55 protein-coding genes and 3 pseudogenes are annotated in these 53,579 nt (G+C 33.4%); 19 read left to right on the forward strand and 39 right to left on the reverse strand.

Going from position 1 to position 53,579, the window contains the following annotated elements; genetic code table 11:
• Together QO200_RS16320 and QO200_RS16325 are read left to right on the forward strand one after the other, a co-directional pair.
• A pseudogene (locus tag QO200_RS16320) lies at positions 1–294 on the forward strand (hypothetical protein); the annotation flags it as partial.
• A gap of 53 nt (positions 295–347) precedes the next feature.
• Positions 348–1,136 (forward strand): hypothetical protein, encoded by a 789-nt coding sequence (locus QO200_RS16325; protein WP_371542204.1) that lies wholly within the window; start codon positions 348–350, stop codon positions 1,134–1,136.
• Between the two features lie 10 nt (positions 1,137–1,146).
• On the opposite strand, the gene QO200_RS16330 is transcribed toward QO200_RS16325, so the two are convergent.
• From QO200_RS16330 to QO200_RS16340, 3 genes and pseudogenes are all read right to left on the reverse strand, one after another.
• Positions 1,147–1,911, reverse strand: coding sequence for a TIGR02757 family protein (locus tag QO200_RS16330; RefSeq protein ID WP_371542348.1), 765 nt, complete (start codon positions 1,909–1,911; stop codon positions 1,147–1,149).
• Between the two features lie 91 nt (positions 1,912–2,002).
• Positions 2,003–2,509, reverse strand: a pseudogene (locus QO200_RS16335) (DUF2400 domain-containing protein); the annotation flags it as partial.
• Positions 2,510–2,665: 156 nt separating this feature from the next.
• Positions 2,666–3,328 carry an ABC transporter ATP-binding protein gene (locus QO200_RS16340; protein WP_371542351.1) on the reverse strand — a complete coding sequence of 221 codons (663 nt, stop codon included), beginning with the start codon at positions 3,326–3,328 and terminating at the stop codon, positions 2,666–2,668.
• Between the two features lie 247 nt (positions 3,329–3,575).
• On the opposite strand from QO200_RS16340, the gene msrA reads away from it, so the two are divergent.
• Complete coding sequence (gene msrA, locus QO200_RS16345) at positions 3,576–4,124, forward strand: peptide-methionine (S)-S-oxide reductase MsrA (protein ID WP_371542207.1); 549 nt, start codon at positions 3,576–3,578, stop codon at positions 4,122–4,124.
• Entirely contained in the window at positions 4,124–4,423 is a 300-nt protein-coding gene (locus QO200_RS16350; RefSeq protein ID WP_371542210.1) for a hypothetical protein, read from the forward strand. The genes msrA and QO200_RS16350 overlap by 1 nt, the downstream gene beginning before the upstream one ends.
• Before the next feature lie 6 nt (positions 4,424–4,429).
• Here QO200_RS16350 and QO200_RS16355 read toward each other — a convergent pair whose 3' ends face one another.
• The 6 genes from QO200_RS16355 to QO200_RS16380 all read right to left on the reverse strand — a co-directional run bounded on the left by QO200_RS16355 (position 4,430) and on the right by QO200_RS16380 (position 9,217).
• Positions 4,430–4,732, reverse strand: coding sequence for a DUF6787 family protein (locus QO200_RS16355; protein WP_371542213.1), 303 nt, complete (start codon positions 4,730–4,732; stop codon positions 4,430–4,432).
• Positions 4,733–4,764: 32 nt separating this feature from the next.
• The gene (locus QO200_RS16360) at positions 4,765–5,202 is read right to left on the reverse strand and encodes a DUF6146 family protein (RefSeq protein WP_371542216.1); all 438 of its coding nucleotides are present in this window, start codon (positions 5,200–5,202) and stop codon (positions 4,765–4,767) included.
• Between the two features lie 112 nt (positions 5,203–5,314).
• Positions 5,315–5,875, reverse strand: coding sequence for a DUF937 domain-containing protein (locus tag QO200_RS16365; protein ID WP_371542219.1), 561 nt, complete (start codon positions 5,873–5,875; stop codon positions 5,315–5,317).
• A 93-nt stretch (positions 5,876–5,968) separates the two neighbouring features.
• Positions 5,969–6,919 carry a D-2-hydroxyacid dehydrogenase gene (locus QO200_RS16370; protein ID WP_371542222.1) on the reverse strand — a complete coding sequence of 317 codons (951 nt, stop codon included), beginning with the start codon at positions 6,917–6,919 and terminating at the stop codon, positions 5,969–5,971.
• A gap of 75 nt (positions 6,920–6,994) precedes the next feature.
• Positions 6,995–8,065, reverse strand: coding sequence for a 3-phosphoserine/phosphohydroxythreonine transaminase (gene serC / locus QO200_RS16375; protein WP_371542225.1), 1,071 nt, complete (start codon positions 8,063–8,065; stop codon positions 6,995–6,997).
• 93 nt (positions 8,066–8,158) lie between these two features.
• Positions 8,159–9,217, reverse strand: coding sequence for an acyl-CoA reductase (locus tag QO200_RS16380; protein WP_371542228.1), 1,059 nt, complete (start codon positions 9,215–9,217; stop codon positions 8,159–8,161).
• Positions 9,218–9,352: 135 nt separating this feature from the next.
• Between QO200_RS16380 and QO200_RS16385 the strand changes: the two genes are divergently transcribed.
• A complete protein-coding gene (locus tag QO200_RS16385; RefSeq protein WP_371542230.1) occupies positions 9,353–9,703 on the forward strand; it encodes a 4Fe-4S dicluster domain-containing protein in 351 nt (116 codons plus the stop codon).
• A gap of 102 nt (positions 9,704–9,805) precedes the next feature.
• On the opposite strand, the gene QO200_RS16390 is transcribed toward QO200_RS16385, so the two are convergent.
• From QO200_RS16390 to QO200_RS16400, 3 genes are all read right to left on the reverse strand, one after another.
• Complete coding sequence (locus QO200_RS16390; protein WP_371542233.1) at positions 9,806–10,339, reverse strand: hypothetical protein; 534 nt, start codon at positions 10,337–10,339, stop codon at positions 9,806–9,808.
• Positions 10,340–10,429: 90 nt separating this feature from the next.
• Positions 10,430–11,173, reverse strand: a complete 744-nt coding sequence (locus tag QO200_RS16395) for a class I SAM-dependent methyltransferase (protein WP_371542236.1) — start codon at positions 11,171–11,173, stop codon at positions 10,430–10,432.
• A 166-nt stretch (positions 11,174–11,339) separates the two neighbouring features.
• Entirely contained in the window at positions 11,340–14,102 is a 2,763-nt protein-coding gene (locus QO200_RS16400; RefSeq protein WP_371542239.1) for a TonB-dependent receptor domain-containing protein, read from the reverse strand.
• 308 nt (positions 14,103–14,410) lie between these two features.
• On the opposite strand from QO200_RS16400, the gene ychF reads away from it, so the two are divergent.
• The 5 genes from ychF to QO200_RS16425 all read left to right on the forward strand — a co-directional run bounded on the left by ychF (position 14,411) and on the right by QO200_RS16425 (position 21,316).
• Entirely contained in the window at positions 14,411–15,505 is a 1,095-nt protein-coding gene (gene ychF, locus QO200_RS16405; RefSeq protein ID WP_371542242.1) for a redox-regulated ATPase YchF, read from the forward strand.
• 349 nt (positions 15,506–15,854) lie between these two features.
• Positions 15,855–16,382 (forward strand): NADPH-dependent FMN reductase, encoded by a 528-nt coding sequence (locus QO200_RS16410; protein ID WP_371542244.1) that lies wholly within the window; start codon positions 15,855–15,857, stop codon positions 16,380–16,382.
• Positions 16,383–16,518: 136 nt separating this feature from the next.
• Positions 16,519–18,381, forward strand: a complete 1,863-nt coding sequence (locus QO200_RS16415) for a DNA topoisomerase IV subunit B (protein ID WP_371542247.1) — start codon at positions 16,519–16,521, stop codon at positions 18,379–18,381.
• Positions 18,382–18,400: 19 nt separating this feature from the next.
• Complete coding sequence (locus QO200_RS16420; RefSeq protein WP_371542250.1) at positions 18,401–18,589, forward strand: hypothetical protein; 189 nt, start codon at positions 18,401–18,403, stop codon at positions 18,587–18,589.
• Between the two features lie 27 nt (positions 18,590–18,616).
• A complete protein-coding gene (locus QO200_RS16425; RefSeq protein WP_371542252.1) occupies positions 18,617–21,316 on the forward strand; it encodes a DNA gyrase/topoisomerase IV subunit A in 2,700 nt (899 codons plus the stop codon).
• A 54-nt stretch (positions 21,317–21,370) separates the two neighbouring features.
• On the opposite strand, the gene QO200_RS16430 is transcribed toward QO200_RS16425, so the two are convergent.
• From QO200_RS16430 to QO200_RS16465, 8 genes and pseudogenes are all read right to left on the reverse strand, one after another.
• Complete coding sequence (locus tag QO200_RS16430; RefSeq protein WP_371542255.1) at positions 21,371–22,141, reverse strand: TerC family protein; 771 nt, start codon at positions 22,139–22,141, stop codon at positions 21,371–21,373.
• A gap of 48 nt (positions 22,142–22,189) precedes the next feature.
• Positions 22,190–22,564 (reverse strand): DNA topoisomerase IV, encoded by a 375-nt coding sequence (locus QO200_RS16435; protein WP_371542257.1) that lies wholly within the window; start codon positions 22,562–22,564, stop codon positions 22,190–22,192.
• Positions 22,565–22,717: 153 nt separating this feature from the next.
• A complete protein-coding gene (locus QO200_RS16440) occupies positions 22,718–23,275 on the reverse strand; it encodes a DUF1572 family protein (RefSeq protein WP_371542260.1) in 558 nt (185 codons plus the stop codon).
• Positions 23,276–23,277: 2 nt separating this feature from the next.
• Positions 23,278–23,850, reverse strand: a complete 573-nt coding sequence (locus QO200_RS16445) for a pentapeptide repeat-containing protein (RefSeq protein WP_371542263.1) — start codon at positions 23,848–23,850, stop codon at positions 23,278–23,280.
• On the reverse strand, positions 23,850–24,071 hold the full coding sequence (locus tag QO200_RS16450) for a DUF6095 family protein (RefSeq protein WP_371542266.1): 222 nt from the start codon (positions 24,069–24,071) through the stop codon (positions 23,850–23,852). Before QO200_RS16450 ends, QO200_RS16445 begins: the two co-directional genes overlap by 1 nt.
• 55 nt (positions 24,072–24,126) lie before the next feature.
• Positions 24,127–24,943, reverse strand: a pseudogene (murQ, locus tag QO200_RS16455) (N-acetylmuramic acid 6-phosphate etherase).
• Between the two features lie 207 nt (positions 24,944–25,150).
• On the reverse strand, positions 25,151–25,819 hold the full coding sequence (locus QO200_RS16460; protein ID WP_371542269.1) for a ZIP family metal transporter: 669 nt from the start codon (positions 25,817–25,819) through the stop codon (positions 25,151–25,153).
• 88 nt (positions 25,820–25,907) lie between these two features.
• On the reverse strand, positions 25,908–26,672 hold the full coding sequence (locus QO200_RS16465) for a class I SAM-dependent methyltransferase (protein WP_371542273.1): 765 nt from the start codon (positions 26,670–26,672) through the stop codon (positions 25,908–25,910).
• A gap of 162 nt (positions 26,673–26,834) precedes the next feature.
• Between QO200_RS16465 and QO200_RS16470 the strand changes: the two genes are divergently transcribed.
• Both QO200_RS16470 and QO200_RS16475 read left to right on the forward strand, forming a co-directional pair.
• Positions 26,835–28,034 carry a class I SAM-dependent RNA methyltransferase gene (locus QO200_RS16470; RefSeq protein WP_371542276.1) on the forward strand — a complete coding sequence of 400 codons (1,200 nt, stop codon included), beginning with the start codon at positions 26,835–26,837 and terminating at the stop codon, positions 28,032–28,034.
• A 111-nt stretch (positions 28,035–28,145) separates the two neighbouring features.
• A complete protein-coding gene (locus tag QO200_RS16475; protein WP_371542279.1) occupies positions 28,146–28,382 on the forward strand; it encodes a hypothetical protein in 237 nt (78 codons plus the stop codon).
• Positions 28,383–28,561: 179 nt separating this feature from the next.
• Here the strand turns inward: QO200_RS16475 and QO200_RS16480 are convergent, their stop codons facing one another.
• The 4 genes from QO200_RS16480 to QO200_RS16495 all read right to left on the reverse strand — a co-directional run bounded on the left by QO200_RS16480 (position 28,562) and on the right by QO200_RS16495 (position 32,941).
• The gene (locus tag QO200_RS16480) at positions 28,562–29,401 is read right to left on the reverse strand and encodes a DUF6048 family protein (RefSeq protein ID WP_371542282.1); all 840 of its coding nucleotides are present in this window, start codon (positions 29,399–29,401) and stop codon (positions 28,562–28,564) included.
• Positions 29,373–29,894, reverse strand: a complete 522-nt coding sequence (locus QO200_RS16485) for a DUF6452 family protein (protein WP_371542284.1) — start codon at positions 29,892–29,894, stop codon at positions 29,373–29,375. The genes QO200_RS16480 and QO200_RS16485 overlap by 29 nt, the downstream gene beginning before the upstream one ends.
• Before the next feature lie 98 nt (positions 29,895–29,992).
• Positions 29,993–31,405 carry a 23S rRNA (uracil(1939)-C(5))-methyltransferase RlmD gene (gene rlmD, locus QO200_RS16490; protein WP_371542287.1) on the reverse strand — a complete coding sequence of 471 codons (1,413 nt, stop codon included), beginning with the start codon at positions 31,403–31,405 and terminating at the stop codon, positions 29,993–29,995.
• 243 nt (positions 31,406–31,648) lie between these two features.
• Entirely contained in the window at positions 31,649–32,941 is a 1,293-nt protein-coding gene (locus QO200_RS16495) for a type II CAAX prenyl endopeptidase Rce1 family protein (protein WP_371542289.1), read from the reverse strand.
• Between the two features lie 409 nt (positions 32,942–33,350).
• Between QO200_RS16495 and QO200_RS16500 the strand changes: the two genes are divergently transcribed.
• The gene (locus tag QO200_RS16500) at positions 33,351–33,830 is read left to right on the forward strand and encodes a hypothetical protein (protein ID WP_371542292.1); all 480 of its coding nucleotides are present in this window, start codon (positions 33,351–33,353) and stop codon (positions 33,828–33,830) included.
• A gap of 37 nt (positions 33,831–33,867) precedes the next feature.
• Here QO200_RS16500 and QO200_RS16505 read toward each other — a convergent pair whose 3' ends face one another.
• The 8 genes from QO200_RS16505 to QO200_RS16540 form a co-directional block, all read right to left on the reverse strand.
• The gene (locus QO200_RS16505; protein ID WP_371542294.1) at positions 33,868–34,317 is read right to left on the reverse strand and encodes a hypothetical protein; all 450 of its coding nucleotides are present in this window, start codon (positions 34,315–34,317) and stop codon (positions 33,868–33,870) included.
• A gap of 195 nt (positions 34,318–34,512) precedes the next feature.
• A complete protein-coding gene (locus tag QO200_RS16510) occupies positions 34,513–35,832 on the reverse strand; it encodes a mechanosensitive ion channel family protein (RefSeq protein ID WP_371542296.1) in 1,320 nt (439 codons plus the stop codon).
• A gap of 577 nt (positions 35,833–36,409) precedes the next feature.
• Entirely contained in the window at positions 36,410–37,048 is a 639-nt protein-coding gene (locus tag QO200_RS16515) for a hypothetical protein (protein ID WP_371542298.1), read from the reverse strand.
• A 154-nt stretch (positions 37,049–37,202) separates the two neighbouring features.
• A complete protein-coding gene (locus QO200_RS16520; protein ID WP_371542301.1) occupies positions 37,203–38,732 on the reverse strand; it encodes a carboxypeptidase-like regulatory domain-containing protein in 1,530 nt (509 codons plus the stop codon).
• Positions 38,733–39,132: 400 nt separating this feature from the next.
• A complete protein-coding gene (locus QO200_RS16525; RefSeq protein ID WP_371542304.1) occupies positions 39,133–39,525 on the reverse strand; it encodes a hypothetical protein in 393 nt (130 codons plus the stop codon).
• Between the two features lie 148 nt (positions 39,526–39,673).
• On the reverse strand, positions 39,674–40,153 hold the full coding sequence (locus QO200_RS16530) for a hypothetical protein (RefSeq protein WP_371542307.1): 480 nt from the start codon (positions 40,151–40,153) through the stop codon (positions 39,674–39,676).
• Between the two features lie 147 nt (positions 40,154–40,300).
• A complete protein-coding gene (locus QO200_RS16535) occupies positions 40,301–40,765 on the reverse strand; it encodes a type II toxin-antitoxin system antitoxin SocA domain-containing protein (RefSeq protein ID WP_371542310.1) in 465 nt (154 codons plus the stop codon).
• Between the two features lie 2 nt (positions 40,766–40,767).
• Positions 40,768–41,628: a hypothetical protein gene (locus tag QO200_RS16540; RefSeq protein WP_371542313.1), complete on the reverse strand. Its 861-nt coding sequence runs from the start codon at positions 41,626–41,628 to the stop codon at positions 40,768–40,770.
• A gap of 215 nt (positions 41,629–41,843) precedes the next feature.
• Here QO200_RS16540 and QO200_RS16545 point away from each other — a divergent pair, with 215 nt between their 5' ends.
• Positions 41,844–43,691, forward strand: a complete 1,848-nt coding sequence (locus QO200_RS16545) for a CocE/NonD family hydrolase (protein ID WP_371542315.1) — start codon at positions 41,844–41,846, stop codon at positions 43,689–43,691.
• Between the two features lie 242 nt (positions 43,692–43,933).
• On the opposite strand, the gene QO200_RS16550 is transcribed toward QO200_RS16545, so the two are convergent.
• Both QO200_RS16550 and QO200_RS16555 read right to left on the reverse strand, forming a co-directional pair.
• Positions 43,934–44,551, reverse strand: coding sequence for a hypothetical protein (locus QO200_RS16550; protein ID WP_371542318.1), 618 nt, complete (start codon positions 44,549–44,551; stop codon positions 43,934–43,936).
• Positions 44,552–44,634: 83 nt separating this feature from the next.
• Positions 44,635–45,327: an SGNH/GDSL hydrolase family protein gene (locus QO200_RS16555; RefSeq protein WP_371542320.1), complete on the reverse strand. Its 693-nt coding sequence runs from the start codon at positions 45,325–45,327 to the stop codon at positions 44,635–44,637.
• Positions 45,328–45,511: 184 nt separating this feature from the next.
• Between QO200_RS16555 and QO200_RS16560 the strand changes: the two genes are divergently transcribed.
• Positions 45,512–46,525: a sensor histidine kinase gene (locus tag QO200_RS16560; protein ID WP_371542323.1), complete on the forward strand. Its 1,014-nt coding sequence runs from the start codon at positions 45,512–45,514 to the stop codon at positions 46,523–46,525.
• A gap of 210 nt (positions 46,526–46,735) precedes the next feature.
• Positions 46,736–47,146: an OsmC family protein gene (locus QO200_RS16565; protein ID WP_371542325.1), complete on the forward strand. Its 411-nt coding sequence runs from the start codon at positions 46,736–46,738 to the stop codon at positions 47,144–47,146.
• A gap of 71 nt (positions 47,147–47,217) precedes the next feature.
• Here the strand turns inward: QO200_RS16565 and QO200_RS16570 are convergent, their stop codons facing one another.
• The 4 genes from QO200_RS16570 to QO200_RS16585 all read right to left on the reverse strand — a co-directional run bounded on the left by QO200_RS16570 (position 47,218) and on the right by QO200_RS16585 (position 50,389).
• Positions 47,218–47,670, reverse strand: a complete 453-nt coding sequence (locus QO200_RS16570; protein WP_371542326.1) for a GNAT family N-acetyltransferase — start codon at positions 47,668–47,670, stop codon at positions 47,218–47,220.
• Positions 47,671–47,682: 12 nt separating this feature from the next.
• Positions 47,683–48,570 carry a cysteine synthase CysM gene (gene cysM / locus QO200_RS16575; protein ID WP_371542329.1) on the reverse strand — a complete coding sequence of 296 codons (888 nt, stop codon included), beginning with the start codon at positions 48,568–48,570 and terminating at the stop codon, positions 47,683–47,685.
• Between the two features lies 1 nt (position 48,571).
• Entirely contained in the window at positions 48,572–49,363 is a 792-nt protein-coding gene (locus tag QO200_RS16580) for a serine O-acetyltransferase (RefSeq protein WP_371542331.1), read from the reverse strand.
• Positions 49,364–50,110: 747 nt separating this feature from the next.
• Positions 50,111–50,389, reverse strand: coding sequence for a DUF2752 domain-containing protein (locus QO200_RS16585; protein ID WP_371542334.1), 279 nt, complete (start codon positions 50,387–50,389; stop codon positions 50,111–50,113).
• Positions 50,390–50,491: 102 nt separating this feature from the next.
• Here QO200_RS16585 and QO200_RS16590 point away from each other — a divergent pair, with 102 nt between their 5' ends.
• Together QO200_RS16590 and QO200_RS16595 are read left to right on the forward strand one after the other, a co-directional pair.
• A complete protein-coding gene (locus QO200_RS16590) occupies positions 50,492–50,683 on the forward strand; it encodes a hypothetical protein (RefSeq protein ID WP_371542337.1) in 192 nt (63 codons plus the stop codon).
• Positions 50,676–51,227 (forward strand): Smr/MutS family protein, encoded by a 552-nt coding sequence (locus tag QO200_RS16595; RefSeq protein ID WP_371542340.1) that lies wholly within the window; start codon positions 50,676–50,678, stop codon positions 51,225–51,227. The genes QO200_RS16590 and QO200_RS16595 overlap by 8 nt, the downstream gene beginning before the upstream one ends.
• An 88-nt stretch (positions 51,228–51,315) precedes the next feature.
• Here QO200_RS16595 and QO200_RS16600 read toward each other — a convergent pair whose 3' ends face one another.
• Entirely contained in the window at positions 51,316–52,275 is a 960-nt protein-coding gene (locus QO200_RS16600; protein WP_371542342.1) for a hypothetical protein, read from the reverse strand.
• Between the two features lie 86 nt (positions 52,276–52,361).
• Between QO200_RS16600 and QO200_RS16605 the strand changes: the two genes are divergently transcribed.
• Positions 52,362–53,486 carry a cysteine desulfurase family protein gene (locus QO200_RS16605; protein WP_371542345.1) on the forward strand — a complete coding sequence of 375 codons (1,125 nt, stop codon included), beginning with the start codon at positions 52,362–52,364 and terminating at the stop codon, positions 53,484–53,486.
• Positions 53,487–53,579 lie beyond the last annotated feature (93 nt).

The raw sequence follows: 53,579 nt of genomic DNA on the forward strand, positions 1-53,579 counted from the left end.
GGTGGTCATTTTGAATTGGAATCAGGTGGTCACTTTAAATTGGAATTGGGTGGTCAATATCACTGGAATTTGCAATATATCCCAAAACCTTTAAAAATTATTAAACATCATGGGACTGGTAGTTTGGAACAGATAGCCAATGAAATTTTAGGACTGACCAAAATGAATTGGAATTCTCTAAACATGTATTCTCAATTACCTGCAACTATCTCATCTTCGAATGATATTGCCAGAATTGGAAAATTAATTGAAAATAAAGAAAAGATTGAATACGATTATAGATATTTTATATAACTATGTAAATTAGTTAATATGTATAAGTACAAAATATAATTAATACATTAAATATGGTTGGAGATATAAAACACATAGTTGTTATACAAAGTTTGTTTGATGGTGATAAAAAAACAGGTGAAGAGCTTTATAATGATACCATTAAAATGCAAATTGAATATGTACAGGCACAAGATATTAAAATGTCACATGCTTTTCACAATGTTGAAGATAAAGAAGCTTTAATAGAAGTATTAATGTACTATGGTGTTAACTCTTCTTATATGCAAGGAGGTTTAGTTATACATTTGGAAATACATGGTCTGGATAATTTACAAGGATTAATTCTAAAAAACAACTCAACTATAACTTGGGAGGTGTTATCAGATTTATTTAGAGTTATTAATGTTAATACTTGTAATAAATTATATATAACCATGGCTACTTGTTATGGAAGATATTTATATAAAGGTATTGACCCTAAAAAGAAATCTCCATATTCAGGTTATATATCAGCTAGTCAAGAAGTAACAACTGGTGAAGTTATGGAAGATTTCACAATGCTTTTTCATTTACTTATAGGAAATGCTAATTTAGTCAAATCATATATTAAGCTAGATAAAAGAGGCTCAAATTTTTATTACAAAGATAGCAAGAGAGTTTTCGAAGAGAATTTTCAATTCGTTTTGGAGAAACTTAAAACCGATAAAAGTATTAAAGATGAAACATTAAAATTTGCAAGAGAGCAATCTAAAAAAAATGGTGAGCCAGATGCTGACGAAGAAATGGGGAATTATATATTTGAAAAATCCTTAAGAGATATTTATAAAATTCATAGTGATGCATTCAAATTTGACTGTTAATTTTAAATAATTAAAACCCTTCAAATATTCCTAGTCCAAATAAAGCAAAATCATATTTGACTGGGTCATTGGGGTCGAGAATTCTTAAATTAGTATCTAATTCTAACAAAGCTTTTCCATCGTTTTGTTTTCTTTGTAAAAGTCCTAATTTCCGTGCTACATTACCAGAATGTACATCGAGAGGGCAAGATAGTTTTGATGGTGAAATGTTTTTCCAAATACCTAAGTCGACTCCAGTATTATCATTTCTAATGAACCACCTCAAACACATATTAATTCTCTTTGCTACTGAACCTTTGTTTGGGTCTGCTACATGTTTTCTAGTACGGGGCTGATGTGGGATTTCAAAAAAAACCTCATTAAGAGCATGTATTGCTGGCTGAAGTGAAGTCTCTGTTTGGTTGTCAATGAAAATTTGTTGCAAACCACCTTTATTATTATAAATATGTTTTAAAGCTCTTATGAAAAGTTTAAAATCCTCAGCATTAAATGTTCTATGAACAAATCCTTCTAATCGCTCCAACTGAAACTCTTCATGACTCATAACAAAATCATAGGGTGAATCACCTAACAAGTCCATCATACGGTGACCGTTTTTAGTAATCATCGTTCTGTTACCCCAAGCTATTGTTGAAGCCAAGAAACCAGCAATTTCAATATCTTCTTTTAATGTATAGCGATGAGGTACACTTATAGGGTCAGGTTCAATGAAATCAATGGTGTTATATTGAAGAACTTTGGCGTCGAGGAAGTCTTTTAATTCATTTTCAGGGATTACCATGTTTTACTGGTTTTAAAGCTTTAATTCAAAGCAAATATAATTCTTTATCATTTTAAAAGCATACTACCTTAATTACCCGTGCTTACATGTTGATGCGTTTTGCCGCGGAACCATTCATGGGATCTGAAACATGCTTTTGAGTACGGTATTGGTGTGGAATTTCAAAGAATGTTTTCTTAAACTCAGAGATACTCTTTTGAATCGATTCTGGTTCTTGATGTTTAGAGAAAACAGCTTCGAGACCGTTATGGTTTTTGTAAATATTCTGTAGGCTTTTTATAAAACTTCTAAAATCTTGTCCGTTAAAAGTGCGATGTACAAAAGGCTCTAATCTTTGCAAATCATCATCAGAATGAGACATCACGAAGTCATAAGGAGCATTGCCCATCAAGTCAATCATGCGATGGGAATTTTTGATAATCATGGTTCGATTCCCCCAGGCAATGGTTGCGCTTAGAAAACCTGCAATTTCAATATCTTCTTTTCGAGTAAAGAGATGGGGTATTTGCACCGGATCACTTTCTATAAAATCGAGGGTGTTGTATTGCAGTACTTTTTCGTCGAGAAAATCTTTAAGTTCTGATTTTTTCATTATTGGAACCGGATGAAATATATTAATACAGATTGACGCAAATTGTTGACAAATCACTAATTATTGCAAATACACTTAGCCCAGATAGAAGTGGAAATCCTTTTATCAGGCTTTTCGACTGCTAAAAAGATTGTAACAAATAGCTGGAAAAAGCTCCTAATTACTAATTTGGCCATCGACCATTATCAGTTTTCTGTCCGCCATATTAGCTAGTTCCTCATTATGGGTTACAATCACAAAAGTTTGACCAAATTCATCACGCAGTTTAAAAAATAATTGGTGCAGGTTTTCAGCAGATGCGGTATCAAGATTACCAGATGGCTCATCTGCAAATATAATTGCTGGTTTGTTGATCAAAGCCCTGGCTACTGCTACACGTTGTTGTTCTCCTCCAGAAAGCTCATTGGGTTTGTGATTCAGCCGGTGAGATAACCCAAGAAAATCTAATAATTTTTTAGCCTCTGTTTCTGTTTCGTGTTTGGACTTATTAGCAATGAAAGCGGGAATACATACGTTTTCTAATGCCGTAAACTCAGGTAATAATTGATGAAATTGGAAGATAAAACCAAGGTTCAAATTTCTAAATTTGGAGAGGCTTTTATCGTTCATCGTTAGAATGTCTTCGTTGTTGATGCGAAGTTCTATTTCCTTTTCTGTTGAAGGTCTGTCCAAAGTCCCAAGGATTTGCAAAAGTGTTGTTTTGCCTGCTCCGGATGCCCCAACAATAGAAACGATTTCTCCTTTTTTTATATGTAAATCCACTCCTTTTAAAACATGGAGTTGGTCGTAATATTTGTGCAAATTCTTGGCATAGATCATAAGAAGGTATTTCTGCAAAGAAACAAAGATTTAAATGAATATTAAATGGCTTACAAAATAATTTTCATAAGACAAACTATAAAATTTAGTTAATAAGAAATAGGGGAGTCTTTTTAATAGCCTAAATTTGATTTATAATGATTTAGTAAGAACAGCTATACTGGATTAAAATATAGAATAGTTCTAATTTCATGACGGTTAAAATAAAAATGAGGTTATTTTACCTCAAATAAAAGTATATAATAAAATGGAAATACAAGAAAAGATGGAAGTAGCTACGTTTGCAGGAGGTTGTTTTTGGTGTACAGAAGCTGTTTTCTTGGAATTAGCAGGTGTAAGCAGCGTTATTTCGGGTTATATTGGTGGAAAGACAATTGATCCAACGTACAAAGAAATATGTGGAGGAGAGACAGGCCATGCTGAAGCAATTGAGATCACTTTTGATCCTGAAAAAATTTCATTTGGAGAACTTCTGGAAATATTTTTTGCTACCCACGATCCTACGACAATAAATCGCCAAGGTAATGATGTGGGAACGCAGTACCGAAGTGAAATTTTTTATCACAACGAGGAACAGAAAAAGATAGCTGAGGACTATATTAATTTAATGACAAGTGAAGATACTTTTGGGAAGCGAATAGTTACCAAGATTTCGGCAGCGTCAAAATTTTATGAAGCAGAAGATTATCATCAAAATTATTATAACGATAATAAATCTCAAGGTTATTGCTCTTATATCATTACTCCTAAAATAGAAAAATTAAAAAAAGTTTACAACGATAAACTTAAAAAGTAATGGAGAAAGAAGTCATTGCGGTTAGCAGAAATACTAAAAAGAAAAATTTACTGTTAGGCATTTTATTTGATGCCATAGGAATGCTGTCTTTTACTGTACCTATGGTTGGTGAATTTTCAGATGTTATTTGGGCACCTGTAGCGGCTTATCTAATGACTAAAATGTATAAAGGAACGGCAGGAAAAGTAGGAGGTGTGGTGACTTTTATTGAAGAGATTTTTCCCTTCACGGATTTTATTCCCTCTTTTACACTAATGTGGTTTTACAGTTATGTTATAAAAAGAGAGAGTGGGAGTTAGGTTTGTTTATTTTTTAAAAAGGAAGCCTAATCCCATACTTCTCAGCATTTTCTTTTCAAATGCCCAAAAGAATTTAAATTGTCCCAGTAGGGATCCTATCAAAACCAAGAGTACTTGATATAATGGAAAAATTATAAGCAATCGAACTGGTGTGTACCAGAAACCGAAGTCTTCTTTCATAATTCCCAACCAAAAACAAACTGGCTTTGATAGCCAAGCCGAAGTAGAACCGGTTATTGCAAAGACAATAAATATAATTGTTAGTTGAAAATTGGATTCAATTTTCCAACGTTTTTTTAATTCCTTCATTTTTATTTATAATGATTACAAATATAGTAACATTATCTCTGAGGAACATAACCAAAAAGTTTTTGTTTATAGGTATTTTGAAAATAGACCATATAGTTGTAAATTAAATAATTTACCTCATAGCCATAATCAACATTTGAATTATAGTTAATGGACATTTCATAAAGATTGGGATTGTAACGGAAAGGTTGTAAAACTCTACTATTCCATTCGCTAACCCATAATCTGTTTTTATTTTCTAAATAGGACTGCGAGTGATAATTTCGAGGGAAAGCTCTTGATGCTAGCCAAGTACTAAACCCCGGGTCAATTATAATTACTTCATATTCCAGTGCATCATTAGCAATTCTTACTGTGTCGTTTGCCATTGCAGGACTTAAGTCATCAGACTTTGCGACAGTATTCTTTACAGAGGTACAACCTATTAAAGTAACTAAGAGAATTAGTAAGATGTACGATATGTTTTTCATAATGGTATGATTTAATCTTAAAATTACAAAATTAAATTACTGGTAGTTAGTATTTTAACATAAAAAAAGCCAGTAATCTATGATAGCTGGCTTTTTATAAGTTTAATTTTTATTATTTTCCAAATAAACTTCCTAGTGAATCACCTAAGCCGCCTCCATTTTTTTTAAGTGCTTCCATGGCATCGGCAACATCAACTTTTCCATCAGCATTTTGGTCTAAGCCAAATTGACCTCCGTATTTAGAAATGGTATCCATAATTCCAGCATTAGTACCGTTGCCAGATATAGCTCCAATAATATCGGAAATTTCAAAGCTTGAGTCATTAGGATCTTTTGCTTTCGATACAAGTGCATTCAAAATTTTTGGTATTAAAGTAGTCGCTACTTCAGACGCAGCTACACTATTCAATCCAAATTTTTCTCCTAAATTACCCGTAAGTTGTTCCGTAAGTTTTTGTACTATCGGATTTGCTTTATCCTGAGCATTGTTTCCTTGGAATAACTCTCCTAATTGGCTTATGTTACCTTCTGCAACTACTTTTTGTAGTCCAGTAACTATTGAAGAGCTTGCTTCATTTATTACTGCTTCGTTTTGTTCATTTGGGATAGCATCATTTTTGACTACCGCATCTACTCCAAACTGTTGTGCTAATTGTGTTAATTGTTCGAACATTTTTCAGTTTTTTTATTGGTTCACCACAATTTACAAAAAAAAGGGGATTATTAAATAAAATTAATAATCCCCTTTTGTATATAAGTGAAATAATTACTTCAATAAACTGATAATTTGTGAAGCAAGTTCTGTTCCAATTCTATCTTGTGCTTCTCCGGTAGCTGCTCCAATATGCGGAGTCAATGAAATTTTAGGATTCATTAAAATAGTCATTTCTGGAGTTGGTTCGTTTTCAAAAACATCTAATCCAGCAAATAATACTTTTCCGCTGTCTAATGCTTTTACTAATGCTACTTCGTCAATAACACCACCACGAGCACAGTTTACAATACCTACACCATCTTTCATGATGGCTAGTTCTTTTTCTCCAATGATGTAACCATCTTGAGCAGGAACGTGTAAAGTAATGAAATCAGCTTCTTTAAATAAAGATTCTAATGATTGAGAAACGATTGTTGTTGTGATAGATTGTCCGTCAAAGAATGCAACTTTTACATCAACTTGCGGAATAAAACTATCAGCAGCGATCACTTTCATACCTAATCCAAGAGCCATTTTAGCAGTAGCTTGACCAATACGACCAATACCTACAATACCAAGAGTTTTTCCTCTTAATTCAACACCATTAGCGTATGCTTTTTTCAAACCATCAAAGTTTGAATCTCCTTCAAGAGGCATATTTCTGTTAGAATCATGCAAGAAACGTACACCAGAAAATAAATGAGCAAAAACTAATTCAGCCACTGATTCTGATGAAGATGCCGGCGTATTGATAACATGAATCCCTTTGCTTTTAGCATAATCCACATCAATATTGTCCATTCCTACACCACCACGACCAATGATTTTTAAGCCTGGGCAAGCATCAATAATATCTTTACGAACTTTAGTTGCGCTTCTTACAAGAACTACGTCTACGTTGTTTTCGTTTACAAAGTTAGCTACTTGTTCTTGTGCTACTTTTGTTGTAATTACTTCAAATCCACCTTTTTCTAAAGCTAGAATTCCACTTTTTGAAATTCCGTCGTTTGCTAATACTTTCATTATATTTTTTTTGTTTAATTTGTTTAATGTTTAATTTGTTTAAAGTTGTTTAATTTAACTTTAAACTTTTAAACTTTAAACTTTGTTTTCCAATTCTTTCATGACATCAACTAAAACTTGAACGCTTTCAATAGGCAATGCGTTATACATAGACGCTCTGTAACCACCTACTGAACGGTGTCCAGGAAGTCCAGATATTCCTGCAGCTTTCCACATCGCATCAAAAGTTTCTGTATGTGCAGCATCATTTAATAAGAAAGTTGCATTCATGTTAGAACGGTCTTCAACCGCTGCAGCTCCTTTAAATAATGGGTTTCTATCTATTTCGCCATATAATAATGCCGCTTTTGCGTTGTTTAATTTCTCAACAGCAGCAACTCCACCAAGTTTTTTCAACCATTGCAAAGTTAATAGTGAAGCATAAACAGGAAAAACAGGAGGCGTATTGTACATGCTCTCTGCTTTAATATGTTTTTCATAATCTAATATGCTTGGAATAGTTCTACCTGATTTACCTAGAATTTCTTCTTTTACGATAACCAAAGTAGTTCCTGCAGGACCCATATTTTTTTGAGCTCCGGCATAGATTATGTCAAATTTTGTAAAGTCCAATACTCTGGAAAATATATCAGAACTCATATCACATACAATTGGCATGTCTAATGATGGAAATTCTTTTATTTGAGTTCCAAAAATGGTGTTGTTACTCGTACAGTGAAAATAATCTGCATCAGCAGGTACTGTATATCCTTTTGGAATGTGATTGTAGTTTTCTTCTTTTGAAGAAGCAACAACAACAGTTTCTCCAAAGAATTTTGCTTCTTTTATTGCTCCGCTAGCCCATGTACCTGAATCAAGATAAGCTGCTTTACCACCTTCTTTCATTAAGTTGTAAGGTACCATTAGAAATTCTAAGCTTGCTCCTCCTGCAAGGAAAAGTGCTTTGTATCCTTTACCTTCTAATCCTAATAATTCTAGTGCAAGTGCTCTGGCTTCATCCATTACCGCTACAAAATCTTTACTTCTGTGCGATATCTCTAAAATTGATAAACCAGAATCGTTAAAATCTAATATTGCTTGTGCTGATTTTTCAAAAACTTCTTGCGGTAAAATGCATGGTCCTGCGCTGTAGTTGTGTTTTTTCATGGTGTAGTTTGTGTCCAAAAAATTAAAACGCAAATTTCGGCAATAGGACTTTAAAAAGCGTTAATTATTTCGGAATTATTAAACATATTTCCACTATGTTGTTAACAAAAACGAAATAGTATCGACATTATCTGCATAATTCCATAATTCAGGATGTTGTGTTTGTCCAAAATCAATACTGTTTTCAATCAATTTATCACTTACAATACATTGAATTTGGTCGCTTTCAGCTTCTAATCGCGTTTTCAAATCGTTGATGTCATCATAGAATTCATAAAACACACTCGAAATAGGAGAGGCAGGGCTTTTATCTTCTTTTAAAGTCAAAAAACCATTGTCTAATAGTTTGAAATTACTCATTAGAAAAACAGCCTTGTTGTAATCATAATTGTTAGCATATTTTTCATAATGGATAACATCCTGATATTCAAAAATAGCTTCAAAAAAAGCATCAAAAGAATATCCTTTTGGTACAAACAGTTTAGATACATTGCGACATCCTAAACCAAAATAACGGAAGATATCTTCCCCTAAAGCAACTAGCTGCTCTTTGGTTTCTTTTCCGCTTAAAACGGCAACTGAGTTTCTGCTTTTTCTTATTATTGAAGGCTTGTCTTTAAAGTAATATTCAAAATATCGAGCCGTATTATTGCTTCCGGTAGCTATTACGGCATCAAAGTTTTCTAATTTCCCTTCGACAAAACTTATTTTATCAGCAAATCTTGGTTCAATTGATATAATGTATTTTGCTAAAAACGGGAGCAGGTGTTGGTCGTTAGAAGATGTTTTAACCAAAACATTATTTCCAGACATTAAAACAGATAGAAAGTCATGAAAACCAACTAATGGAATGTTTCCCGCTAAAATTAAAGCGATGTTTTTAGATTTTGTTGTATCTATAGTGTAAGCGGAAAGCCATTGATTTAAGTTTTCCTCTGTAAGTGCTTTGGCCCAAGACTGAATGGAAAAATAAACCTGTTCTGGAGTATACCAACCATTATGTGACTGCGATAATTTAATCAGATCAATAAAGGACTCAAAAAACAGATCGTTGTTTAAAACGTCAGGATTTTCAATGGTATTATCTTCAGAAAATTGGCTTAAGAATTTTCCTAATTCAACAAAAATACTTTTTTTTGTTTCTAATGTCATAATGTTTGCTTATGAATTGTTTTGATTGTAATTTTGCACAAAAATAAGCTTTAATAACTCGAAAGTCAAAAGTCTTAAAGTCAAAAGTGACTTACCAAGGTTCTTTTTAGCTCGAATAATAAATACTATAGCAAAATGGCAATAATAATAACTGACGAATGTATTAATTGTGGGGCCTGTGAACCAGAGTGTCCAAATACAGCAATATATGAAGGTGCAGATGATTGGAGATATAAAGATGGTACTAAATTATCAGGGAAAGTAATTTTACAGGATGGTACTGAGGTGGATGCTGATGATGCGCAAACGCCTATATCTGATGAAGTATATTACATTGTTCCAGGAAAATGTACAGAATGTAAAGGATTTCATGATGAGCCACAATGTGCCGCTGTATGTCCGGTAGATTGTTGTATTCCTGATGATGATCATGTGGAAACAGAAGAAACATTATTGAGTAGACAAGCATTCTTACATAATGAATAGATTCTTTGATTGTAAGAACCAGAATAGAAATAAAAAAATCCTGTTCGCTACGGCGAACAGGATTTTTTATTTAAAGACTAAATTTTTATAACAGGCTTGTCATTATTTTGCAATAATATACGTAGAAATAGTTACTGTATCTGTAGCCTCATCATAACTCTCTAAAACTAGATTACCATCTGCAGTAAAATAACCATAAGAGGTTTTATCTTTTGCTTTGTAGATATAATTATTGTTTGAGGTTTTTCTTAAAACGGCTGATTTAGTACCGTTAGGTGAGAACATTGTATATCCACCATTGTCACTTGTAACCTGATATTTTTTGCCGTCTAATTCATAATAAGCTGATCGGTCAACAGAAATAATTTTGGTAACTCCGTTTTCTGTGATTTTAGTCGTAGAGGTAACTTCTACCGGACTTTCTTTTACATCCTTATTTAAAACTTTAGAATCAGCATCTTTAAGTTCAATTGCTTGAACTTCTTCTATTTCTTTAGTTTGGATTACTTTTTTAGCACCATCAGAATCTTTTACTGTAGTGATATTAGTTTTGATTTCTGATTTTACATTTTTTTTCTGTGCCTGGATATTTAAAGAAAATAATAAAACGGCCATTCCTAACATTATATTTTTCATGATATTTAATTTTAATGATTTTGTGTTTTACAAATTTAAAACTATTTGGTTTTAAAACAGTTACGTAATTTATGTAAAAGGTTATAATATTCACATTCTCTTTTTTGCTATAATTACGTAAGTGTCGTAAGCATAGGTTTTTCGGTCTATGGTTTTTATTATTTCAAAATTATTTAAATATAGGAATAGTTGCATTTCATTTAGTGTAAATACACGAACATTAGAAAAATCATCAGCTATTAGGTTTTTTACGCCATTTATATCAGTGTAGTATTTTGCTCGCCATTCCACCATAAAGTTGTCTGCGGTAGTCGTTTCCCAGTGGCTTTCTCTTATGTAATTTATTCCCTCGTACTGTGCTTGATGTATGATTTTTTGATTTTCTTTTATATAAGGGATAAACCGATTGGCATCAATAAAATCAAATGCAATTATTCCTTCCTCAGTAATATTGTTATATAGTGAAGCGAAGGTTTCTTCCATATCCTCGTTTGTCGTCAAGTAGCTGGTGGATCTGCCAGTGATAATTATAGCATCTACTTTTTTTTCAAGATTAAAATCCCGCATATCTCCTTGAATGAAAGTGCAATTCTTATTTCGTTCTCTTGCAATAGAGATCATACTCTCGCTATAATCAAGTCCTATATAATCTTGCTGGTTTTCTTTAAATCTTTTGGCTAGGTTGCCTGTTCCGCTGCCTATTTCTAGAATGGATTTGCAATTGTTTTCCTTAATAAAAGTATTATAGAATTCATACTCTTCATCATAATCAACAAAGGTCTGATACATGGCATCATATATTTCGGCCATTTTTCCGTGGTAGAGAGTTGCCATATTTTTTCGTTTAGAAGTGTATATTACTTTCGTTTGAAGTGATATTGCAGTGCAGGATATGGAGCATAAACAATAGGTTTTAAACGCTTTATAAATTTATGAAAAAATAGTATCTAAAAAAAGGGCTATCCGATGGATAGCCCTTTTGAATTATTCGATAATCGAATTAGAATTTATAGTTCAATGATAAGTTAAACATTGTTCCTAGTTGACTAAAATGATATCCATCATACGTCATTTGAGAATAACGTTGGTTAAAAGTAATCAAGTTAGATTGATTTTGTACCAGTAAAGGATCGCTTAATAGTACAGTACCAGCTGCGTTTTCAGCTTTGAATTCCCATTCTGGTAAAACATTTAATAAGTTGTTTACATTTAATGATAAAGTAAGTTTTTCTGTAGCAGAAAATGTAACTCCTAAGTCAGTAACGATTTTAGGAATAAACTCAGTTCTTAAGTCTGAACTCAGACCAGCTTGGTTAAATGTAGTCTTTCCAAAATAAGTATTGTTAAGAGAAAAACCAAATTTTCCAATTTCGTAGTTCGATCCTAAGATCCATTTTGTTTCTGGTCTTGAAGTAAACATTAAAGACTCAAGTGTTTGACTGAAGTTCTCGCTTTTTACTGGAGAAATTCTTTCATTTTGAAAAGTGATATTTCCAGATAAATTGAATCCTAATTTTCCTTTACCTAATAAAATATTATTGTAATTAGCAACTACATCTAATCCAGAAGTTCTTGAATCGAATGAGTTTTCAAACCAAGCTACATTACCATAAGGTGTTTCAACAATATCTCCTAAGATAATTCTGTCTTCTACTTTGATATTGTAATAATCAACTGTGAAATTAAAGTCTCTAGAAGGTTTAACACCTATTCCAATCGTTACGTTAGTTGATTTTTCAGCATCTAATTTTGGAACACCAATTAAACGTGCCTGAGGAGAAACGTTATTAATAATACCACTTACTTGAATTCCTTGTCCTGCAACGAAAGAATATTGTGATTTTTGAGTGTAAATTTGGTGTAAGGTAGGTGCTCTAAATCCTGTAGACAAAGATCCTCTCAATGTTACTTTGTCGTCTGCAAACTTATATCTAGAACTTAATTTCCAAACAGTAGCTCCACCAAAATCGCTATAATCTTCATAACGAACTGTACCGTTGATTAAGAAATCTTCAGTTACATCATACGCAACATCAAAATAACCACCTATGTTGTAACGGTTCCATTTACCTGAGTTTTCAGGTCTGTTTCCAGCAAATGAATCAGCTCCAGATCCATCCCATGAAGCCTTATCGCCTTCGATAACTTCAAATGTTTCTGATCTGATCTCAGAACCAAAACCAATGCTTATTTTGTCTGATAAAATCTTAGAGATATCTAAATTACCTACAATATGATTGAAAGAAGTTCCTCCTGGATTGAAAGAAATAGGACTATATTCTCTATATACATTTTCGCCATCGGCGTCTTTTGTGTCAGATGGATTGTGAGAGTTGTCTACATTATACCTTTGAGTATTACCACCCACTGTAACACTTGCATCAGTATTCCAACCGTTTTGAACTGATTTGTAACCTAAAGTAGCATTATAGTCGTTCAAGTCCCCTGTGAATGTAGGAACATAACCTTTGTAAGATGCTGCAGTTCCGTCTCCAAAGAAATCCTTTAAATAAGGAAGGCTTGATAATTGTTTCCAATATGGAGTTCTGTAGTTAGCAAACGAGTTTACTTTTTTGTAAACATAGGCTGCATTATAATACATTTGAGTGTTTTCAGATAAATCAAATCCACCGTTTACTAAGAATTTTGCTGCAGCAGTTTCAGGAGAACCGTTAATGTTTCCAGCATCTGGAGTCGTAGCAAGGAAATTATTTATTTGTACTATCCCGGCAGCGTTATCTGCTTTAATAGATGTTGAAGTTGCGCCGTTCACATAATTATTAGGATCATTAGGATTAACGTAAATAAAATCAGCATATTCTCCACCTGAAAGCGGTTTGTTGTCTGGCCCAAGATTCGTTGTTCCTCCATCAACTTTACCAGGTCTGTTTGCTTGGTTTACTTTTGAAAAGTCTAATGTATAATTTATAAAACCTTTACCATTCCCTACTTCAGAACCATTGTTAAGACTTACTCCGTACATTTCACCGTCTCCTTCAGAAGTTACTCCACTTCTTACTGTTACTGATCCGCCGTTTGTGCTTTTCTTCAAGATAATATTCATTACCCCAGCAATTGCATCAGAACCGTATTGAGCCGAAGCACCGTCACGAAGTATCTCTACTCTTTCGATAGCGTCAGTAGGTATAGCTGAGATATCAGCACCTGTTTCACCACGTCCTGGAGATGTTTGAACGTAAAGTAATGAACTTAAGTTCTTACGCTTTCCATTAATAAGAATTAAAGTTCTACTTGGCCCCATGTTTCTAATTTCATAAGGATCTAATAAAGAAGTCGCATCATTAACAGGAGTTTGTACCGTGTTAAAAGAAGGAATCTTGTATTGTAAAGCTTTGTCAAATGACGCTTGTCCAGTTGACGCTAAGTCTTTGGCAGAAATTACATCAATAGGTAGAGCAGTTGTTGTATTACTCCTTTGAGCCGTTCTTGATCCTGTTACTATAATTTCTTGTAATGCTTGTCCTCCTTCTTCTGACAGGACAACATCAATTTTAGAACCTATGGCAACTTTTTCTACTTTGGCAAAACCAATGTAGCTAAAAACGATTGTTGCCCCTTCTTTTACTTTCATTTTATAAGCACCATCAATATCAGTAGAAACTCCGTTGTTGGTTCCTTTTTCGACGATGTTAACTCCAGGAAGAGGAGCGCCTGAATTGTCTTTTACTACCCCAGAAATTTCTTTTTGTGCAAAAAGAAAACTGACGTTTAACAGTAAAAATAATAATGTGATTTTTTTCATAATAAATTTAATTTGGTTTTTGTTTGGTTTGATTCACTGCAAGATACATTTTATTTAACAAAAAATTAAGAGTATATTAAAGTTTTATTCAAAAAATGTGATATTAGTTATTTCTAAATGTTAATTTATTATACTGATAAATTGTAGTAATTTTAATTATTAAATATGTAAAACTTTAAAATATACTTTGCAATTACATTAATCTATTGATTATGCTGTCTAAGATTTATTAAATATTATATTTGCAAAATTTTAAAGTAAACATTAGAACTTATAACGGTAAAATGTTATATGTAAACATAACTATCATGAAAGCAGGAATTGTAGGATTACCAAATGTTGGAAAATCAACATTATTTAATTGTTTGTCAAATGCAAAAGCGCAAAGTGCAAATTTTCCTTTTTGTACAATTGAACCTAATATAGGTGTTGTAAATGTACCAGACCCAAGAATTGAAAAATTAGAGGAACTAGTTAAACCGGAGCGTGTGCAAATGGCGACTGTTGATATTGTAGATATCGCAGGATTAGTAAAAGGAGCCAGTAAAGGAGAAGGTTTAGGGAATCAATTTCTAGGTAACATTAGAGAGTGTAATGCTATTATTCATGTACTGCGTTGTTTTGATAATGACAACATCGTTCACGTTGATGGGAATGTAAACCCAATTAGAGATAAGGAAACTATCGATATTGAGTTGCAGTTAAAAGATCTTGAGAACGTAGAAAAACGTTTAGAAAAAGTAAACCGTGCTGCCAAAACTGGAAACAAAGAAGCGCAAGTTGAAAAAGCACTTTTAGACCGAATTAGAGAGACTTTGCTTCAAGCTAAATCAGCTAGAACGGTAGCACCTCAAAATAATGATGAAGAAGCTTTAATGGAAGCTTTTCAATTGATTACGGCAAAACCAGTTTTGTATGTATGTAATGTAGATGAGAATTCAGCTGTAAGCGGAAATAAATATGTAGATCAGGTTCGTGAATTAGTAAAAGACGAAGATGCTGAGGTTATTATTCTTTCGGTAGGAGCAGAGGCTGATATTACAGAATTAGAAAGTTATGAAGAGCGTCAAGTTTTTCTTGAAGATATGGGTTTAAGTGAGCCGGGTGCTTCTGTTTTAATTAGAGCTGCTTATAAATTATTGAAACAACAAACTTACTTTACAGCTGGTGTAAAAGAAGTTAGAGCTTGGACAATAGATGTAGGTTCTACTGCGCCACAAGCTGCAGGAGTAATTCATACCGATTTCGAAAAAGGATTTATTCGTGCCGAAGTAATTGCTTACGAAGATTTCGTTCATTACGGTTCAGAAGCAAAATGTAAAGAAGCAGGAAAATTCAAAGTAGAAGGAAAAGAATATATTGTTAAAGATGGCGATGTAATGCATTTTAGATTTAACGTGTAGTTTCTGGAAAACAGAAAATAGAGCAAAGAATATAGAATATAGAAAGAAACCTGCAAAAGTAATTTTGCGGGTTTTTTTGTACCCATTTCCCGCTTTCCACTACAAGATTTTGCCATCTTGCTTTTTTTATAAGGCAAAAAAGGAGCTTCCTCTGGTTGCTCTTTTTTGCCAATAAAAAAATAGGCAATCCTGTTAATATGCTTTTCGTTTCAATCGCGGGTAAAGAGGAAAGAGTAAAGAAGCAAGAGAAAAGAGAGTTTTTTAAAAATCAGCGAATTAGCAGTAAATAAAACGAAAAGCCTACTCAATCTGTGATCTAATTTCATTATTTTTATAAAAAACTAGAACTATGAAAATTATAGCCTTTGGCGCAAGCCCCAGTAAAAACTCCATTAATAAAAAATTAGCTACCTACGCTGCCAGTTTATTTAAAAACGGGGAAATAGAAGTGCTTGATTTAAACGCGTACCAGATGCCTCTTTTTAGTGTAGATATTGAAGAGCAAATTGGGCAGCATCCTTTGGCACAAAAATTTTTGGATAAAATTGCTACTGCGGATGTTTTAGTGGTTTCAATGGCGGAAAATAACGGAAATTATTCTGTGGCTTTCAAAAATGTTTTTGATTGGTGTACCAGAATAAATGCCAAAGTTTTTCAAGAGAAACCCATGCTGCTTATGGCGACTTCGACTGGAGCAAAAGCGGGCGCAAATGTATTGGGAATAGCTAAAGACGCTTTCCCTTATTACGGTGGAAATATCAAAGCAACGTTTTTACTGCCTAGTTTTGATGCTAATTTCGATATTAAAAACGGTAAAATTACCAATCCCGAATTCGATAATCAATTGAAAGAAATTGTGATAAATTTCCAAATTTAAACGTATAATTGTTCTCTTTAAGTGTAAAATTGTTTGTAAAAGCGATTGTCAATATCATTTTTAATAACTTTGAGGGCTTACTCTTTTAAAATATATTGAGATATCCTATATTAGCACAAAATCCACAAAATTTAAAATGTCAGATCAAAATCAGTATACCGAAGATAATATTCGATCGCTCGACTGGAAAGAACACATCCGTATGCGTCCTGGTATGTATATTGGGAAATTGGGAGATGGATCTTCGGCAGATGACGGGATTTATATTCTTCTAAAAGAAGTGCTAGATAACTGTATCGATGAATTCGTTATGGGAGCTGGTAAAACCATCGAAGTAACTATTAAGGATAAAACGGTTACCGTTAGGGATTACGGTCGTGGAATTCCTCTAGGAAAAGTGATTGACGTCGTTTCTAAGATGAACACCGGTGGGAAATACGATTCCTTAGCGTTTAAGAAATCTGTTGGTTTGAACGGAGTAGGAACAAAAGCAGTAAATGCTTTGTCTAATTACTTTCGTGTTGAATCTGTTCGCGATGACAAACAAAAAGCCGCCGAATTTTCAGCAGGTAATTTGATGTTGGAAGAGGATGTGATTGATACTACGAAGAGAAAAGGAACCAAGGTAACTTTTATCCCGGATGAAGCCATTTTTAAAAATTACAAATACCGTTATGAGTATGTAATTAAGATGTTGAAGAATTATTGTTACCTAAATAATGGATTGACGATAGTATTTAACGGAGAAAAATATTTTTCTGAAAATGGTCTGAAAGACTTATTGGAAGAAACAATTCATGCTGATGATTTAGAATACCCGATCATTCACTTGAAAGGAGAGGATATTGAGATCGCATTAACACACAGTAAAACGCAATATAGCGAAGAATACCATTCATTTGTAAACGGACAAAATACCACACAAGGAGGAACGCATCTTGTGGCTTATCGTGAAGCTATTGTAAAAACCATCCGTGAGTTTTACAACAAAAGTTTTGAAGCCTCAGATGTGCGAAAATCGATCGTGAGTGCGATTAGTATAAAAGTGATGGAGCCGGTATTTGAATCTCAGACGAAAACCAAATTGGGTTCTACTGATATTGGATCAGAACCAGGGATGCCTTCTGTACGTACTTTTGTTAATGATTTTGTAAAAACTAAATTAGACAATTACCTACATAAAAATACCGCAACTGCCGATGCTTTGCTTCGCAAAATTCTTCAGGCAGAACGCGAACGAAAAGAATTGTCTGGTATTCGAAAATTAGCCAAAGACCGAGCTAAAAAATCGAATTTACACAATAAAAAACTAAGAGATTGTCGTGCGCACCTTACCGATACTAAAAACCCAAGGAACCTGGAAAGTACGCTTTTTATTACTGAGGGAGACTCTGCATCGGGTTCGATTACGAAATCTAGGGATGTGAATACACAAGCCGTTTTTAGTTTGCGTGGAAAGCCGTTGAATTCCTACGGCATGAGCAAAAAAATTGTTTATGAAAATGAGGAATTTAATTTATTGCAGGCTGCGTTAGACATTGAAGATGATATGGAAAACTTGCGTTACAATAATATTGTGATTGCAACGGATGCCGATGTCGATGGAATGCACATTCGCTTATTATTGATTACTTTCTTTCTACAATTTTTTCCTGAATTAATAAAAGATGGGCATTTGTATATTTTGCAAACACCTCTTTTTAGAGTTCGAAATAAGAAAGAAACTATTTATTGCTATTCTGAGGACGAACGAAAAGCAGCCATTGAAAAACTAAAACCGAAACCAGAAATCACCCGATTTAAAGGTTTGGGAGAGATATCACCAGATGAGTTTAAAAACTTTATTGGAGATACGATTCGTCTTGATCCCGTTATGATGGATAAAAATACCTCTATTGAACAATTGTTGTCTTTCTACATGGGGAAAAATACGCCAGACCGACAAGAATTTATCATCAAAAACTTGAAGGTGGAGTTGGACGTGATTGACGCCGTTTAAAATTAAAAATGGCAAGAACATGATCAAAAAAACACATCTTCTCTATATTGCTTTAACATTTGGTATTGCTTTTTCAGCTATCTTTTTTATAATAAAAAGTAATGATCATAAAGAATGTGAAATTGTGACGAAAAAGTCATTAGATGAAAATGGACGTGAAGTAATAAAAACAACAGAACATGTTTGTAAAGAAAAATATAACATATAAAAAGATACTGAAATAAATTCAGCATAAATGAAAGACGAAGAAGAAGACGATACCATACCCAGTTCAGACGAAGAGAATAGTGCTAAGGAGCAATCTAGTGAAGAAAAGGAAGATGAAATTATAGAAGTGGATCCTAAATCATTTGACGGAGGTCACTTTTATGACAATAATGAAGACAGTCACGATACCATAACCAAAGTTACGGGAATGTATAAGGATTGGTTTCTGGATTATGCTTCTTATGTAATTCTGGAGCGTGCAGTTCCTGCTATTGAAGATGGTTTTAAACCTGTTCAACGTAGAATCATGCACTCTCTAAAAGAGTTAGATGATGGCCGTTATAACAAGGTAGCTAATGTAGTAGGACACACCATGCAGTATCACCCACACGGGGATGCGAGTATTGGTGATGCCATGGTACAAATAGGTCAAAAAGAATTATTGATTGATTGCCAGGGTAACTGGGGGAACATCCTTACTGGAGACAGTGCGGCAGCTTCGCGTTATATTGAAGCTCGATTGTCTAAATTTGCTTTAGAGGTTATTTATAGTCCGAAAATTACAGATTGGGGAATGTCTTATGATGGAAGACGAGCAGAACCCAACAATCTTCCCGTGAAGTTCCCATTGCTTTTAGCACAAGGTGCTGAAGGTATTGCAGTAGGACTTTCTACAAAAGTATTGCCACATAATTTTAATGAGTTAATAGATGCTTCGATAAAAATATTGAAAGGGAAACCTTTTACGATTTATCCGGACTTTATGACCCAAGGTATCGCAGATATCTCAAACTATAATAATGGATTGCGAGGCGGTCGTGTGCGTGTGCGTGCGAAAATTGCCCAGCTGGACAAGAATACCTTAGTGATTACCCAAATTCCGTTTTCGACAAATACGACTACTTTAATTGACAGTATTTTGAAAGCCAATGATAAGGGGAAAATCAAAATCAAAAAAATTGAAGACAACACAGCTGCCGAAGTTGAAATTTTAATTCATCTTTTCCCAGGCGTTTCTCCAGATAAAACCATTGATGCTTTATTTGCTTTCACAGCCTGCGAAACATCTGTAGCGCCTTTAGGCTGTGTGATTGAAGACAATAAACCTTTGTTTATAGGTGTTTCTGATATGTTGAAAATTTCGACAAACAGAACGGTTCAATTACTTAAAAGCGAACTCGAAATTCAACTGAGTGAACTGGAAGAGCAATGGCACTTCTTGTCTTTGGAGCGAATATTTATCGAAAACAAAATCTATCGTGATATCGAGGAAAAAACCACGAGAGAAGATGTGCTACAAGCAGTTGACGATGGTTTAAAACCACACATTAAACATTTAAAACGTGCGATAACAGAAGAAGATATTCTGAGATTATTAGATATCCGAATCATGCGTATCTCTAAATTTGACAGCAATAAAGCACAAGATAAAATTGAAGCTTTAGAAGGAAGTATAGAGCAAGTAAAACACGATTTAGAACATTTAATTGATTTTGCTATTGCCTATTTTGCCAAGCTGAAAGAGAAGTACGGAAAAGGGCGTGAACGCCAAACTGAATTACGTGTTTTTGATGATATTGAAGCTACAAAAGTAGTTTTAAGAAATACTAAATTATACGTTAATAAAGAAGAAGGATTTCTAGGTACGAGTTTGAAAAAAGACGAATACGTTACGGATTGTTCAGATATCGATGATGTTATTGTTTTCCTTCGTGACGGAAGTATGATGGTGACCAAAGTGGATGCCAAAACCTTTGTGGGTAAAGATATTATTCACATCGCTATTTTTGACAAAAGCGACAAACGCACCATTTATAATGTGATTTATCGTGACGGTAAATCAGGACCTTCTTATATAAAGAGATTTAATGTTTCAGCGGTTACCAGAGACAAATTGTATGATTTAGCAAATGGAACCAAAGGCTCGCAAATTCTGTATTTCACTTGCAATCCAAACGGAGAGGCCGAAGTGATAACGATTATATTGCGTCAGATAGGAAGTATCAAGAAATTGAAATTTGATATTGATTTTGCCAAGATGGCTATTAAGGGACGCAGTTCTAAAGGGAATTTAGTTTCTAAATATCCAATTAAGAAAATTGAAATTAAAGAAAAAGGAATATCAACTTTACTACCAAGAAAAGTTTGGTACGACGATACGGTACAAAGACTAAATGTTGATGCAAGAGGAGAATTGTTAGGGGAATTTAGACCTAATGATAAAATTTTGATCATTCAGCAGTCAGGGAAACTAAAAGTAATTACACCAGAATTATCTACTCATTTCGATTCGGATATGGTGGTATTAGAAAAATGGGTTCCAAAAAAGCCGATTTCTGCCATTTATTATGATGGAGAAAAAGAGCGCTATTACATCAAACGCTTTTTGGTAGAAACCGAAAATAAAGAAGAACTTTTTATAACAGAGCATCCCAATTCACAATTAGAAATTGTATCGACTGATTATCGTCCGGTAGTTGAGCTTGTTTTTCCAAAGATAAAAGGAGTTCAAAAGGAAGCAATAACAGTAGATATTGAAGACTTTATCGCGGTGAAAGGATTTAAGGCTTTAGGAAATCAATTAACGACCGATAAGATCAAACAGGTAAATATGTTAGAGCCACTACCTTTTGAAGTTCCAGAAGAAATTGTTCCTGAACGCAGAGTTACAAATGATGATGGTACTGATGTTCAACTCGATGGAGACGGACAAGTCAACTTGTTTTAATTAGTAGATATAAAAAAAGCTCCATATGGAGCTTTTTTTATATCTACTATTATTTTATTTCTTTTTAGAGGCTTTCATATTTATGACTTCTACCATCAATGAGAAAGAGATTGCAAAATACAAATACCCTTTTGGTACTGGAGTTACGTGACTTCCAAAAATAAGCGCGTTTGATAAGTGAGCACTTTCTGTAAGTAGCATAAAACCAATAAGTATTAAAAACGATAACCCCAGAATTTGTATCGAAGGGTGTTTGTTTACAAAACTACCTACAGGAACAGCAAATTGCATCATGATAAGAACTGATATTACCACTGCTGTAATCATGATGTATAAGGCTCCTTCTACACCATTAGTCATACCTACTGCGGTTAGAATACTATCAAAAGAGAAAACTAGGTCAATCATAATGATTTGCACAAGCACATTTTGAAAAGATTTTGTGGCAGCTTTACTTAATTCCTTTTCTTCATGTCCTTTTTCATCCACTTTTTCCCTGATTTCACTGGTGCTTTTATAAATAAGGAATAGACCACCAAGAAGTAAAATTATACTTTGCCCCGTAATTTCGGCTGAAAACCACCTTAAATCGATTGTGAACCACGGTTCTTTCATTTGAATTAATAAATTAATACCAAACAAAAGGGCAATCCTCATAAACATGGCAAGAAACATTCCTATTTTGGTTGCTTTTTTACGACTTTCTACCGGCAATTTACCCGTGGCAATTGAAATGAAAATGATATTGTCTATTCCTAGCACAATTTCCAGGAATGTCAATGTTAACAAGGCGATCCAAGCATCAGGATTTAAAAATACTTCCATTTTAGTTTATTATGAATTGGTGATTATTACAGCTTCGGCTCCGGGTATTTAGTCGGATAATTTTGTTACGGTTCCTTTTTGTTTTCCAGGTATTCCTACCATGCCAAATTCAAAGGTATATGTATTTCCTGAAGTTGTCAAAATTTTCATGTCTATTGACTTTTCCTCAGCCATATTTTTTGGATGCAATTTTTTCAAAATATACTCGCAATCGTTAATCCATCGTATAGATGCCGTATCTGTTTTTCCATCGTAAGTTTCAATTTCGAGGCTGTCATTACGTTCAAAAATGGTTGTTTTTTTAACACCATCCACTTCATATTCAAAACTGAATTTACCGGTTTTAAAATCTTTGCAATTGCGTTCTACATTATAGCAGGAAATAAATACTAGAAGTAATGGAAGTAGGAGTAATTTTTTCATTTTAAATTATTTGTTGGAACTTTGTCCTATTATTAGTTACGATCTATAATTGCTAGGAACGAAGCAATCTTTTGTAGGGATTACTTAATGCTTCATGAAAATAGGTTTTTCACCGTTATCAGCACTCGAGTTAGATTATTTTAATCGTCTTAATTATTCGTCAGTGAAATTTTTAATGCTCTTTTCCTGAGCAAATTTTCCTGAATTATAATGGTTTGATTTATTCTTTGGAATCGATAAGCTCTCCCAATCGTTGGTTTTTAATTGTTTGGCATAAAAGACTATTTGCCCTATGTGATAGGGGTAATGTGCTAATTGCCTATTGATTGCTTCAATGACTGAATGGCCTTCATTACGAATGTATATGATATCTGATAATTGTTCTGGTTGTAAGTTGTTTAAAGCGGTAAATAAACATTCCCATCCTTTTTCCCAGGAATTTAATATTTCCTCTTTTGATAACAAATTATGTGCAAATTCTAGATCTCTATTTCGCCATTCTTTTTCACCATCGGTAGTAAGGAAATCAGTCCAACGAGAGAGCATATTTCCTGAAATATGTTCCACGATTGTTGCAATACTGTTAGTGTCTTCGTTTGTAGTGGTAAAAAGTTGTTCTGGCTCCAGTTGATCCATTGCTTTTTCTCCCAATGTTTTGTAATACAGAAACTGCTTTTTTACACTTGAAAGATAGAGTTCGTTTGTACTCATAGTTACTGAATTTTAATATCATATTTATCCAGAAGCCCAGGTATTCCTTGTGTGGAAAATTTGGCTTTACGCATCGGGTTAAATTCAGGATCAATTTTATAATTGTAAGCCGTCAAGAAATTCACTTCCTTTAATTGTGTATCATTAAAAATAGCGTTGTCTAGATTGCAATTCTCAAAAACCGAATTGGAAAGATTGGCACCAATGAAGCTGACCTCTTTCATCGAGCAAGAATTGAATTTCGTTTTTGGCATTTTCTTGTTAGCAAATGAAGAATAGTCTAGGACGCAATCGTGAAAACTTACCGTAAATAAAAAATCAGTACAGCTGTTAAATTGAATTCCCAATAATTTACAATTGCTAAAATGCACTGTTTTTAAACTCGTTCCCATTAAGCTAGTCATCGATAGATTACAATCGATAAACTCACAATCCATGAAAGTATTATTTGAGAAATCACTATTAGATAAATCGCAATTTTTAAAGACACAGTCTTCAAATTCGCGATTGCTGACTTTTTTGTCGATAAAAACAATTTTTTCAAATGTTTTTTGAATGTGAATTAAGTCTTCCATTAGTCGTTGAATATGCCTTTCATAATTGTTTTTAATCCTAAATACATTAAATACATGGCTCCCAGACAGGCGGCAATACCGATTGCTAAAACGAGATAATGCCAGCCGTTTTCCTTGTTGCTGAAGGCGTTGTAAATAATTGACGGACCTATAAATAACAGAGGCAAAGCACCAGTTAAATATTTAATTCCTTTGGATAGAAGTTCTTTATTGGTTGCCATTGTTTTTTTTGTTTTCCGTTTAAAGTTTCAAGTTGTTTTGTAAACTGAAAACTATTTACTGTTTATTATTATAAAATTCAACTGCTTTCCTAACGCTTCCGTGTTCTTGTAATAAGGTGGAACCTTCTTCATAACTCACGGGAATTTCTCCCATAATCATTTTTACCCCACGATCAATGAGTTTAGTATTACTAAGCTGCATGTCGACCATTTTGTTGCCTTTTACTTTGCCGAGTTGGATCATCGTAGCTGTCGAAATCATGTTTAAAACTAATTTTTGTGCTGTTCCAGCCTTCATTCTGGAGTCCAGTTACAAATTCCGGTCCTACCACAACGTCAATAGGAAACTGTGCTGTTTGTGAAAGCGGACTTCCTGCATTACAAGAAATACTTCCTGTGATAATATTATGTTGGTTACAGGCCTCTAATCCACCAATAACATAAGGTGTTGTTCCTGATGCAGCGATACCTATCACGATATCATTCTCATTTATATTATGCTGTTGTAAATCTTTCCAAGCCTGCGTAGCGTTGTCTTCAGCATTTTCTACGGCTGTGCGAATTGCCTTATCTCCACCGGCGATAATCCCGTTTACCAAGTCGGGAGGAACGCCAAAAGTAGGTGGACATTCTGAAGCATCCAAGATGCCTAATCGTCCCGAAGTTCCGGCACCAATGTAGAATAACCTTCCACCCAATTTCATTTTAGCTACAATTTGACTTACTAAAGTTTCAATTTGAGGTAGAGCTTTTTCAACAGCATAAGGAACGGTTTTATCCTCCTGATTGATATTAGCAAGCAGTTCCTGTACAGACATTTTTTCCAGATGTTCGTATTTTGAGGATTGTTCGGTGGTTTTCGTAAATGTCATTTTTTCTTTAATATTCAATTTTTGTATGCGTAACCTTAGATAACTCTTTTAGGAATAACTCGCAAGTTGTCCTTTTCGTATGTGAGGTATAGTCCTGAAGCCTCGGGAGAAATCTTTTTTATATGGAGATAACAAAATAAAAAAGATTACAACGTCCCAATTAATATCGGGAAGTCCGATTTTTATGGACACATCCACACAGTAAATTTATAAAAAATATGCCAATGTAATTCCCAAAACAATCATAGAAACCTTGGCAATATTGAATTTGTGCCCTTCACTGCTTTCAAAAATAATAGTGGAGGAAATATGAAATAATATCCCAATTACAACGGCCGTGATTTCAGTGTAGTAATCATTGAGTATTGGTAAAAAATCAGATGCAAAAGTTCCTAACGGTGTCATTAATGCAAAAGTCATCATAAAGCCAAAAATGGCTTTCTTATTCAGATGCGAATTAATGAAAAAAGTGGTTAGGATAATCGCGATCGGTAAATGGTGGATGGCTATGCCAACTGCCAAATCATGGTGATGACTTACTGGAAAACCTTCCAGAAATGCATGTATGCAAAGACTGATAAACAGTAACCACGGGATGTGAGACATGTTTAAATGACCATGCGTATGACCGTGTTCTGCGCCTTTTGAGAAAAATTCAAGTATAATCTGGAATAGAATTCCAAGCATAATGCAAATTCCTATGTTTGGATTTTTACTTTCATAAACATCCGGCAATAGGTGCATTACAGTCAGAGACAGTAAAAAAGCACCGCTAAAAGCCAATAGTAACTTTAGGTTGGTTTTGTTTTTAGGTTTTAAAAACAAGGCTATACCATATCCTAGTAATACCGAGAGTAAAGGTAAAAGGTAATTCATGCTAATTTGTCGAATTGTTGTTTTGCTTCGCTGCTCAATCGTTCCTTGTTAGTGGATGATTATACAAATTATCGAAGGGCTGAATATATTATTTAAAAATCATAATTAATCTCTCGCTTTCATTTCTATAGAATTTTTTTAACTTATAGTCTCCAAAAATGTCTAACAGATAGATTCCAGCTTCTTCCATTAAGGCTTCAAAGTCTTGAAGGGTTAAGGCTTTTACTTTTTCGGTATAATGAAATTTTTGTCCTTTGTCTTCAAAGTCAATTTCTTTATAAATATGTCCGTCTTTTAAATAGCGCTTTAAGTGGAAATCAATTCCTTCTACCGTTTTTGTTTCTTCTGGAACAAGGGTGTTTAGTACTTGGTTTACATTCATGAAATCAATCACGGCAAAACCATATTCAGATAAACTTTCTTTAATCGCTATTAAAGTCGTAAGATTATCTTGGTCATTTTCGAAGTAACCAAAACTGGTAAACAAATTAAAAATGGCATCGTACTTTTCTTCGAAAGGCTCTCGCATGTCATGCACTTTAAAATGCAAAGTGTCATTCGTGTTTTCGCTTGCCTTGTCAATACTGTTCTCAGATAAATCAGCACCTAAAACATCAAATCCCAATTGGTTCAAATAGATAGAATGACGGCCTTTACCACAAGCCAAGTCAAGTACTTTGGCTTTTTCAGGAAGATTGAGGTAGTTTGTTATGTTGTCCATAAAAAGCTGCGCTTCGCTGTAGTTTCGCTCTTTGTAAAGGATATGATAATAAGGTGTATCAAACCAAGAACTGAACCAAGTTTCTGTTGGTTGTTCTGGATTTATATTCGCTGGTTTTTGTTCTTCAGACATTTATTCTTTTTCAATTAATTCAAGTCCGGCAAATTTAGTGTATTTTTGCTGAAAAATAACGAAACCGTGCAGATACACAGAGATTCTCGTTGAGAAATCTTTAATTTTTATTACGGCTTAAACATAAAGCAGAAAAAGGTCTGTTTTAATTGATACACACAAATGGAAAATAATTTTAAGATGGTTGCCAAAACCTTTTTTGGTTTTGAGGAAATATTAGCAAAGGAATTACAAATGTTAGGCGCACAAGACGTAGAACAAGGAGTAAGAATGGTAAGTTTTAAAGGGGATAAAGGGTTTATGTACAAAGCTAATTTGTCATTGCGCACCGCTTTAAAAATTTTGAAGCCTATTTATTTTTTTAAAGCAAACAACGAACAAGCTTTATACAAAGGAATTTCTGGTGTAAACTGGTCAAGATATATTAGTGCCAATCAAACTTTTGTAATTGATGCTACGGTGCATTCCGATAATTTCAATCACTCTGAATTTGTTTCGCAAAAATGTAAGGATGCAATTGTAGATCAGTTTAGAGAACGTACAGGACAACGTCCAAGCATCGATAAAATACACCCCGATTTAAGAATCAACATTCATATCGACAAAGACCAGGTTTCTGTAGCATTAGACACTTCAGGAAACTCATTGCATCAACGTGGATATAGAACAGCAACTAATATTGCTCCAATAAATGAAGTATTAGCAGCAGGTGTTTTATTACTTTCAGGTTGGGACGGACAAGGTGATTTCTTAGACCCAATGTGTGGTTCAGGTACATTCTTGGCTGAGGCAGCAATGATTGCATGTAATATTCCGGCAAACATTAACCGTAAAGAATTTGCATTCGAAAAATGGCATGACTGGGATAATGATTTGTTTGACAATATCACAGACAGTTTGTTGAAAAGAGTAAGAGAATTCCATTACACGATAAAAGGTTTTGACAAAGCTCCATCTGCAGTTAGCAAAGCCAAAGACAATATTAAGAATGCTAATTTAGACGAGTATATCACGATCGAAGAGAAAAATTTCTTTGATACAGAGAAAACGACGCAAGGGAAATTACATATGGTATTTAATCCTCCTTATGATGAGCGACTGGATATTCACATGGAAGAATTCTATAAAAACATTGGTGATACTTTAAAGAAAAACTATCCTGGAACTAATGCCTGGTTTATCACTGGTAATCTAGATGCATTGAAATTTGTGGGACTAAAACCTTCGAGAAAAATTAAACTTTTCAACGCTAGTATTGAAGCCCGATTGGTGAAATACGAAATGTACGAAGGAAGTAAGAGAACTAAATTTCAGGTGACTGAAGGGGAGAGTGACATTGAGAAAAAAGAGAGTAAAGAATAAAGAATAAAGAAGCGAGAGAGTAGAAAGAGGGATTGTAGAAAGGATTAGTTCGTAAATATTTTCCACCTTTATACTTTTAAAACCTTAAACTTTAAACGAAAAAAAAATACAATGACTAAATTACAAGTAAGAGCATTTTTATATCAATTAGGCTGTTTTGCCATACTATTCATCTCAGCACGTTACCTTGTGGAGCGTTATACCGGATTAACTGATTTTTGGATTCCTTTGACCGCTTTTGTTGTTGGAACGCTTTTGTCTCCAAAATTCCAAGCCGTTAAAACCCAAGATGGAGAGAAGCTGTATATGAAATGGATTTTTACCAAAGGAGTAAAAGAAATAGGATAACGTTTATCCTAAAAACACATCAAAAAAGAACCGCAGTTTCACTGATTATTATAATCATGAAACTGCGGTTTATTATTTTGAATCATATTCTAATTCTAAGGAGTCTCTTTCAAATCAAACGGTTTTAAACACGTATAAAAAACTATGTTTCTATCTGATTAAAACAAGATTTAGAAACTTTATTTCTTCTTGTCTCCTTTTTTAGGAACTATAACAGGAATCACTTTCTTTTTATAAATAGGAATGAAATAGGAAACAGTATAATTAAAACCCACTCCAAAATCACCATTATAAGTTCTGTTAAAACCTGGAATATATAAGTTGTCAAAATTTGTTGGCTTTTTATTAGAAACTAATCGGTTCAAGCGTAAACTAAATCCCACAAATACATTATTAAAAACTTTTGCTTTTATTCCAGCAACAACTTCAATCCAACTAGCTGTTAATCCATTAAATTTCTCTCCTGAAGCAATGGCGGGTATTTCTCCAAAATAGTAGGAATTGGCGTTGTAAATTTTGTAGCTGTTCAATTCCTGATTAAAAGTACTGAAACCGTAACGTAGTCCAATAGAGATAATATTCTCCATGTCTAACCAGTTTTCGTAAGCGTTATAATCAAAACCTGCTTTTAGATACGATCCTTTTGTTGTAAAATTCAAACGGGAGTCATCGGTGGTTTTATTTTCGCTTCCAACTTCGGCAGCCAAAAAATATTTTTTTGTCAACCTATAGTCTCCCACAAATTCAATTCCTTTGTAATCCTTGTCATATAAAAAACGGGTTAATTTGAATAAGTCAACCCCCACACGCAATCCGTAACGATCTGTTTTAGCAGGAACGGCAGTGGTTTGTTTCTCATTGGGTAATTTTACTGTTTTTAAGCTCCCGTTATCAGGAATTATAGCTTTAGTACTTGTACTGTCAGCTACATTTTTTAGAGTAGTAGTGTCTTGCGCCTGAGCTAAAAACAATGAAAAAATGAGGCAAATACTAAAAATATATTTCAAGGTGTATTTCATTTTCGTTATCGATAGTACTATTTTTTACTGCAATATACTCAATCCATTTTTCATCAGCTACAGCTGCATCGGTATGAACATAAGGTGTTGTTGGATCTAAAGTGTATACGGTTTTAAAACCGCAAGCTCTCGAAACATAAATATTTTCCCTGGAATAATTAAATTTCAGTTCATCTTGATTTACCACGCTCGCATCCGTGTTACCATAATTCAAAATAAAGCTAAAACTAGTTGCGTCTGCATCCGTTTTTAACGGAATTGAAACAGTGCTTCCGTTGATTAAAGTACTACTGTCATAAGTAATACCTTCAGTCATTCCTTCGCCTATTATGGTTAAATCTGTTACCTCTTTTAAAACGGAAGAATTTGTGATATCATAAAACGAAATCACTAATCGGGGAGTGGTAACCGTATCGGCATCACAGATATCATCTTTCTCACAACTGGAGAAAGAGAAGGCAATTGCAAAAATTAAAAGAATTATTTTTTTCATAAAAATTTTATTGAATGAAGATTGTCGATTAACGATTGCTGATTTTAGATTTTAAAAAAAATCAGCAATCAAAAATCACTATTCTTAAATCAGAAATCTTATCTTCTTTCTAAAAGAACCACATTCTCTACGTGATGCGTTTGTGGAAACATATCCACAGGACGTACACGAGCTACTTTGTATTTCTCGTCCATCAAGGCTAAATCGCGAGCTTGTGTAGCTGAGTTACAACTTACATAAACGATTTTTTCAGGAGCAATTTTCATGATTTGTTCAATCACATCTTTGTGCATTCCGTCTCTTGGTGGGTCAGTGATGATAACATCAGGTTGTCCGTGTTGTGCAATGAATTCATCGTTAAATACGACTTTCATGTCTCCTACATAGAACTCACAATTATCAATACTATTACGTACTGCATTAGCTTTAGCATCCTTGATGGCATCAGGAACACTTTCTACACCAATTACTTTTTTTGCTTTTTTAGAAACAAACTGTGCAATGGTACCTGTTCCAGTATATAAATCATAAACGATTTCATTTCCGGTTAAACCAGCAAAATCTCTCGTTATTTTGTATAGTTCATACGCTTGATCAGAATTGGTTTGGTAGAATGATTTGGCATTAATGCTAAATTTCAAACCTTCCATTTCTTCTAAGATATAATCACGTCCTTTATATAGTTTAATATCGGTGTCGTATAAAGTATCGTTCGCTTTATTGTTGACCACATATTGCAAAGAAGTAATCTGTGGGAACTTCTCATAAAGATGATCTAAGATCAATTCTCTGTTTGCTTTGTCGTTTTCAAAAAACTGAATCAAAACCATGATTTCACCCGTAGAAGACGTACGCAACATTAAAGTACGTAGCAAACCTTCGTGCGCTCTTGGGTTAAAGAAAGTCAGACCATTTGCATTAGCAAAATCCTTCACTTCATTTCTGATTGCGTTTGATGGATCTTCCTGCAAATGACATTTGTTGATGTCTAGGATCTTGTCCCACATTTTTGGGATATGAAATCCTAATGCGTTTCTGTTTCCTAAATCTTCGGTACTTGCAATTTCGGCTTCAGTTAACCAACGGCTGTTAGAAAACGAAAATTCCATTTTATTTCTGTAAAAAAACTGCTTTTCTGAACCTAAGATGGGTTCAAATTCAGGAAGCTCTACTTTCCCTATGCGTTGCAAGTGGTTCAACACTTCATTTTGTTTGTAATACAACTGTTGGCTGTATTTCATATTTTGCCATTTACAACCCCCACAAACACCAAAGTGTTCGCAAATAGGTTCTATACGATGTTCTGAATATTCATGAAAATGAATTGCTTTTCCTTCGTAATAGGCCTTGCGCTTCTTAAAAGTTTGCACGTCAACCACATCACCCGGAACTACATTTGGGATAAACACTACTTTCCCATCAGGAGCCTTTGCTACTGATACTCCTTTTGCACCTGCATCGATGACTTTTATCTGGTGAAACACCACCTTATCTGTATTTTTCTTTGCCATGGCGCAAAAATAAGCGTTTGTATTCTTTTATAAATTCAAAATAGGAAATATTTTCAAAAAGAAGTGATTTTTATTTGGGCCCAATCCTGCTTTCCGCTACAAATCCTCGCATTGCAGGCAGTAACCTTACGCTTGTAAAGGAGCTTCCTGCGGTCGCTCTGTACAAGCAAGGGTTACAAATGCCTGCAATACTACGGATTTTCCGCTAGAATCAGGGGCAGGGGGAGTTAGGGTTGAGTGGGTTTACTTTAACTTAGGAAAAAGGATTAGGATGTGTTCTATATTTGTTTTCCTTTTCACTAATGAAAGTCCATATTTTTCTTTTAGTTGGGTCCCTATACTTTCAAAATTTTTGCTTTCAAGATTGAAACTATAAATGCCTTTGCTATCTGTTTTATCGTACACTATTTCCTTTTTTTGATTTGTCAACGCATAAACAAGTGAAGAAAGGGTAGCGTTTTCTATTACAATTTGTGCCGGTTTTATAGTAACTATATTCGCCGCGCTGTTATTTTTGGATTTGGATTTCAAAAAAAGATCGGGATTACTAATTCTTAGACCCCATACTGTTGTCGATACTTTATTTTTTTTAATTTTAAAATTATAACTTTCGACTAATCGATTTAAAGCACTATTTTTTGTTTGGGAACTGTCTTTGGATTTATTCTTAAAGTTGAAGTTTATTGTTTTGTTCAATTGCTTTTCATCATTCGTGTCAATTAATATTTCATTGATTTGGAGTAAATTGGATAGCGTAGTTTTAAGATTAACGTTTTTGTAGGCAATGCTGTCAGGATAATTTTTTAAAGTACTTGAACCATGCAAGTCATTTGTTTCTTCTATTTTGATGGAATACAAACGGGTTTCGGTATTTATAATTTCCGAATGGTTCGACATAGAAAGGATTCCTATGCTTATAAATACAGCATTGTGAAGTGCATGAAGTAAATAACCCCAGACAAACCCATAACGAACTCTAAGAAAACCTATAAAAAGGCCCAATAGTATTTGTGGCGCTATTAATATTGGGGATAAAAGTAAAATGGTATACGATAATTTATAATTTGTAATGTGCACTATACCAAAAAGTATGGCAGAAAAGTAAAATAGGTATGTGTATTTTTTTTTCCATAGAGAAGTCAATATTGTTTCTGCTTTTTTTTCATTCCTAGCGCCACTAAGAGAAATTAGAGAAATGATAAAGTGTAACAAATAATTGTTTTTATAGCGTAGATACAATCGAAAAATTAATTCTTCGAAAAAAGGAATAACAATGACAGTTGAGATTATGAGGACTGCAATAGGTAACGACTTGAATAATTCTACCATTTTGTGTCCTTCAAGATTTACTAGTCCTAACTCTTCTAATCCGCTAATTATAAAGGAAAAAGCTCCCATTAAAGGAATTTCAAGCAATAGTAATGAAAAAAGGATTTTAAATTTTCGGACAATTGTAAGTTCTGGTGCCGCTTCGTCTTTGGGATTTCGTAAAAAATCCATTAATTCAAAATAGGTTTCTTTTATTGTTTTCAACATTTTCTCTTGCTCTTTTTATTATTTAGTCTTGTTGAAAAAAATCTAGATGAATACTGTATCTAATTTATTTCAGTTGTTTAAAGTAGGGTTTGTATCTTCTGGAGAGAATTTATTTCATTTCAAACATAGTTAAAAAAATACGAATAGTAATACAAAAAATAATTAATTACTATTTCTAGATCGTTCTTGAATCAGATTGTATTTTCATTTAAAATCGAAATGTATTTTGAGTATTCCTTATCAAAAGATAAAAAAAATTAACTACGGGTTTTCCGCTAGAATCAGGGGCAGTTTATGTTGTAATTACGATTAGATAGAAAAGAAGTCAAAATTATAATATTTAGCTAAACCAAAGAGAATATTTTTGATTTCCAATAAAAGGAAGTAATTTTAATAAAAAATATTAGTTATGAAAACTTCTTTTAAGAATTTATTTTTATTGTTTTTTATATTTTGCGGGTTAGTATCCCAAGCGCAAAATGATGGTCGTTCAAGAATAGAACGAAATGTGCCACTAGTTGTAGTCGAATCATTTAATGCAGTTTTCTCTGCCAAAGATCCAGTCTGGTTTACTAGATATCAGGGCGAGAATAATCAAGAATTAGTGTATGAAGCTAAATTTATATTTAACAACAGATATTGTAAATCAGTATATGATTTTAATGGCAATCAAATTGTTTTTGCAGCTACCGTAGACTATCGTGAATTACCTGAAGGTGCCCGTAAATATATGGAAGAAAAATATCCCTTTTTCCCAATTGTGGAAGCTTTAATGGTTACAGATAATGAAAATCAAGATACTTATGAAATAGGCGTTTATATTGATAATCAATATATGATACAAGTTTTTTCTAAAGAGGGAGATTTTATAAAAAACACAAAACCATAATTATGCTCCTTATTGTCACTTTCAATTGTAGTTTGAGTTAAAAATGATTTTTACTTTTCATCCATTCGTAATTAACAATCGTCAGAAAATAAAAAACAACATCAGCACAAATTTTTCCAGCCATAATACCAGTTAATGCGTTTCCAGTGAGGATAGGTAACCAATACATACAAAAGGGACGAATAAATAGAATATCTAATACCGCAGGATAGCCAAATTCCAGTAATAGGTTTTTGATAATCATCAGCACGTCGCTGAAAGTTGTCTTTTTTTGTATTGCTTTATTCTTTTTGGTACGCTGCCAGTACGCCATGCTAATAATCACGCTGTAAAAGGCAAAATACTCGACAAAGGTAATCAGGTAAGCGGTTGTCAAACCACTAAAGACTCTGCTAAACTGGGAACCCAATAATGCAGCCGTTGTAGCCGACAACTCGGCATACTTATAACGATCAAACCATTCTTTAAACTGTGTTTTAGAAAGCATAAATGCGGGTTGCTACTTTAATGAAAGACAAAACTAGACAAAATTACGGTTAGGAAAAGTAAAATTGTTTCTGGGCAATAGGAATGGCTATTGTCACAAGCTTTGTATTTTGATAAAGCTGCAATTGCTGTATCGATTTTGTTTGATGGAACTAAAAGCAAATGACAAACGATAATGCAAGATCTTTTTGTAAATTTAGGATTGGGAGTTAAAACGGGGAGCCTCTGTTTTCGGAGCCTTAACATCAACTAAATTCCGAAAATCCCTTCCCGTAGGTTCTTCAAAAACTTCTAATTTAAATTGAGAGGTAATCGTTAATAAATGATCAAAAATATCAGATTTGACTACCTCATATTTTTCCCATTCTTTTTCATAAGTGAAACAATAGATTTCTAGTGGCATCCCTTTAGAAGTGGGGTCTAATTGCCGCACCATGTTGGTCATTTCTATATTGATATTTGGATTTGAAAGAATATAGTTTTCGGCATAAACTCTAAAAACGCCAATGTTAGTCAAGCTTTTGGCGTTAACTAGGTTAGATTCATTATCAATTAACGCAGAATTGGTCTTTTTAATTTCTTTTTCTTTCTCAAGGATGTAGTCCGTGATAAGCGTATACTTTTTAAATTGCTCTAACATTTGATCATCACAAAAACAAAAACTACTTACCTTTAGATATATGGCTCTTTTTATTCTTCGACCTCCTGAATTACTCATACCGCGCCAGTTTTTAAAGGAATCAGTAATGAAAGCATAAGTAGGAATTGTAGTGATCGTTTTATCCCAGTTTTGAACTTTAACGGTGCTTAAATTAATGGACATTACATCGCCATCGGCATCATATTTTGGCATCGCAATCCAATCGCCTACGCGTACCATATCATATACTGACATTTGGATGCTCGCAACAAAACCTAAAATGGTATCCTTGAAAATTAATAATAAAATAGCCGTCATCGCTCCCATCGCTCCCAGAAAGTAAAAAGGACTCTTTCCTAAAAGTAAGGACAAAATGAGAATTCCGCCTACGAAATAAACAATAATATTCAGAACTTGAATGTAACTCGTGATGGGTTTGTCCTTAAAAATAGGAGACTTCGATAGAATTTCATCAAATACCGCCAGTAAAGCAATAATCGTCCAGATAATAACAATAAGAATTACAATCATGGCAAGCGTGACAATGTAATTTGAAACTACTGGGTATTCTACAAAAATGGAAGGCACGGTAAGAATGACAAGAAGCGCTGGAATGATATAGGCGAGTTTATCAAATATTTTTTTTTCAACTAAGATGTCGTCCCAAGTAATCTTAGTTTTTAAAAATAGTTTGTGTATGGAGCCAACAATGATTTTCTTAGTTAAAAGCCAGGCGATAAAACAAAGAAGAAGTAATCCTAAAAGGAGTATTGGAAGATTGATGTAATGCGCAATTTGAGGTTCTATACCAAAATAATCAGTTAACCAGCTAGGGTCTAGTTTTATGTAGGAGTATTTTTCGTCGGGTAGAATCATTACTTTAATTTGTTTTGTACAAAGGTAACATTCACAATTGAAGACAAGAACAGAACCTGATGATTGGGTTTTTCTTAACAGTATTAAAAAATTACAGGGATTGTTAGTGTGAGCTATTTCACCACGTTAATTAATCGCTTTAAGCTGTTTCATTTCTTGCAACGGTTGACAGCATTGTAGTCTTTCCAAATCTTTGGGTCATACGATTTGAAAAATTAAATCTTTCATCAGTTCCAGAAAGGGAGATTCAACAATTGAAATTAGTTTTTATCGAAAGAGAAAAACTAGTAAGAGTGTTTCTTCTCGTTGTATCATCAATGGAAAATAATGGATTCATATCTAAGTCGTGTACACAGAAATTGACCTTATAAATATAAAAAAAATCCATAATTTTAAAAACTCTTTAAAAAGTATTGAGAAAAAAAGGAAGACAATAATAATCAGAAATGAACAACTTAAACAACAATACGACTTAGTTAAAAGTATATCTGCAGTAGGAGAACAGACTGCTTTTTACTTTATAATTGTAAGAAAACGATTTAAGGACTTTAAAACAGGGTGTGAATTTACTTGTTATTCAGTTTGCCGTGTTTTTGAATGTTTTCTTTTCTTTCAAAATTTTAAAAACTGCACTAACGTTATTTTCTCCGCGATGTGAATAATAATTACCGTTAGAATCTATTATAACTGTGCTATTACAAGGGTAATGAATGGCAAAAAAAATGGTCTCTATTAATTTGTTTTTATCCTTAATCCAGTTAATATTTCCATATGCTGCTGTTCCCTCGGGTGATTTGTAGACGAAAAACTGTTTAATATTTTGGTTCTTTTTAAGCCTTTTTAAGTATTCTTGATAGTTCTTTCTCGTCATTTCTTTGTCCCCGCTACTATTATAGGCATCTTGACCAGGGTAATAATTGATAACTATTATATCGTCTTTATCAAAATAGGCAGAACTAGTGGCTAAATTTGATTTTAATGCATTGAGTTGACTGTTACTTATTTTACCTTTTTTAATTCTTTTAACGCTAACATTTAAGTAAATAGAATCAGCATCAAATTTTAAATTAAAATAATCATCCCCTGAATTGCGGTCGTATTCTTGTTTACTGATCAACTCTAAATCATCATTTACATAAACTTCCTTTTTTTGGGCAGAAACAATCGAAATGCTAACAGTAATAAATAGAGTTAGAAAGAAGTTACTTTTTTTCATTTTATTTAAGTTTTGGATGTTTTGTTACAAGAAAGGTTTGATTTTATAAGATTTCAAGTGAAGATTGTTGTCTGATTATGTTTTTGACCCTAAATCATTTATGCTGTTTTAATTTTTCAAATTAGTGTATTTGATTTTAATGCTGTCGCTAAATTTAATTAATTGCTTTAAACTGTTTCATTTCTTGTAACGGTTCAATAGCATTGTAGTCTTTCCAAATCTTTGGGTCATACGATTTAATCGTTATAAAATTGAAGTCCTGTTCCTTAATTTTTTCAATGGCAGCAACTGTTGCTTCAGCACGCGACATATTTAGGAATTCTGTTTTATTGCGAGTATTGGCTTCTATTTTAAAATCAAGTGCCAATACATCTTTTTCGCCGCTGGTTAACTCTATAAGCTTCAATGGACGATTGAGATAAAAGTAATTTCCAGTTTCGGTAGCGGCATACTGCATGTAGTAGTTGTCGTCTTCGGCTCTTTTTTTGTAAATAATCGTTCCTTTGCTAACATTCTCAGATACTTTAATTCCCAAAAGAAACTTCATATTAAAATTATGCACCTTTTCTCCTTCGTCTAGGACATAATCGGTTCGTAGTACCGCATAATCAGTTTCAGAAATATAGAGTTTACCCACATACATGGCTTTGCTTCTTCGAGGTTTAAAAGTTAGAACGTAAGCAAATTCATTTTCATTAGTGTAGGTCGTGCCTTCAAAAGTATAGTCATATAACTCTGGTTTTTGTATAAAATCAAACCTCTTGTTGTTTAACAAATTGTTTTGATACATAAAGCTGTTCAGGTTACTTTTGGTAGCAGTTAGCTGGCTGCTTACTTCTATATTAATACCTGTTTTTTTCTTTCTATTGAAGTCTTTACGTAGCGAAATAGTATCTCTTGATCCTATAAGTCCGCTTTTTATGCGGTAAAATTTAGTAGTATCGAGGTGCTGTAGCATCAGGTTTCTTCCTTTTTTTTCTAAATCGTCTAAGGAAGTAGACTCTCCTTCATTTTTTAAAACAGTGGCCTTTAAAACATCTAGTTTTGAGGTAAACACAAACTTATCTGCTTTTTTTGTTTTAACCGAATAGTAATTACAAAGGATATCAGTAAATGATACTGGTGGATGCTTAATTAATTTAGTAGAAAAAGACTGCAGGTCATTGTTGATTTTTGATAATGCTTGCTTGTTAAAACCAGTTGATTTGTCAATTTCGACATCAATGATAGAAGGATTAAAATAACTAGAGGTTCTATAAAAGAACATTTCTTTAGACCCTTTCTCCCCAGTTGTATAATTACGACTCAAGTTGGCTTTTACATTTGCCATAATCTCGTAGGGATTTGGTTTTTTGTTAGACACTTCAACATCATCCAGTTCGTAAACGCCAGGCAGGAGTTTAATTGTAAAATCAAGCTTTTTTAATTCGGCCACAGTTAATTGTTGATTAACAAAACCCAAATACGAAATTGTAAGCAGCGTTGCATCTTGACTGTTCTTTTCTGAGAGTGTAAAATAGCCTTCACCATTAGAAACCAAGTTCTCCGATTCGTTTACCTTAATATTAGCATACGGAATACTTTCTCCTGTTGCCGCATCAATGATTTTACCTTTTGTATTTTGTGCTAATGCTAGTTGGAACAAAAGCAAAGTAAAAAATGTAGAAATTAACGTAGTTTTCATAGGTAAGAGGTTATTTATAAACAAGACGAAGCTGCGATAGTTTTGTTACAGCATTTTAGGTGCTTTTTTCTGGCAACAAATTGAAAATCATTGATGTCGTTTTATTTATATACATTCGAGGTTTATTTGTTGTTTTGACCATTGGTAGAAATCACAAAATCAGTATCGTTTGTAAGTAACTTAATGACATTGTCTCATATAAAATAATACTGTATTTTGTGGTATCTGACGACGTACCATACGAAAGGATTCGTGCGGCGGGCACAATGGCCTCTTGAATATCTCTCTAAAATCTTTAAGATAAGTGCACAGTATTGCGGAAGTATAATTGGTTCCGTTCAACACGAGCTTCATTGTTGGTGCTAAGCACCCAACGAAACTCTAGCTGTTGTGTGAAGTTTTATTCAATTATTACTTCTCTATAAATAGCGATTGGACTAATTGCTATTTTTGGAAAACTAGGAACAAAAAAGAATTTTTCAAAGTTTTCAAATGATGAAAATACATTTCTAAATATTTTATCGTAAGCGACAGCTTCGGTTAATTCATCATCTTCATATCCTAAAAATTCATCGTTTAAATCTACTCGAATATCTTTTTTTCTTGGACAAGAAGTAATTACACCAAATACTGATAATTTAATATTTGGTCGACTGCCATACGTGAATATTACATTCTCAAAGTCACCATTTACTAAATATTGACTTTTTAAATTAGATAATATTTGAAATTCTGGAAAAGAATCGAAAGGTGCTAATCTAAAATTCAATCTATTTGGTGAAAAAGTGTCCAAAAATGTTTTAACTCGCTCTACAAAAGTTTCATCAAGAAGTTGAGCATCTGATAATTCTTCTAGAGTTTTGTCAAACTGTTTTTCAATGGCTTTTAATTTTGCTAATTCCTTGACATTATTTGCTTTTGCAAGCCCTCTTCTGAGTTCATTAATTTGTTTTTTTTTGAGAAATTATTTCTGGATAATTTTCTAAAACAGAAGCATAAATAAGTCTTTGGATTTCATTAAAATTTGACATTATTTCTTTAAAACGTTTAAAATCTTCAAATGAACTCCAACCATTTGCTTTAATATAGTTATAGTTTGGCACTTCCTCTAAAAAATCATTGAATGAGGTTGTTAATGATAAGTTCAAATCTTTAAGAACGCTCTTTTCGGTAAGCTTTTGCTCAACTTCATTTAGTAATTCGTGATAAAGTTCGATTCTTTCAGTTCTAATTTTTTTATCTTTATCCGAACTACCAATACTTCCTTTAAAAATTTTTAAATCAAATCCCAATTCGGAATTTAAACCACCTTCTTCTTCAATTGCTCTTGTTATTTCACTAATCAATCCACCACTTAGCTGGCTATTTATTGATTTAGCTTTATCATAGTTAAAATAAATTAAGTCTTTTATTGATTTCATTGTTGGTTTTTTAGGTTTCAGAAGCTTGCATATATCGTTTCGCCACTTTGAGATGGCTGGAGGTTCGTAATCGCTCAATTTTCGGCTTAACGAAAACTTGATGCGAAACGGTAATTCCACTAAACTCCAGCTAGCTCAAAACAGCTGTTATAACACGTTTTTGTATTTTTTTGCCAATGTAACAATATCTATGATTTCGTTTTGGTTACTATTTATTATGCCGTAAGTTGAATTAACAATATTGTTCAATTCACTCCAGCTTAAATTTTGACAACGTTCAATTACGAAATCAATAACAATTTTACTATTAGTATTTAGATTTAATTCATTTTTGAGATCAGAAAATTTTATCACAATATGTTGATTATTACTATCATCAATTTTGGTTATTAATTCAAAATTTGAAGAATCTTCAAATATTTGGATTAAATTGTTGTAATATGGGCCATACTTAGTTTGAGTCCAACTAATATCTGTTAACTTCTCAAAATTAGTTATTGAAAATCTCCATTCTATAAGGTAAAGAAGTTTCATCGTTCTTGAAAAAGAAAGTTGATTCGAATTTGGATATTTTCGATACAAATAAATTAATATGTTAATTACTTTTTCCATAATTAAAATCCGGTATTTTGAGCGTTATCTAATGTAGGGAAATTCCAGTCTATCTTTTCTATAAATGCAGTTAATTTACTTTCTTCGTCATTAATTACTTTTTCTAATTCTTCTATTTCAAATGCTTTATTTTTTTCACTTTCAATTACTATAATTGAAGTTCTTTGAATACCCCTAGAATCCATAAAAGCTTTCAAATAGAAACTTTTACTTTTCATTGTTATGTTTTCCAATGTTTCTGGATCAATTTTGTAAATTGTATTAAAAAATGTGCAAATTGCCTTTTTAGACCTAGCTTTTGAACTATAATCTGGAATTCCCGAATTTAAAAAGTAATGCCCTTCCTGCCATGCTTTTGCAATCAACCCTTGATCAGAATCATAATGTCTGCGCCTTACAACTTTTAAAACAGGATTAGAACTATATCTGCCAATTATATAAAATTTATCATCTTGGAATTTATACATACTAATTCTATCGGTATCTTTTAATCCAAGCTTAAAAAACAATGATGCTAAATGTTCATTGAAAATTTCTGAATAATTCCTGTTAATTTGCTGGATTTGACTTTCTAATAACTGAATTTTATCTTGTAGCTTTTCGTTTGTATTATTTAATTCTAAAATCGACTTGCTTTTTTTTGATTGCTGAAAGTAGAAAAATATATTAATGATGAAACCAAGTATAACTAATATTATTGCAACAATTTTAGAATCAACAATTTTCCAAAAAATAGATTTATTTAAGCTAAACAAAATTCCCGCACTAGCATATAAAAATCCATTAACCAAAGAATTAGTAAATTCTAAACCATGCTGATCTATATATTTAAAGAATTTTAAAAACTTACTATCTTGATTCATTCTGTTTTATCGTTTATTTAAAATGTGTTATAACTCGTAAATAACATCAAGAACATACGTGTTTTAATACATTATTTACTTAAACGTAAATAGACAATTTAAAAACCACTCCCACAATACCCACTTTTAATGATATATCAAAATTCTCTCACAGGATGTTTTATTATACTATTATTCTAAATATCTTTACGGTTCTATAATTAGCTACTATTTACATGAAAAAACTATTATTCATTGCGTTTTTCGCAATTACAACTGGCGTTTTTGCCCAAGACAATACACCAAGTAAAGTTGGCGAAAGCTACACTAAGAAAGAGGTGCAAATAAAAATGCGAGACGGAGCTACTTTGTTTACGGCCATTTACACACCAAAAGATCTTTCAAAAAAGTACCCAATCATTATGCAACGTACGCCTTACAGCTGCGCTCCTTATGGGGGAAATGAATTTAAAAAGAGCATAGGTCCCAGTGAAACCATGATGAAAGAAGGGTATATTGTGGTCTATCAAGATGTACGCGGGCGCTGGATGAGCGATGGCTTGTATGATAACATGCGTGCTTTTATCCCTAATAAAAAAGGAAAAAGCCAAATAGATGAAGCGTCAGACACTTATGATACGATCGATTGGTTGGTTAAAAATGTGGGAAACAATAACGGGAATGTAGGTGTTTGGGGAATTTCATACCCTGGATTTTACTCTACTTATTCGTTGTTGAGTAATCATCCTGCTTTAAAAGCAGTTTCGCCACAGGCTTGTATTAGCGATTTCTTTTTTGATGATTTTCATCACAATGGTGCTTATTTATTGAGCTATTGGAAAGCGACACCTTTATTTGGTATCCAAAAATCAGAAAAAACCAGCAAATCTTGGTACCAATTGCCTGACTTAGGAACTAAAGATGATTATCAGTTTTTTCTGGATGCAGGACCTTTGTCTAACTTAGATAAATTCTATGGCAAAGACAATGAATTTTGGCAACAGCTAAAAGACCATTCTAGTTATGATGATTTCTGGCAAAAGCGTGGGATTCTGCAACATTTAAAAGATATTAAACCTGCAGTTATGACTGTAGGAGGTTGGTTTGATGCCGAGGATTTATACGGTCCTTTAAATACGTACCAAGCGATTGAAAAAAGTAGTAAAAACTACAATACGATTGTTATGGGACCTTGGAGTCATGGTGACTGGGCAAGAAATGGAGCGCAAGCTGTTATTGGTAACATAAACTTTGGGGATAGTATTTCTGGATTTTTTCAAAAAAATATTGAAGCTAAATTTTTCCGTCATTTCTTAAAAGACAATGGCAAAGGGGAAAACACGCTACCGGAGGCTTATGTTTTTGATACTGGATCTAAAGATTGGAAATCGTATAATGTTTGGCCACCAAAAAATGCAGCTAAAGAAAGTTTTTATTTGGCACAGGATAAATTAATGACCGCATCACAAAATGGTGTTGGTTTTCAAGAGTTCATCAGTGATCCTAAAAAACCAGTTCCGTTTACCGAAGATATCAATCAAAAAGGAATCACGCCAAGAAAATACATGACCGATGACCAGCGTTTCGCCGCACGTCGCCCTGATGTTTTGGTATATGAAACCGAGGTTTTAGAAAACAATATGACTTTGGCCGGCGATATCTTAGCACAATTGCAGGTTTCTACTACAGGAACAGATTCTGACTGGATTGTAAAAGTAATTGATGTTTTTCCTAATGATGAACCAGAAACGCCAGAAGTAGCTCCTTATTTAAAAATGAGTAATTACCATATGATGGTGCGCAGCGAAGTGATGAGAGGTCGTTTTAGAAATAGTTTCATCAATCCGGAACCTTTTATAGCAAATCAAAAAACAGCGGTGAATATCAAATTGCAAGATGTGATGCACACATTCAAGAAAGGACATAAAATTCAAATCCAAATTCAAAGCACTTGGTTTCCATTGATAGACTTGAATCCGCAAACTTATGTAGAGAATATCTTTTATGCAAAGCCAGAAGATTTTAAAAAGCAAACACAACGTGTATATGATGATTCTAAAATTATATTTTCTGTTGTGAAATAATAGCAAATGATTTTTATACTAAAAACCCAATCCTATTCATTACGGATTGGGTTTTTGTTTTTAGGAGGTTTTAATTTCTAGTTAGTAACGACTGTAAAAGTATTGTTTCTCAAAAAACAATGTTATAAACCAATTTTAAAGCACATTGGTTTAAAATATAAAAGCCCAAAATCGTGTGATTTGGGCTTTTATGCTTTATTTTAAAAATAGCGATTAAGATTGTAGTTAACCATTTAGAACCACTACATTTTTATTTTTATAGAATCAAAATTGGTAGAGTTGACACCAATTAAGCCATAGGTAGTTTCTCCCTTTTTTATAGTTTTCCCATTGATGTTGTAGTCATTCAAGTCAGTGTTGAATTTTTTATTGGCAGAACTTGCAGCAATCATATTTCCACCTGCTAAACCTGGTCCAAGAATTAAACCTATAGGAAACGAACTCTTGGTTTCGCTATAGCCGTAGGAATTGGTTTCGGTTTTCATAAATTGTACTGGAGCCAAAAGTAAATACCACAAATAAGAAGTAGGACTTTGTTTTAACATTCTGTAGACTGTTTCTTTTTCCATTATAGAAAGCATAGTATTGTCGTCATACGTTAAGGTAATGTCCCTTCCAAAGACTAAATCATTCTCTGTATTATTAGTAATTTTAATTGCAACTAGTTTCACGTTTTTTTTGTGCTCCTTTTTGGCGTATTTTTTTTCCAGCAAATTGTATTTATATTCAAAAGTGACTCCGCTATTTGTGTTTTTTGAAAGATAATTCAAACTTGGAGGATTGATGGGATGGAAGCTTGATGCGCAGCTGTTTAATAATAAAGCACAAGATGATAAGAGAATAATTTTTAAAATTTTCATAAATAGGTTATTTTGTATTGGCTGATTTTAGCAGGTTCAAAACTAGTAATTTTCTTAATAAAAACAATAAAAAAAATAAATAATTATTTCATGGATAGTGCCAGTGCAATGGCGTTATCTGCCAAAGGCTCCATTACTTGGTAACCTCTTTTATTTGGGTGTACTCCATCTTCAGAATATTCAGCTTGTAAACCTTTACGTTCGTCAACCATAGTAGCATAATAGTCAAGATAAACAAGGTTGTTTGTATCAGTATAATTGATTAAGATTTCATTTAATGCGGTGATTTTATCAGCGGGTTGTTGATTAGGCTTCCATGGGAAATCAAAAGCAGGCAAAACGGAACAAAGTACAACTTTAATATTATGGGCTTTCGCCAATTCTACCATAGAAAAAATATTGTTTGTAATCATATTTAAGGTTGCTGGTCCCGTGTTTCCGGCAATATCATTAATTCCAGCCAGAATGACCACTACACTTGGTTTTAAGTCAATAACATCAGCTCTGAATCGAATAAGCATTTGCGGTGTTGTTTGTCCGCTGATACCTCGATTTACATAAGGTTTTCCTTGAAAATAAGTTCCGTCAACAGTGCTCCAAAATTCTGTTATTGAGTCTCCCATAAATACAACTCTATTTTGTCCCACTGTGGGTGTTGACAATGCTAAATTTTCTTTTTGGTATTTGTTTAAATTGGGCCAATCTTGTGCCTTTAGTTTTTGTGTCATAAAGAAATTTAAAAGTAGAATTGCAAAAAGAGAGTTGAAATTTTTCATAGGAAACAATTTAGTTAGTTGCCATTAAACAATGTGTTTTGATAAACAAACTTAATACTTTTAGTGGAATAATTTTTATGGGTGCTAAATCTAAAAGGTTTCTTTTATCGTACATCTCTTTAATTAAATCAAAATACAGATGGACAACCTTAGCTTCTATAAAAAACTATCAAAAATTCGCTTTTTGAAGAAAAGTTATGCCTCTAAATTTCTTTTTGTTGCTTTTGTTGGAATTCACCTTCCGTTGATCATGATGTTGTTTTTTATTCTTTATGGGAATTTCACAGTGTCAGCGAATACTATTTTTATCTTTTCATTGGTTGTTACAATCGTTGCCTCAGGAATTACGTTGTTTCTTTTAAAGCGCTTGATAAAACCAATAGGTTTGGCTTCGAGTGCATTAGAAGAATACAGGAAGGATAGAACGTTCTTTTTTTTACCTGCTAAATATTATGATCAAGCCGGTTTGTTGATGCGCAATATTAACGAAACGATTCAGGATAATGAAAAGTTCATTCAGGAGAAACAGGATTTAATCTATTTGCTTTCTCATGATCTTAAAAATTTTGCAGGAAATCCACAGTCTTTAGCAATGCTTATTTTAGAGGAGAATCCATCAGAATCCATTAAAGAATTAGCTGAGTTAATATATCAATCGGGTAATCAGCAGTTTCAGTATATAGAAAATATAATAAAATTATTGAAGGAACAAGATGAGGTTTTGAAAGGTCCCGTAGAAAACAAAACAATACGTTTTTATAGTGTGGTAGCTTATGTAGAGAGTCAAGTAGCTCGTTTATTAAAGATAAAACGAATCAAGTTGAACACATTTATAGAAGTTGACAAATTGAAGCTAAAAATTGATCAGGAATTATTAATTCGTGTTTTAGTTAATTTAATTGATAATGCTATAAAATTCTCTTTTCCTGATAGCGTTATTACTCTGAGAATCTATTTCGAGAAAGAAAAGTTATATGTCGCCGTTATGGACCATGGTATCGGTTTTGAACAAAGCAAAAGTGAGGAGTTATTCAAGAAATTCACGATGATGAGCCAGCTTGGAACTTCAAATGAAGCATCAACGGGAATAGGACTGTATTTGTGTCGCAAAATTATAGAAAAAAACCAAGGACGACTTGAGGCTTCAAGTCGAGGCAAAAATAAAGGTGCAATTTTTACAATATCCTTTGATGGATAAGTTGTTGATTCTCTCAAAATTCTTTTAGAACTGCTTTCACCGCTATAAAAATAATTAAGGTGATTAAGTGATTCGCTTATTGTAAGGGCTAATCTGCTTCTAGTCAGTTTTGGTTTTTAATAACTTTTAAAATTTAGTTAAAATAATAGTTAAGTTAAAGTACTACATTTTTAAAGTCTTAAATTTGAGTAAATTAAAAAAATCAGAATTATGAAAAGAAACGCAACAGCAGTATGGAATGGTTCTCTTAAAGAAGGAGCTGGAAAATTGACAACACAAAGTAAAACATTAGAAAATACACAATATTCATTCAAATCCCGTTTTGAAGAAGGAGTAGGGACGAATCCTGAGGAATTAGTAGCTGCGGCTCATTCTGGTTGCTTTACAATGCAACTTTCTGCTTATATTACAGAAGAAGGTTTTGAAATTGAAAGTATTGAGACTAAATGCGATATTGATTTAGTGGATGGAGCAATTATTAGTTCTCATTTAACGGTAAGCGCTAAAATAAAAGGGATTTCTGACGATGCTTTTCAACAACACGTTACAAAAGCAGAGAAAAATTGCCCAATTTCTAAATTACTGAACGCTGCCATTTCTACAACTGCCACGTTGTTGTAAAATAGTAGTTTAAATTATAAGAAAAAAAGTCTCCATTTTACTAAATGGAGACTTTTTTATTGAAAAACCTTTTAGGAGATTGATTTGCTAAAGCAAACACTATCGTCTATATCTTTATATTGACCATAATTAGTGGTAATAGAATAACCGTTCTTTTTGTATAAGGCAATAGCTTCCGGATACTTTTTACCTGTTTCCAGAATACAACTGGAAAACGATAATTCTTTGGCCCAAGATTCTAATTCTGCCAATACGTTAGAGGCGATATTTTTGCCGCGACTCTCTGGGATGACAAATATTCTTTTTACTTCGGCAGTGCTGCCCTCATATACTTTAAAAGCACCACAGCCTAACGCTTTGTCATCTTCATAAGCAACTACTGCGTTTTTTATACTGTCGGTTTTATTGAATTGATCATAAAAACTATGGTCTTCGCCATCTCGAAGTTGAATGTCTTTATCAAGAAGCGCAATTAATTTAATAAAATCAGGATTATCTGGAGTTGTTCGTATAATTTGGATCATGAAATGTGGCTATTAGTCAAATAAATCAGAAGACAAATAACGATCGCCGCGGTCGCAGATTATAGCTACGATCACACCTGATTCTAGTTCTTCGGCTATTTTTACGGCTGCTGCCACAGAACCCCCGCTACTCATACCTGCAAAAACACCTTCTTCGAGTGCGAGACGCTTAGTCATTGCCCGTGCTTCAGTTTCGCTTACTTCCATAACACGGTCTACTTTTGAAGCATCAAATATTTTAGGCAAATATTCCTGAGGCCATTTTCGAATACCCGGAATTTGAGAACCATCGCTCGGTTGTGCACCAACTATCTGTACATTTGAATTTTGTTCTTTCAAATAGGTAGACGTTCCCATAATGGTACCTGTAGTCCCCATGGCAGCAACAAAATGAGTTACGGTACCATGTGTATCATTCCATATTTCTGGACCAGTCGTTTTATAGTGGGCTTTCCAGTTGTCGTCATTAGCAAACTGGTTTAACATGATATAACCGCCTTCAGCTACTTTTTTGTCAGCATAATCTCTAGAGCCTAGTATTCCTTCTTTGGCAGGAGTAAGGATTACTGTTGCGCCGTAAGCACGCATGGTTTGAGTACGTTCTTTAGTCGAATCTTCGGGTAATACGAGTTCGATATCTATATTTAGTAATTGGGCAATCATAGCTAATGCGATTCCCGTATTTCCACTAGTGGCTTCAATCAATTTATCTCCTTTTTTGATGTCGCCTCTTTCTAAAGCGGATACAATCATATTATAGGCAGCACGATCTTTTACAGAACCTCCAGGATTGTTTCCTTCGAGCTTCAACAATAATTTTACATTCTTATTTTTAATCAAATTGACGCTTTCTACCAAGGGGGTATTGCCAATCAGGTCTAATAGTTTTTTAGGGTCCATGCTATCTTAATTCTTTTATTTTTACTTCTGTAGTTGTAGTGTTTGTAACGAGTGAATTTTCTGGAATAGATTTAGTAACCCAAGAGTTTCCACCAATGATACTGTTTTTACCTATTAAGGTGTTTCCTCCTAATATGGTAGCGTTAGCATAAATACAAACGTTTTCCTCCACCGTAGGATGTCTTTTTGCATTTTTCATGTCTTTGCTGACACTCAGTGCCCCTAAGGTAACTCCTTGGTATATTTTTACATATTTTGCAATGACTGTTGTTTCTCCAATGACGATACCAGTGGCATGATCGATAAAAATGGGTGAGTCTATGCTGGCACCAGCATGAATATCCGTTCCAGTAATTCGATGCGCATATTCGCTCATCAATCTGGAAAATAGGAGTAGGTCTAGAAGATAGAGCTCGTGGCTCAGTCTATAAATCGCAACGGCATAGAATCCAGGATAGCCAAGGTATACTTCTTCGATGCTATTAGAGGCAGGGTCATTTTCTAGAAAAAAATTAGCATCTTGATTTATCTTTTCAAGAACTAAAGGCAATTTTTCCAAAAACTGATCCCATATGGAATCACAGATTCCTTTTGGTTTTTTACAGGCAATTATTGAAATTTCTTTGAAAAAAATTTCAAGTTCGTCAATGCTTTCGCTCAAATGAGCATTAGAATCGAATAAAGTATAGAATAATTTTTCAGTGAAATTTTCTATTTTTGTTTTGATTCCATAATTAATTGAGGAATGCTTCTTTAATGAGATTATATTTTTAATAATCAGATCTTTTGTCATGATTATGAGATTGAATGGTTAATAGAAAAGGCCTAAAGTACGACGTAATTAGTAACGGCAACAACAATTTCCTAAAGAAATTGATAGGCTAAAGTGAAAATGAAGGTGCTTGTTGCTCATTATTTTGTTTTTTTTATCTTAAAAAAATTAGACGAAACAAATATATTGAACTATTTTGAATTAAACTCTAATAACGACTCATAGTCTGAGTAGAAGAGTGCTGATTTAAGTTTTAATACGTGCAGGAGCTGTTATTTTTAAAATACTTAAATTATCCCAGTAAAAAAAAACAAAGATGTTAAGTATTTCTGCTTTTGGTTGTGATTTCTCAAATGTCGAATTCCCTTTAGAAGATTAAAAATCAGGGGAAATAATTCAAAATCCAATTTTATCATTAATACAAAATGACTTTCCACTTTTTACGAAGGTGCTATCTTTATTTGTTACAGCACTGAATCTATTTATGGAGAAATAGATTTCAAGCGATTTAGCTAATTTGCAAGCTCGTGTTATTATGATGAGGTAAAACCACCAAGAAGAAAAGACTGGGAAAGCCAGAGAAGGGATTAAATGATTAATCTAAAATTGGAACTTGAATTTAGAATGCTTCACGAAAAACTGAATCACTTAATCCGACACCCACAAGAAGAATTAATAGAAATTCAAAAGATACAAATCGAGATGAGGAATAATATTTTTAATAAGGTCAGTAAATAAAGGAGATGAATTGTTGGCATTCGAACTTATTTAAAAGTGTTTGTAAAAGTAACCAGCAATCATAAATAGAACATTAATAAGAGCCACGACTAGAATTAATTTTTGAGAAATAATTCCTTTGTAAATAAGATGAAAACCAAGAAGACCTAGAAATAAAAGCGAGGTAAATAGGGCAGGATACATTTGGAAAGAAGCGGTAAAATCTCCTTGTAAAAGTAATAAGAATGAACGTTGAAAACCGCAACCCAAACACTCCACTCCAAAGAGTGTTTTGCTTAGACAAGGAATCATATATTTTTCTAAATTCAAGGGTTTTATTTTTTTTACAATTTACAAATTTTCAGCAAACCATTTAATAAAAAAGAGGGTCAATTTTTAATTTATTACATTTGGAATCTGATAGGTAAAGAAATGAAAAAATTAATAATTCCAATGATGATTATTGCAATACTTGTTGCATTCTTTGAGCAGGTAAGTGCCGAAAAAAATGTTTGTATAACCGTAGTAGCAATTGCTGTGTTTATGTTTGGCATGATGCAACTGAGTGCTAAAACGCCAAGTAAAAATCAAGATAATCAAGATAAAGAAGATAAAGATGTTTAATAAAGGAGATAAAGTTTCAGTACTTGACGAAGCCATAAATGGAGTAGTCGTATCTGTGAAAGATAAAGAAGTTACGATCGAAACAGAGGACGGATTCATGATGACTTTTTTTGTCAATGAATTGCTTAACATGAACGAAACCAGTAATTTAATGGACTCTATTAGAAGAATTAATAGAGATGAAATCGAAAAGGAAAAAGCGATCCCAAAACCGAGAAGTTTTGTTAAAGAACGCAAAGATAAAAACGAAAGATCAGCGCCAGAATTCGATTTACACATTGAAAAACTAGTGCCTAACAAACATGGGATGTCAAATTATGACATTCTTACTTTGCAATCTGAAACTGCTAAACGTCACATCGAATTTGCTATTCGCAACCGTATTCCGAAAATTGTTTTTATTCATGGTGTTGGTGAAGGAGTGCTAAAAGCAGAGCTGGATTTTTTATTAGGTCGTTATGACAATATTGCTTTTCAGGAAGGTAATTATCAAAAATATGGACAGGGTGCCACCGAGGTTTTTATTAAGCAAAACAGCAAATAAAGCGCTACCGGTTTTAAATAAAAAAGTTCCGTTTGTAATGTACAAACGGAACTTTTTTATGGTTGTTTTTGAGGGTAAAACAGGTCAGTTAATTAGAGGTTAATAAGACTCCGTAAGTGAAACTATCACCCAATAAAAAACTATTAGTCCCTTTCTTTAAAGTTGCTTTTTTAATGATAATAGTATGTTTGTAATTTCCAGGTCCATTCGTTGTAGTAGTTACTTCTATGATACCACTTGTTCCTGTAACACCAGCTACACCATTCCATTCTTGACTTACACTAGGAGTAGTAGGAGTTGTTGTATTGCAAAAATAAGAGGAGGTTAGTAACCCTGAAAATAAACGGTAGGTAAGGATGTTTTTAGTCGTTCCAATAATTCCTGTGCGTGGAGTATTTAATGGTGTTACTTCGTTAACAATTAGACTTGGGTCTATATTAAGCATTAATGCTTCGCTAGTAGTGTAGTTGTAAACTAAATTAGAAGAGCTGCATTTTTCTACAGTTTCATCAAAAAGTAAAGGTAAAGTTGTTGCTGTAGTTACGTAATCTCCAAAAGCGAATGTTTCATAAACTTGGTTCCCGTTAGTGGTAACAAAAGTGATGTTTTTGAAAACGATGTTGTGATTATAGCCTGTAATTCGGGTGCTATTTGTCGTTGTGTTTACTGTTTTTACCGCCGTGGTGAAAATTTGTATTTTGCCAGCTGTTGCACTCCATTGTTCTGTTACGTAAGGAGTTGCGGCAGGAATTGTTTCGCAAATGTTATCTGTAGAGACTGTACCGTTATAAAGTCGGTAAACAACTCTATTTGTTGAGCTTATATCAATTATAGTTGGGGTATCTGTGGCTGAAGGTTCAGTTGTAAATGAGGTAGAAGGAATATCAAGAATCAGTGCTTCTTTATCATTTAATTTGTAAATAAGATTGTTATCAGTGCAACTTTGGGTTGTTACATCTTCAAAATCAATGTCTTCTTGAATTAAATTACCGTCATCGCAACCATTTAATAACAACACAAAAACCAATAGGCTCAAAACTCTTTTCATCGTAAAATATATTTTTACAAAAATAGCTAAAAAAATGACAATTGATATTGGAGAATACACAATTGATATTTCATAACTTTGCAGTAATGAAAAAAACATATCTCGATAACGCGTCAACGACAGCTATAAGACCTGAAGTCATTCAAGAAATGATGAAAGTAATGGCAGAAGATTTCGGAAATCCTTCTTCAACACACAGTTTTGGTAGGAATGCAAAAAGTATTTTAGAACTTTCTAGAAAATCAATTGCCAAGCAGTTGAATGCTGCTGCACAAGAAATTATTTTTACATCTTGTGGTACGGAAGCTAATAATTGGATCCTTCGATCTGCTGTAGCAGATTTGAAAGTAAGACGGATTATAACCAGTAAAATTGAGCATCATGCCGTTTTATATACGGTTCAGGCTTTGCAAAAAGAATTTGATATTCAAGTAGATTATGTCGCGGTCAAGCCAAATGGAGAAGTTGATATCACCAATTTGGTAGAATTGTTGTCACAAAATCAGAAGACTCTAGTGAGTCTAATGCATGTTAACAATGAAATAGGAACCGTTTTAGACCTAAGTAGAGTCGCGCCTATATGCAAGCAATACAATGCGCTGTTGCATTCTGATACAGTTCAATCCATTGGAAAGAAAGAAATTGACCTGCAGGAGTTACCTATTGATTTCTTGGTAGCTAGTGCTCATAAATTCCACGGACCAAAAGGAGTGGGATTTGCATTTGTGCGAAAAAATTCGGGTTTACAGCCTTTGTTTTATGGTGGCGAGCAAGAAAAGGGATTGCGTGCAGGGACAGAAGCAGTGCACCAAATTGCGGGTATGGCAAGAGCTTTGGAGGTTTCTTATACCAATTTAGAGACCGAAAGAACTCATATTTCCGAATTGAAGAAGTATTTAATTGAACGACTTGAAATAGATTTTCCTGGATTTATTGTCAATGGAAGTCAAGACGGTTTTTACAATATGCTGAATGTTTTATTGCCTTTTACTAAGGAAAAAACGGCTATGATATTATTTCACTTAGATATGAAAGGCATTGCAGTGTCTCGAGGAAGTGCTTGTCAGAGCGGAAGTATTAGAGCTTCTCATGTATTAGCTGAAATGCTTTCTGATGAAGACTTAAGAAAACCAAGTTTGCGCATTTCTTTTAGTCATTACAATTCTAAAGAAGATATAGATTTATTGATAGATGCTTTAAAAAGTATTTAAATGAAAAAATCCGCCAAGTAGACTGCCCCCAAAAAGTTAGACACTATTTGGGGGTATTTTTATGGAAAGAAAAGTCAAATATGATTATACATT

This window comes from Flavobacterium sp. Arc3 (assembly GCF_041431375.1).
In the GTDB taxonomy this organism is placed as follows: Bacteria; Bacteroidota; Bacteroidia; order Flavobacteriales; family Flavobacteriaceae; genus Flavobacterium.

What these genes read in the sequence shown, in the direction of transcription:
- QO200_RS16465 (WP_371542273.1), bottom strand. Translation starts at nt 26,672, where the DNA reads ATGTCTGAAGAACAAAAACCAGCGAATATAAATCCAGAACAACCAACA.
- QO200_RS16410 (WP_371542244.1), top strand. Translation starts at nt 15,855, where the DNA reads ATGAAAATTATAGCCTTTGGCGCAAGCCCCAGTAAAAACTCCATTAAT.
- cysM (WP_371542329.1), bottom strand. Translation starts at nt 48,570, where the DNA reads ATGGACCCTAAAAAACTATTAGACCTGATTGGCAATACCCCCTTGGTA.
- QO200_RS16340 (WP_371542351.1), bottom strand. Translation starts at nt 3,328, where the DNA reads ATGATCTATGCCAAGAATTTGCACAAATATTACGACCAACTCCATGTT.
- QO200_RS16555 (WP_371542320.1), bottom strand. Translation starts at nt 45,327, where the DNA reads ATGAAAAATTTCAACTCTCTTTTTGCAATTCTACTTTTAAATTTCTTT.
- QO200_RS16475 (WP_371542279.1), top strand. Translation starts at nt 28,146, where the DNA reads ATGACTAAATTACAAGTAAGAGCATTTTTATATCAATTAGGCTGTTTT.
- ychF (WP_371542242.1), top strand. Translation starts at nt 14,411, where the DNA reads ATGAAAGCAGGAATTGTAGGATTACCAAATGTTGGAAAATCAACATTA.
- QO200_RS16355 (WP_371542213.1), bottom strand. Translation starts at nt 4,732, where the DNA reads ATGAAGGAATTAAAAAAACGTTGGAAAATTGAATCCAATTTTCAACTA.
- QO200_RS16580 (WP_371542331.1), bottom strand. Translation starts at nt 49,363, where the DNA reads ATGACAAAAGATCTGATTATTAAAAATATAATCTCATTAAAGAAGCAT.
- QO200_RS16540 (WP_371542313.1), bottom strand. Translation starts at nt 41,628, where the DNA reads ATGAATCAAGATAGTAAGTTTTTAAAATTCTTTAAATATATAGATCAG.
- QO200_RS16470 (WP_371542276.1), top strand. Translation starts at nt 26,835, where the DNA reads ATGGAAAATAATTTTAAGATGGTTGCCAAAACCTTTTTTGGTTTTGAG.
- QO200_RS16510 (WP_371542296.1), bottom strand. Translation starts at nt 35,832, where the DNA reads ATGATTCTACCCGACGAAAAATACTCCTACATAAAACTAGACCCTAGC.
- QO200_RS16460 (WP_371542269.1), bottom strand. Translation starts at nt 25,819, where the DNA reads ATGAATTACCTTTTACCTTTACTCTCGGTATTACTAGGATATGGTATA.
- QO200_RS16440 (WP_371542260.1), bottom strand. Translation starts at nt 23,275, where the DNA reads ATGAGTACAAACGAACTCTATCTTTCAAGTGTAAAAAAGCAGTTTCTG.
- QO200_RS16360 (WP_371542216.1), bottom strand. Translation starts at nt 5,202, where the DNA reads ATGAAAAACATATCGTACATCTTACTAATTCTCTTAGTTACTTTAATA.
- QO200_RS16425 (WP_371542252.1), top strand. Translation starts at nt 18,617, where the DNA reads ATGAAAGACGAAGAAGAAGACGATACCATACCCAGTTCAGACGAAGAG.
- QO200_RS16535 (WP_371542310.1), bottom strand. Translation starts at nt 40,765, where the DNA reads ATGGAAAAAGTAATTAACATATTAATTTATTTGTATCGAAAATATCCA.
- QO200_RS16565 (WP_371542325.1), top strand. Translation starts at nt 46,736, where the DNA reads ATGAAAAGAAACGCAACAGCAGTATGGAATGGTTCTCTTAAAGAAGGA.
- rlmD (WP_371542287.1), bottom strand. Translation starts at nt 31,405, where the DNA reads ATGGCAAAGAAAAATACAGATAAGGTGGTGTTTCACCAGATAAAAGTC.
- QO200_RS16415 (WP_371542247.1), top strand. Translation starts at nt 16,519, where the DNA reads ATGTCAGATCAAAATCAGTATACCGAAGATAATATTCGATCGCTCGAC.
- QO200_RS16595 (WP_371542340.1), top strand. Translation starts at nt 50,676, where the DNA reads ATGTTTAATAAAGGAGATAAAGTTTCAGTACTTGACGAAGCCATAAAT.
- QO200_RS16435 (WP_371542257.1), bottom strand. Translation starts at nt 22,564, where the DNA reads ATGAAAAAATTACTCCTACTTCCATTACTTCTAGTATTTATTTCCTGC.
- QO200_RS16570 (WP_371542326.1), bottom strand. Translation starts at nt 47,670, where the DNA reads ATGATCCAAATTATACGAACAACTCCAGATAATCCTGATTTTATTAAA.
- QO200_RS16350 (WP_371542210.1), top strand. Translation starts at nt 4,124, where the DNA reads ATGGAGAAAGAAGTCATTGCGGTTAGCAGAAATACTAAAAAGAAAAAT.
- QO200_RS16450 (WP_371542266.1), bottom strand. Translation starts at nt 24,071, where the DNA reads ATGGCAACCAATAAAGAACTTCTATCCAAAGGAATTAAATATTTAACT.
- QO200_RS16400 (WP_371542239.1), bottom strand. Translation starts at nt 14,102, where the DNA reads ATGAAAAAAATCACATTATTATTTTTACTGTTAAACGTCAGTTTTCTT.
- QO200_RS16590 (WP_371542337.1), top strand. Translation starts at nt 50,492, where the DNA reads ATGAAAAAATTAATAATTCCAATGATGATTATTGCAATACTTGTTGCA.
- msrA (WP_371542207.1), top strand. Translation starts at nt 3,576, where the DNA reads ATGGAAATACAAGAAAAGATGGAAGTAGCTACGTTTGCAGGAGGTTGT.
- QO200_RS16515 (WP_371542298.1), bottom strand. Translation starts at nt 37,048, where the DNA reads ATGAAAAAAAGTAACTTCTTTCTAACTCTATTTATTACTGTTAGCATT.
- QO200_RS16530 (WP_371542307.1), bottom strand. Translation starts at nt 40,153, where the DNA reads ATGAAATCAATAAAAGACTTAATTTATTTTAACTATGATAAAGCTAAA.
- QO200_RS16390 (WP_371542233.1), bottom strand. Translation starts at nt 10,339, where the DNA reads ATGAAAAATATAATGTTAGGAATGGCCGTTTTATTATTTTCTTTAAAT.
- QO200_RS16545 (WP_371542315.1), top strand. Translation starts at nt 41,844, where the DNA reads ATGAAAAAACTATTATTCATTGCGTTTTTCGCAATTACAACTGGCGTT.
- QO200_RS16325 (WP_371542204.1), top strand. Translation starts at nt 348, where the DNA reads ATGGTTGGAGATATAAAACACATAGTTGTTATACAAAGTTTGTTTGAT.
- QO200_RS16495 (WP_371542289.1), bottom strand. Translation starts at nt 32,941, where the DNA reads ATGTTGAAAACAATAAAAGAAACCTATTTTGAATTAATGGATTTTTTA.
- QO200_RS16485 (WP_371542284.1), bottom strand. Translation starts at nt 29,894, where the DNA reads ATGAAAAAAATAATTCTTTTAATTTTTGCAATTGCCTTCTCTTTCTCC.
- QO200_RS16380 (WP_371542228.1), bottom strand. Translation starts at nt 9,217, where the DNA reads ATGACATTAGAAACAAAAAAAAGTATTTTTGTTGAATTAGGAAAATTC.
- QO200_RS16385 (WP_371542230.1), top strand. Translation starts at nt 9,353, where the DNA reads ATGGCAATAATAATAACTGACGAATGTATTAATTGTGGGGCCTGTGAA.
- QO200_RS16550 (WP_371542318.1), bottom strand. Translation starts at nt 44,551, where the DNA reads ATGAAAATTTTAAAAATTATTCTCTTATCATCTTGTGCTTTATTATTA.
- serC (WP_371542225.1), bottom strand. Translation starts at nt 8,065, where the DNA reads ATGAAAAAACACAACTACAGCGCAGGACCATGCATTTTACCGCAAGAA.
- QO200_RS16500 (WP_371542292.1), top strand. Translation starts at nt 33,351, where the DNA reads ATGAAAACTTCTTTTAAGAATTTATTTTTATTGTTTTTTATATTTTGC.
- QO200_RS16505 (WP_371542294.1), bottom strand. Translation starts at nt 34,317, where the DNA reads ATGCTTTCTAAAACACAGTTTAAAGAATGGTTTGATCGTTATAAGTAT.
- QO200_RS16370 (WP_371542222.1), bottom strand. Translation starts at nt 6,919, where the DNA reads ATGAAAGTATTAGCAAACGACGGAATTTCAAAAAGTGGAATTCTAGCT.
- QO200_RS16365 (WP_371542219.1), bottom strand. Translation starts at nt 5,875, where the DNA reads ATGTTCGAACAATTAACACAATTAGCACAACAGTTTGGAGTAGATGCG.
- QO200_RS16430 (WP_371542255.1), bottom strand. Translation starts at nt 22,141, where the DNA reads ATGGAAGTATTTTTAAATCCTGATGCTTGGATCGCCTTGTTAACATTG.
- QO200_RS16395 (WP_371542236.1), bottom strand. Translation starts at nt 11,173, where the DNA reads ATGGCAACTCTCTACCACGGAAAAATGGCCGAAATATATGATGCCATG.
- QO200_RS16420 (WP_371542250.1), top strand. Translation starts at nt 18,401, where the DNA reads ATGATCAAAAAAACACATCTTCTCTATATTGCTTTAACATTTGGTATT.
- QO200_RS16520 (WP_371542301.1), bottom strand. Translation starts at nt 38,732, where the DNA reads ATGAAAACTACGTTAATTTCTACATTTTTTACTTTGCTTTTGTTCCAA.
- QO200_RS16480 (WP_371542282.1), bottom strand. Translation starts at nt 29,401, where the DNA reads ATGAAATACACCTTGAAATATATTTTTAGTATTTGCCTCATTTTTTCA.
- QO200_RS16445 (WP_371542263.1), bottom strand. Translation starts at nt 23,850, where the DNA reads ATGGAAGACTTAATTCACATTCAAAAAACATTTGAAAAAATTGTTTTT.
- QO200_RS16605 (WP_371542345.1), top strand. Translation starts at nt 52,362, where the DNA reads ATGAAAAAAACATATCTCGATAACGCGTCAACGACAGCTATAAGACCT.
- QO200_RS16600 (WP_371542342.1), bottom strand. Translation starts at nt 52,275, where the DNA reads ATGAAAAGAGTTTTGAGCCTATTGGTTTTTGTGTTGTTATTAAATGGT.